General features: G+C 69.9%; 55 protein-coding genes and 1 tRNA gene (2 of these 56 cut by a window edge). 40 read left to right on the top strand and 16 right to left on the bottom strand.

The window, feature by feature from the left end:
• The 6 genes in view from JJ685_RS27420 to JJ685_RS27395 are tightly spaced (at most 24 nt apart) and all read left to right on the top strand, a layout consistent with a single transcriptional unit that may run on beyond the window.
• On the top strand, positions 1–173 hold the final stretch of the coding sequence (locus tag JJ685_RS27420; protein WP_408015506.1) for an ABC transporter substrate-binding protein. 994 nt of this gene lie to the left of the window's left edge; 173 of the gene's 1167 nt are visible here — the last part of the coding sequence; its start codon lies off the left edge, out of view; the stop codon is at positions 171–173.
• Positions 174–197: 24 nt separating this feature from the next.
• Entirely contained in the window at positions 198–1058 is an 861-nt protein-coding gene (locus JJ685_RS27415) for a branched-chain amino acid ABC transporter permease (protein ID WP_201677564.1), read from the top strand.
• An 11-nt stretch (positions 1059–1069) separates the two neighbouring features.
• Positions 1070–2068: a branched-chain amino acid ABC transporter permease gene (locus JJ685_RS27410; RefSeq protein ID WP_408015507.1), complete on the top strand. Its 999-nt coding sequence runs from the start codon at positions 1070–1072 to the stop codon at positions 2066–2068.
• Positions 2065–2829 (top strand): ABC transporter ATP-binding protein, encoded by a 765-nt coding sequence (locus JJ685_RS27405; RefSeq protein WP_201677562.1) that lies wholly within the window; start codon positions 2065–2067, stop codon positions 2827–2829. Before JJ685_RS27410 ends, JJ685_RS27405 begins: the two co-directional genes overlap by 4 nt.
• On the top strand, positions 2822–3568 hold the full coding sequence (locus JJ685_RS27400) for an ABC transporter ATP-binding protein (RefSeq protein WP_201677561.1): 747 nt from the start codon (positions 2822–2824) through the stop codon (positions 3566–3568). The genes JJ685_RS27405 and JJ685_RS27400 overlap by 8 nt, the downstream gene beginning before the upstream one ends.
• On the top strand, positions 3565–5055 hold the full coding sequence (locus tag JJ685_RS27395; RefSeq protein WP_201677560.1) for an AMP-binding protein: 1491 nt from the start codon (positions 3565–3567) through the stop codon (positions 5053–5055). The genes JJ685_RS27400 and JJ685_RS27395 overlap by 4 nt, the downstream gene beginning before the upstream one ends.
• Before the next feature lie 183 nt (positions 5056–5238).
• Here JJ685_RS27395 and JJ685_RS27390 read toward each other — a convergent pair whose 3' ends face one another.
• The 3 genes from JJ685_RS27390 to JJ685_RS27380 all read right to left on the bottom strand — a co-directional run bounded on the left by JJ685_RS27390 (position 5239) and on the right by JJ685_RS27380 (position 8316).
• The gene (locus JJ685_RS27390; RefSeq protein ID WP_201677559.1) at positions 5239–6771 is read right to left on the bottom strand and encodes a tripartite tricarboxylate transporter permease; all 1533 of its coding nucleotides are present in this window, start codon (positions 6769–6771) and stop codon (positions 5239–5241) included.
• Position 6772: 1 nt separating this feature from the next.
• Positions 6773–7282, bottom strand: a complete 510-nt coding sequence (locus JJ685_RS27385) for a tripartite tricarboxylate transporter TctB family protein (RefSeq protein WP_201677558.1) — start codon at positions 7280–7282, stop codon at positions 6773–6775.
• A gap of 74 nt (positions 7283–7356) precedes the next feature.
• The gene (locus JJ685_RS27380) at positions 7357–8316 is read right to left on the bottom strand and encodes a Bug family tripartite tricarboxylate transporter substrate binding protein (RefSeq protein WP_201677557.1); all 960 of its coding nucleotides are present in this window, start codon (positions 8314–8316) and stop codon (positions 7357–7359) included.
• A 112-nt stretch (positions 8317–8428) separates the two neighbouring features.
• On the opposite strand from JJ685_RS27380, the gene JJ685_RS27375 reads away from it, so the two are divergent.
• From JJ685_RS27375 to JJ685_RS27350, 6 genes are all read left to right on the top strand, one after another.
• A complete protein-coding gene (locus tag JJ685_RS27375; protein WP_408015505.1) occupies positions 8429–9106 on the top strand; it encodes a response regulator in 678 nt (225 codons plus the stop codon).
• Complete coding sequence (locus tag JJ685_RS27370) at positions 9103–10518, top strand: sensor histidine kinase (RefSeq protein WP_201677555.1); 1416 nt, start codon at positions 9103–9105, stop codon at positions 10516–10518. The genes JJ685_RS27375 and JJ685_RS27370 overlap by 4 nt, the downstream gene beginning before the upstream one ends.
• Before the next feature lie 82 nt (positions 10519–10600).
• Positions 10601–11035: an RNA-binding S4 domain-containing protein gene (locus JJ685_RS27365; RefSeq protein ID WP_201677554.1), complete on the top strand. Its 435-nt coding sequence runs from the start codon at positions 10601–10603 to the stop codon at positions 11033–11035.
• Between the two features lie 114 nt (positions 11036–11149).
• Positions 11150–12103: a TAXI family TRAP transporter solute-binding subunit gene (locus JJ685_RS27360; RefSeq protein WP_201677553.1), complete on the top strand. Its 954-nt coding sequence runs from the start codon at positions 11150–11152 to the stop codon at positions 12101–12103.
• Positions 12104–12119: 16 nt separating this feature from the next.
• Positions 12120–14342, top strand: coding sequence for a TRAP transporter permease (locus tag JJ685_RS27355; RefSeq protein WP_201677552.1), 2223 nt, complete (start codon positions 12120–12122; stop codon positions 14340–14342).
• Between the two features lie 114 nt (positions 14343–14456).
• The gene (locus tag JJ685_RS27350; protein WP_201677551.1) at positions 14457–14639 is read left to right on the top strand and encodes a hypothetical protein; all 183 of its coding nucleotides are present in this window, start codon (positions 14457–14459) and stop codon (positions 14637–14639) included.
• Positions 14640–14685: 46 nt separating this feature from the next.
• Here the strand turns inward: JJ685_RS27350 and JJ685_RS27345 are convergent, their stop codons facing one another.
• Positions 14686–14862, bottom strand: coding sequence for a hypothetical protein (locus tag JJ685_RS27345; RefSeq protein ID WP_201677550.1), 177 nt, complete (start codon positions 14860–14862; stop codon positions 14686–14688).
• Positions 14863–15160: 298 nt separating this feature from the next.
• On the opposite strand from JJ685_RS27345, the gene JJ685_RS30520 reads away from it, so the two are divergent.
• A complete protein-coding gene (locus tag JJ685_RS30520) occupies positions 15161–15346 on the top strand; it encodes a DUF2158 domain-containing protein (protein WP_408015504.1) in 186 nt (61 codons plus the stop codon).
• Between the two features lie 78 nt (positions 15347–15424).
• Here the strand turns inward: JJ685_RS30520 and JJ685_RS27335 are convergent, their stop codons facing one another.
• The 4 genes from JJ685_RS27335 to JJ685_RS27320 all read right to left on the bottom strand — a co-directional run bounded on the left by JJ685_RS27335 (position 15425) and on the right by JJ685_RS27320 (position 17716).
• The gene (locus JJ685_RS27335) at positions 15425–15685 is read right to left on the bottom strand and encodes a hypothetical protein (RefSeq protein WP_201677548.1); all 261 of its coding nucleotides are present in this window, start codon (positions 15683–15685) and stop codon (positions 15425–15427) included.
• Positions 15686–15813: 128 nt separating this feature from the next.
• Positions 15814–16002 (bottom strand): hypothetical protein, encoded by a 189-nt coding sequence (locus JJ685_RS27330; protein WP_201677547.1) that lies wholly within the window; start codon positions 16000–16002, stop codon positions 15814–15816.
• 291 nt (positions 16003–16293) lie between these two features.
• Positions 16294–16387, bottom strand: a tRNA-Ser gene (locus tag JJ685_RS27325).
• A gap of 54 nt (positions 16388–16441) precedes the next feature.
• Positions 16442–17716: an aspartate kinase gene (locus JJ685_RS27320; protein WP_201677546.1), complete on the bottom strand. Its 1275-nt coding sequence runs from the start codon at positions 17714–17716 to the stop codon at positions 16442–16444.
• A 453-nt stretch (positions 17717–18169) separates the two neighbouring features.
• Between JJ685_RS27320 and JJ685_RS27315 the strand changes: the two genes are divergently transcribed.
• Entirely contained in the window at positions 18170–20797 is a 2628-nt protein-coding gene (locus JJ685_RS27315) for an Ig-like domain-containing protein (protein WP_201677545.1), read from the top strand.
• A 245-nt stretch (positions 20798–21042) separates the two neighbouring features.
• The gene (locus tag JJ685_RS27310; protein ID WP_201677544.1) at positions 21043–21963 is read left to right on the top strand and encodes a hypothetical protein; all 921 of its coding nucleotides are present in this window, start codon (positions 21043–21045) and stop codon (positions 21961–21963) included.
• Positions 21964–22103: 140 nt separating this feature from the next.
• On the opposite strand, the gene JJ685_RS27305 is transcribed toward JJ685_RS27310, so the two are convergent.
• The 5 genes from JJ685_RS27305 to cysS form a co-directional block, all read right to left on the bottom strand.
• Entirely contained in the window at positions 22104–23069 is a 966-nt protein-coding gene (locus JJ685_RS27305) for a hypothetical protein (RefSeq protein ID WP_236599329.1), read from the bottom strand.
• Positions 23070–23229: 160 nt separating this feature from the next.
• Entirely contained in the window at positions 23230–24216 is a 987-nt protein-coding gene (gene tilS / locus JJ685_RS27300; protein WP_201677543.1) for a tRNA lysidine(34) synthetase TilS, read from the bottom strand.
• Positions 24179–25156, bottom strand: coding sequence for an acetyl-CoA carboxylase carboxyltransferase subunit alpha (locus tag JJ685_RS27295; RefSeq protein WP_201677542.1), 978 nt, complete (start codon positions 25154–25156; stop codon positions 24179–24181). Before JJ685_RS27295 ends, tilS begins: the two co-directional genes overlap by 38 nt.
• 38 nt (positions 25157–25194) lie before the next feature.
• On the bottom strand, positions 25195–25836 hold the full coding sequence (locus JJ685_RS27290) for a DNA-3-methyladenine glycosylase family protein (protein WP_236599327.1): 642 nt from the start codon (positions 25834–25836) through the stop codon (positions 25195–25197).
• On the bottom strand, positions 25833–27209 hold the full coding sequence (gene cysS, locus JJ685_RS27285) for a cysteine--tRNA ligase (RefSeq protein ID WP_201677541.1): 1377 nt from the start codon (positions 27207–27209) through the stop codon (positions 25833–25835). The genes JJ685_RS27290 and cysS overlap by 4 nt, the downstream gene beginning before the upstream one ends.
• A 162-nt stretch (positions 27210–27371) precedes the next feature.
• Here cysS and JJ685_RS27280 point away from each other — a divergent pair, with 162 nt between their 5' ends.
• The 6 genes from JJ685_RS27280 (at position 27372) to JJ685_RS27255 (ending at position 32481) form a co-directional block, all read left to right on the top strand.
• On the top strand, positions 27372–28511 hold the full coding sequence (locus JJ685_RS27280) for a tetratricopeptide repeat protein (protein WP_201677540.1): 1140 nt from the start codon (positions 27372–27374) through the stop codon (positions 28509–28511).
• 35 nt (positions 28512–28546) lie between these two features.
• On the top strand, positions 28547–29839 hold the full coding sequence (locus JJ685_RS27275) for a L,D-transpeptidase family protein (protein WP_236599326.1): 1293 nt from the start codon (positions 28547–28549) through the stop codon (positions 29837–29839).
• Entirely contained in the window at positions 29839–30417 is a 579-nt protein-coding gene (locus JJ685_RS27270) for a peptidylprolyl isomerase (RefSeq protein WP_201677539.1), read from the top strand. The genes JJ685_RS27275 and JJ685_RS27270 overlap by 1 nt, the downstream gene beginning before the upstream one ends.
• 20 nt (positions 30418–30437) lie before the next feature.
• Complete coding sequence (locus JJ685_RS27265) at positions 30438–30941, top strand: peptidylprolyl isomerase (RefSeq protein WP_201677538.1); 504 nt, start codon at positions 30438–30440, stop codon at positions 30939–30941.
• Positions 30942–31006: 65 nt separating this feature from the next.
• Positions 31007–31723, top strand: a complete 717-nt coding sequence (locus tag JJ685_RS27260; protein ID WP_330901859.1) for a UDP-2,3-diacylglucosamine diphosphatase — start codon at positions 31007–31009, stop codon at positions 31721–31723.
• Positions 31723–32481, top strand: a complete 759-nt coding sequence (locus JJ685_RS27255; RefSeq protein ID WP_201677537.1) for a M90 family metallopeptidase — start codon at positions 31723–31725, stop codon at positions 32479–32481. Before JJ685_RS27260 ends, JJ685_RS27255 begins: the two co-directional genes overlap by 1 nt.
• Here JJ685_RS27255 and JJ685_RS27250 read toward each other — a convergent pair.
• A complete protein-coding gene (locus tag JJ685_RS27250; protein ID WP_201677536.1) occupies positions 32478–35225 on the bottom strand; it encodes a DUF349 domain-containing protein in 2748 nt (915 codons plus the stop codon). The genes JJ685_RS27255 and JJ685_RS27250 overlap by 4 nt on opposite strands.
• 844 nt (positions 35226–36069) lie before the next feature.
• On the opposite strand from JJ685_RS27250, the gene JJ685_RS27245 reads away from it, so the two are divergent.
• The 3 genes from JJ685_RS27245 to nrdR all read left to right on the top strand — a co-directional run bounded on the left by JJ685_RS27245 (position 36070) and on the right by nrdR (position 38927).
• Positions 36070–36891 carry a lytic transglycosylase domain-containing protein gene (locus JJ685_RS27245; RefSeq protein ID WP_201677535.1) on the top strand — a complete coding sequence of 274 codons (822 nt, stop codon included), beginning with the start codon at positions 36070–36072 and terminating at the stop codon, positions 36889–36891.
• Positions 36892–37139: 248 nt separating this feature from the next.
• Positions 37140–38384 carry a serine hydroxymethyltransferase gene (gene glyA / locus JJ685_RS27240; protein ID WP_201677534.1) on the top strand — a complete coding sequence of 415 codons (1245 nt, stop codon included), beginning with the start codon at positions 37140–37142 and terminating at the stop codon, positions 38382–38384.
• A 93-nt stretch (positions 38385–38477) separates the two neighbouring features.
• A complete protein-coding gene (nrdR, locus tag JJ685_RS27235; RefSeq protein ID WP_201677533.1) occupies positions 38478–38927 on the top strand; it encodes a transcriptional regulator NrdR in 450 nt (149 codons plus the stop codon).
• 3 nt (positions 38928–38930) lie between these two features.
• On the opposite strand, the gene JJ685_RS27230 is transcribed toward nrdR, so the two are convergent.
• Together JJ685_RS27230 and JJ685_RS27225 are read right to left on the bottom strand one after the other, a co-directional pair.
• Complete coding sequence (locus tag JJ685_RS27230) at positions 38931–39476, bottom strand: GspH/FimT family protein (RefSeq protein ID WP_201677532.1); 546 nt, start codon at positions 39474–39476, stop codon at positions 38931–38933.
• An 83-nt stretch (positions 39477–39559) separates the two neighbouring features.
• Positions 39560–40252 carry a hypothetical protein gene (locus tag JJ685_RS27225; protein ID WP_201677531.1) on the bottom strand — a complete coding sequence of 231 codons (693 nt, stop codon included), beginning with the start codon at positions 40250–40252 and terminating at the stop codon, positions 39560–39562.
• A gap of 159 nt (positions 40253–40411) precedes the next feature.
• Here JJ685_RS27225 and JJ685_RS27220 point away from each other — a divergent pair, with 159 nt between their 5' ends.
• The 16 genes in view from JJ685_RS27220 to tolA are tightly spaced (at most 44 nt apart) and all read left to right on the top strand, a layout consistent with a single transcriptional unit that may run on beyond the window.
• Complete coding sequence (locus JJ685_RS27220; protein ID WP_201677530.1) at positions 40412–40855, top strand: type IV pilin protein; 444 nt, start codon at positions 40412–40414, stop codon at positions 40853–40855.
• A 5-nt stretch (positions 40856–40860) separates the two neighbouring features.
• On the top strand, positions 40861–41445 hold the full coding sequence (locus JJ685_RS27215) for a GspH/FimT family pseudopilin (RefSeq protein WP_201677618.1): 585 nt from the start codon (positions 40861–40863) through the stop codon (positions 41443–41445).
• Between the two features lie 11 nt (positions 41446–41456).
• A complete protein-coding gene (pilV, locus tag JJ685_RS27210; protein ID WP_201677529.1) occupies positions 41457–41921 on the top strand; it encodes a type IV pilus modification protein PilV in 465 nt (154 codons plus the stop codon).
• A complete protein-coding gene (locus tag JJ685_RS27205) occupies positions 41918–43060 on the top strand; it encodes a PilW family protein (protein WP_201677528.1) in 1143 nt (380 codons plus the stop codon). The genes pilV and JJ685_RS27205 overlap by 4 nt, the downstream gene beginning before the upstream one ends.
• A complete protein-coding gene (locus tag JJ685_RS27200; protein WP_201677527.1) occupies positions 43054–43656 on the top strand; it encodes a pilus assembly PilX family protein in 603 nt (200 codons plus the stop codon). The genes JJ685_RS27205 and JJ685_RS27200 overlap by 7 nt, the downstream gene beginning before the upstream one ends.
• Complete coding sequence (locus JJ685_RS27195) at positions 43631–48739, top strand: pilus assembly protein (RefSeq protein WP_201677526.1); 5109 nt, start codon at positions 43631–43633, stop codon at positions 48737–48739. The genes JJ685_RS27200 and JJ685_RS27195 overlap by 26 nt, the downstream gene beginning before the upstream one ends.
• A 37-nt stretch (positions 48740–48776) precedes the next feature.
• Positions 48777–49883, top strand: a complete 1107-nt coding sequence (gene ribD / locus JJ685_RS27190) for a bifunctional diaminohydroxyphosphoribosylaminopyrimidine deaminase/5-amino-6-(5-phosphoribosylamino)uracil reductase RibD (protein WP_201677525.1) — start codon at positions 48777–48779, stop codon at positions 49881–49883.
• Positions 49884–49927: 44 nt separating this feature from the next.
• Positions 49928–50557 (top strand): riboflavin synthase, encoded by a 630-nt coding sequence (locus JJ685_RS27185; RefSeq protein WP_201677524.1) that lies wholly within the window; start codon positions 49928–49930, stop codon positions 50555–50557.
• On the top strand, positions 50554–51684 hold the full coding sequence (gene ribBA, locus JJ685_RS27180; protein ID WP_201677523.1) for a bifunctional 3,4-dihydroxy-2-butanone-4-phosphate synthase/GTP cyclohydrolase II: 1131 nt from the start codon (positions 50554–50556) through the stop codon (positions 51682–51684). The genes JJ685_RS27185 and ribBA overlap by 4 nt, the downstream gene beginning before the upstream one ends.
• An 18-nt stretch (positions 51685–51702) precedes the next feature.
• Positions 51703–52167: a 6,7-dimethyl-8-ribityllumazine synthase gene (gene ribH / locus JJ685_RS27175; protein ID WP_201677522.1), complete on the top strand. Its 465-nt coding sequence runs from the start codon at positions 51703–51705 to the stop codon at positions 52165–52167.
• Positions 52164–52643, top strand: a complete 480-nt coding sequence (nusB, locus tag JJ685_RS27170) for a transcription antitermination factor NusB (RefSeq protein WP_201677521.1) — start codon at positions 52164–52166, stop codon at positions 52641–52643. The genes ribH and nusB overlap by 4 nt, the downstream gene beginning before the upstream one ends.
• 28 nt (positions 52644–52671) lie before the next feature.
• The gene (locus tag JJ685_RS27165) at positions 52672–53856 is read left to right on the top strand and encodes a pyridoxal phosphate-dependent aminotransferase (protein ID WP_201677520.1); all 1185 of its coding nucleotides are present in this window, start codon (positions 52672–52674) and stop codon (positions 53854–53856) included.
• Positions 53853–54254, top strand: a complete 402-nt coding sequence (gene ybgC, locus JJ685_RS27160; RefSeq protein WP_201677519.1) for a tol-pal system-associated acyl-CoA thioesterase — start codon at positions 53853–53855, stop codon at positions 54252–54254. Before JJ685_RS27165 ends, ybgC begins: the two co-directional genes overlap by 4 nt.
• Complete coding sequence (gene tolQ, locus JJ685_RS27155; RefSeq protein WP_201677518.1) at positions 54251–54943, top strand: protein TolQ; 693 nt, start codon at positions 54251–54253, stop codon at positions 54941–54943. Before ybgC ends, tolQ begins: the two co-directional genes overlap by 4 nt.
• A 1-nt stretch (position 54944) precedes the next feature.
• Complete coding sequence (locus tag JJ685_RS27150) at positions 54945–55370, top strand: biopolymer transporter ExbD (RefSeq protein WP_201677517.1); 426 nt, start codon at positions 54945–54947, stop codon at positions 55368–55370.
• A 7-nt stretch (positions 55371–55377) separates the two neighbouring features.
• Positions 55378–55605: the start of a cell envelope integrity protein TolA gene (gene tolA, locus JJ685_RS27145; RefSeq protein ID WP_201677516.1), read on the top strand. 648 nt of this gene lie beyond the right edge of the window; the window shows 228 of its 876 coding nt (coding positions 1–228); its start codon is at positions 55378–55380; its stop codon lies off the right edge, out of view.

Here is a 55605-nt window from a genome sequence, read left to right as displayed (position 1 = left end):
TGCAGGCCTTCAAGGGCCTGAAGATCAAGAGCCCGCGCGGCCCGCTGGAGATCGACGCCGAGACGCGCGACGTCGTGCAGACCGTCTACGTGCGCGAGGTGAAGAAGGTCGGCGGCAAGCTCTACAACGTCGAGTTCGACCAGTTCCCGGGCGTCAAGGATCCGGGCAAGTAAACCGGCCCGCGAGGGGCAGCCGCCATGGGCACCATCCTCTTCGACGGCATCGCCTACGGCATGCTGCTGTTCCTCATCTCCGTGGGGCTGTCGGTCACCCTCGGCATGATGGGCTTCATCAACCTGGCCCACGGCGTGTTCGCGATGATCGGCGGCTACCTGCTGGTCACGCTCATGGGCAAGGCGGGAATCGATTTCTTCCTCGCCCTGCCCCTGATCTTCCTGGCCACCGCGGCCTTCAGCCTGGTGCTCGAACGCGGGCTGTACCGCCAGCTGTACCGCAGCACGCACCTGAAGCAGGTGCTGCTCACGGTGGGCCTGATCCTCGTCGCCGTGGCGGCCGCCACCTATGCCTTCGGGCCCGCGCAGCAGCCGGTGAAGCTGCCCGGCGCCCTGGCGGGGCAGGTGGAGGTCCTCGGCCTGGAGCTCTCGCGCTACAAGCTGTTCCTGGTCGCCGTCGGCATCGCCATCACGCTGGCCCTGGTGTTCGGGCTGGAGCGCACGCGCTTCGGCGCGCGCATCCGGGCCTCGGTGGACCGCCAGTCCACGGCCGAAGCCATGGGCATCCACGTCGGCCGCGTGTTCCAGCTGACGCTGGCGATCGGCAGCGGCCTCGCCGGCCTCGGCGGCGCGCTGGGGGTGAACATCCTCGGGCTCGATCCGCACTTCCCGCTCAAGACGCTCGTGTACTTCCTGCTCGTGGTGGTGGTGGGCGGCGCCGGGTCCATTCCCGGCACGCTGCTCGCCGCGCTGGTGCTGGGCATGGCCGACACCGCCGGCAAGTACTACCTGCCGGAGGTGGGCGCCTTCATCATCTACGCGGCGATGATCGCCCTGCTGCTGGCCTTCCCGCACGGGCTGCTCGGGCGCCGGAGGCTCGCGTGAAGGCGCCGCCCGTGATCCCCCGCCACCTGCTCGGCGCCCCGCCCTACCTGCACGCGCTGCGCCGGCGCGAGCGCTGGGGCAAGGGCGAGATCCTGTTCTGGCTGGCGCTGGTGGCCGCGTTCTTCGTGTTCCCGAAGAACCTGCTGCTCGGCTCGCAGATCCTGATCGCCGGCCTGTTCGCGCTCTCCCTGGACCTGATCCTCGGATACGCCGGCATCGTCACGCTGGGCCACGCGGCCTTCTTCGGCCTGGGCGCCTACACCGCCGGCCTGGTCACGCGCGTGGGCGTGCACGACCCCTTCCTGGGCCTGCTCGCCGCCGCCGCCGTGGCCGCCGCCGCCGGCTGGCTCACCAGCTTCGTGGTGCTGCGCGCCAACGACCTCGGCCGCCTCATGATCACGCTGGGCATCGCGATGCTGCTGTACGAAGTCGCGAACCGGGCCAACGGCCTCACCGGCGGCGTCGACGGCCTGCAGGGCGTGGAGGTCGGCCCCGTGCTGGGGCTGTTCCGCTTCGACCTGCTGGGACGCACGGCCTACCTGTACGTGCTGGGCGTCACCTTCGGCCTGTTCCTGCTGGTGCGCGCGCTGATGGTCTCGCCCTATGGCCTGTCGCTGCGCTGCATCCGCGAGAACAACCGGCGGGCCCAGGCGATCGGCGTGCCGATCCGCGCGCGCCTCACCAACATCTACACCTTCTCGGCGCTTCTCGCGGGCGTGGCCGGCGCCCTTCTCACCCAGACGACGCAGTTCGTCGGCATCGACGTCCTCGGCTTCCAGCGCTCGGCGGACCTGCTGATCATGCTGATCGTGGGCGGCACGGCCTCGCTCTACGGCGGCTTCATCGGCGCGGCGGTGTTCCTGCTGGCGCAGGACCGGCTCGCCAACCTCAGTCCCGAGTACTGGCTGTTCTGGCTGGGCCTGCTGCTGATCGTCGTGACGCTGTACCTCGATGGCGGCGTGGTCGGCGGCCTCAGGCGCCTGGCGGCGTGGGTGGAGCGGCGGCGATGAACCCGGTGCTGCGCACGGTCGACCTGTGCATGAATTTCGGCGGCCTGAAGGTCACGCAGGACATCAACCTCGCGCTGCAACCGGGCGCGCGCCATGCGCTGATCGGGCCCAACGGCGCCGGCAAGACCACGCTGGTGAACCAGCTCACCGGCGTGCTGCGGCCCTCCAGCGGTTCGATCTGGCTGGCCGGCGAGGAGATCACCGGCCTGCGGCAGGACCAGCGCGTGCGGCGCGGCCTCGCCCGCACCTTCCAGATCAACACCCTGTTCCCGCAGCTCACGCCGCTGGAGGCCGTGACCAACGCGATCTGCGAGCGCGAGCGCGACCGCCTGGGCGTGCTGCAGCGCCGCCTGTTCGGGCTCACGCGCCGGCGCGAGCAGATCGACGAAGCCTACTTGCTGCTGCAGAGGCTCAACCTCGCGCCCGACTGCCTGCGCGAGACGCGCGAGCTGGCCTACGGCAAGCAGCGCCTGCTGGAGATGGCGCTGGCGCTGGCCGTGAACCCGCGGGTGCTGCTGCTGGACGAGCCGGCCGCGGGCGTGCCCGAGGGCGAGAGCGACGAGCTGTTCTCGGTGCTCGCGGAACTGCCGGACGACATCGCCATCCTGCTGATCGAGCACGACATGTCGCTGGTGTTCCGCTTCGCCGACCGCATCACGGTGCTCGCCGGCGGCGCCGAACTCGTGACGGGAACGCCGGCGGAAATCGCCGCCGACGAGCGCGTGCGCGAGGTCTACCTCGGGAAGGCCCGCCATGCCTGAAATGCTGGAACTGGAGCGGGTGGTCGCCGGCTACGGCGATGCCATCGTGCTCGATCACTGCAGCCTGCAGCTGGCGGAAGGCGAGAGCCTGGCCCTGCTCGGTCGCAACGGCGTCGGCAAGAGCACGCTGCTGGCCACGCTCATGGGCCACACGCGCGTGCGCGGCGGCACCTTGCGCTGGTGCGGCGAGGACCTCACGCGCGTGCCGCGCCATCGCCGGGCCGCCGCCGGCCTCGGCTGGGTGCCGCAGGAGCGCGAGATCTTCGCGTCGCTCACGGTGGAGGAGAACCTCACCGTCGCCGCGGTCGCCGGCAAGTGGGACCTGCGGCGCGTCTACGCCCTGTTCCCGCGCCTGCACGAGCGGCGCGGCAACTGGGGCAACGAACTCTCCGGCGGCGAGCAGCAGATGCTCGCGATCGCCCGCGCCCTGATGCTCAACCCGCGCCTGCTGCTGCTGGACGAGCCGCTGGAAGGCCTGGCCCCGGTCATCGTGGAGGAACTGTGCGCCGCCCTGGACCGCATGGTGCGGCAGGAAGGCCAGTCGCTGGTGCTCGTGGAGCAGCAGGTGGCGCAGGCGCTCGCCCTCACGCAGCGCTGCGCGGTGCTGGAACGCGGGCGCGTCGTGCACTCGGCCCGCAGCCAGGCGCAGTTGCAGGACCTGGCCGCGCTCGACCGCTGGGTCGGCGTGCGCCTGCAGGCCGACGCGACGACCGGCCGGCTCGAAAAGGAGGAAACATGAACGCTGCCGAGACCTTGCTCGCCGCCGGCTGCGACGACCAGCTCGCGCTGCAGTGCTGCGAACAGCAGATCACGTACCGCCTCCTGCGGCGGCTGGTGCGGCAGAACGCCGGCGCCTGGCAGGCCCGCGGCGTGCGGCCCGGCGAGCGCGTCTTCGTGGCGGCCCCCGACAGCGTGGACTGGGTCGTGACCTACCTCGGCGTGATCTGGGCCGGCGGCGTGGCGGTCGGCGTGAACCCGGAGCTGCCGGCCAGCGAACTGCAGGCGATGCTCGCCGAGAGCGAGGCGCGCTTCATCTGGTGCGAGGACGAGGTCGCGCGCGCGGTGGAGGAGATGGCGGGCGTGCACGTGCCCGCGGTGCGCAACGACCGGGGGTGGGCGATGGAAGTGGCGGCCGCACCGCTGGTCCCGCCGGTGAAGCGCGACTCCGAGGACCCGGCGCTGTGGGTCGGCACGTCGGGCAGCACGGGCATCCCGAAATGCGTGGTCCACGTCCACCGCACCGTGACCGACGCCCACTCCTTCGCCTGCGGGGTGCTGGGCGCGGATTCCTCCGACCGCTTCTATGCCACCTCGAGGCTGTTCTTCTCCTATGCCCTGGGCAACGCCCTGTTCGCCGGCCTGCGCGTGGGCGCCACGGTGATCCTGGACCGGGATGCGCCCACGCCCGCAGGCGTGGAGGCGATGGTGGAGCACTACCAGCCCACGCTGGTGTTCAGCGTGCCGACCCTGTACCACAAGATGCTGCAATCCTCCGTGGCGCGCAGGCTCGCGCCGCTGGGCGTGCGGCACTACGTCTCTTCCGGGGAGGCGCTGCCGCCCGCCACGCGCAGGGGCTGGCGCGACGCCACCGGCCTCGCGCCCGTCATCGGCTACGGCAGCAGCGAGACGCTCGCGCTGATGCTGTACTGCGACGACGAGAGCGGCTGCCTCAAGCCCACGCCGCTCACCGAGATCGGCTACGCCGCCGGGGCGGACCCGCTCGTGCCGCAGCGCATCTGGATGCGGCACAGCGCGATCGCGCGCGGCTACTGGCGCCGGCCGGAGTCCCAGGCCGACAGCTTCCGCGCCGGCGGCTGGTTCTCGCCCGGCGACCTGTTCCTGCGCCACCCGCACGAACGGCTGGAGTTCACGGGACGCAACGACGACCTGCTGAAGATCGCCGGGCAGTGGGTGAGCACCTCGTGGGTCGAGCAGCGGCTCGCGCCCGCCGGGGGCGACGCGCTGCAGCAGCTCGCAGCCGTCGGCGTCACCACCGAGGAGGGGCTGACCGCCCTGGCCGTGCTCGCGGTCGCCGCGCCCGGCAGGCGCGAGGAAGCCGCCCGGCGACTCGCCGCAGCGGTGGAAACGCTGCCGCGGCATCGCCGGCCTCGCTGGGTGCACTGGGTGGATGCCCTGCCCCTCACGGCCACCGGCAAGCTGCAGCGCGCGGCGCTGAAGGAGATGCACGCGCAGGCCCTGGGGCAGCGCGTGGCGGTGGCGGCGTAGGCGGCACAAAAACCAGACAGCCGAACGCAGAGGGCGCAAAGGTCACGCAGAGGACGCAGAAAAGACTTCACCTTTTGGTTGTTCTTCTGCGCCCTCTGCGCTTCTCTGCGCCCTCTGCGTTCGGCTGTCTGGTTTCTTGGGTCCCTCCAGCAAGAATGGCCTGCATTCGCAGGCCTTTTCGCATCAGGGCTCCACGCCTCCGTGCTGCAGCACGACCCGCCCGTTCCTGCGCGCCTGCACGAAGCGGTACAGCCGCGGCAGCGCCAGCACCGGCACGATGACCAGGATCAGCGCCAGCGACATGGGGCGATCGAAGAACACGCGCGCGCTGCCCTCGCCGATCGACACCGCGTTGCGCAGTTGCGCCTCGGCCAGCGGTCCCAGGATCATGCCGACCACCACCGGCGCGGTGGGGAAGTCGAAGCGCCGCATCAGCACGCCCACCAGGCCGATCGCCCACAGCAGCACGAGATCGAAGGCGCTCTGGCGCATGCCGTAGGCGCCCACGGTCGCGAAGATCAGGATGCCGGCATAGAGCTGCGGCTTGGGGATCTTCAGCAGCTGCACCCACAGCTTCACCAGCGGCAGGTTCAGGATCAGCAGCATCACGTTGCCGATGTACAGCGAGGCGATCAGCGCCCACACCAGCGCGGCGGAGGTCGTGAACAGCTGCGGCCCCGGCTGGATGCCGTAGTTCTGGAACGCCCCCAGCAGGATCGCCGTCGTGTTGGAGGTGGGGATGCCCAGCGTCAGCAGCGGGATCAGCGCCGTCGTCACGGTGGCGTTGTTGGCCGCTTCCGGCCCCGCCACGCCCTCGATGGCGCCGGTAGTGCCGAACTCCTCCCGGTCCTGGCCCTTGGCCAGCTTCTTCTCCACCGCATAGGACAGGAAGGTCGGGATCTCGGTGCCGCCGGCAGGGATGCAGCCGAAGGGCGCGCCGATGAAGGTGGCGCGGAGCCACGCCGGGATCGAGCGGGCCCAGTCGCGCTTGGACATGTACACGCGGCTCATCCTGTTCTGCGTCTCGACGGTGCGGCCCTCGTACAGCGCGAAGTACAGGACCTCCGCCACGGCGAACAGGCCCACCGCCACCAGCACGATCTCGACGCCATCGAGCAGTTCCGGGATGCCGCCGGTGTAGCGCGCCTGGCCCGAGATCTGGTCCATGCCGACCAGGCCCAGCGCGAGGCCGAGGAACAGCGACGTCATGCCGCGCAGCGTGCTCTGCCCCAGCACCGCGCTCACGGTGGTGAAGGCCAGCACCATCAGCAGGAAGTACTCCGGCGGCCCGAGCTTCACCGCGAACTCCGCGACGGTCGGCGCGAACATCGTGACGATGACGGTGGCGATCGTGCCGGCCACGAAGGAGCCGATGGCGGCGGTGGCCAGCGCCTGTCCGGCGCGGCCGCTCTTGGCCATCTTGTTGCCTTCCATGGCGGTGACCATGCTGGCCGTCTCGCCCGGCGTGTTCAGCAGGATCGAGGTGGTGGAGCCGCCGTACATCGCGCCGTAGTAGATGCCGGCGAAGAAGATCATCGAGGCGGTGATGTCCACCTTGGCCGTGATCGGCAGCAGCATGGCGACGGCCACCGCCGGGCCGATGCCGGGCAGCACGCCGACCGCGGTGCCGAGCACGCAGCCGACGAAGGCCCACAGCAGGTTGACCGGGCTGATCGCCGTGGCGAAGCCGTGCAGGAGGGAGGCGAAGATGTCCATCTCAGATCCAGCCGGTGCCCGTGAGGCCGGGGAGGTTGATGGCCAGGAACTTGGTGAAGGTCCAGTACACCGGCGCGGAAATGAACAACCCGGACACGAGGTCGGTCGCCAGCACGCCGGGCGCGGAAGCGCGCTGCCCCTGCGCCCGCCGCAGCCCCTGCACCGCCAGCAGGTAGCACAGGGTGCAGCTCAGGATGAAGCCGATGGTGGTGATCAGGGCCGCGTTCAGCAGCAGCCCCGCGGAGACCCAGGCCAGCCCGGGCCACCAGCCGCGCTCGGCGCCCGAGGGCGCCTCCATGTCGTGGAAGCCGCCGGTCATCGCCTCGCGCACGATCAGGATGCCGCACAGCGTCAGGACGACGGCCACGAGCCAGGGCAGGAAGTTGGGGCCGACGCCGCCGTAGCCGGCCTCGCCCGGGATGGTGAAGGCGCCCGCGGCCAGGCCGAGCCCGGTGAGGGCGACCGCCGCCCCGACCAGCGCCTCGACGCGGAAAGATGGTTGTGTGTTCATGGTTCTGCCCTCCGCGGGACTCTGCAAAGAAAAACGCCCGGCGTTGCACCGGGCGTCGCGGCGCCGCAGCGGCGTCAGATCATGCCGGCCTTGGCCATGGTGGCGCGCAGCTTGGCGAATTCGTCGTCGACGAAGGCCGAGAACGCGTCGCCCGTCAGGACCGCGGGGGTCCAGTCGTTCTTCTGCATCGCCTCTTCCCAGGACTTGGTCTTCAGGGCCCGGGTGACCATGTCGATCAGGCCCTTGCGCTGTTCGGCGCTGATGCCGGGGGCGCCGTACACGCCGCGCCAGTTGCCCAGTTCGACGTTGATGCCCTGCTCCTTCAGCGTGGGAACGTCGATGCCCTTCAGGCGGCTCGGCGAGGTGACGGCGATGGCCCTCATCTTGCCGGTCTTGATGTACTCGGCGAACTCGCTGTAGCCGGAGCCGCCCACCGTGACGTTGCCGCCCAGGATGGCCGCGGTCGCCTCGCCGCCCCCACGGAAGGCCACGTAGTTGATCTTGGCGGGATCGACGCCGACTTCGCGCGCCAGCATCGCCGCGGCGATGTGCTCGGTGGAGCCGCGCGAACCGCCGCCCCACTTGACGCTGCCGGGGTCCTTCTTCAACTGGGCGACCACGTCGGCCATCGTCTTGAAGGGCGAGTTGGCCGGCAGCACGTAGACGTTGTACTCGCTGGTCAGGCGCGCCAGCGGCGTGGCCGCCTTCAGGTCCACCGGCGGCTTGCCGGTGATGATGCCGCCGACCATCACCGCGCCCATCACCATCAGCGCGTTCGGGTCGCCCTTGCTGCCGTTGACGAACTGGGCCAGGCCCAGCGCGCCGGCGGCGCCGCCCTTGTTGTCGTAGGTGACGCTGTCGGCCGCCTTGGCGTCCTGCAGCGCCTTGCCCAGGGCACGGCCGGTCGTGTCCCAGCCGCCGCCCGGGTTGGCGGGGATCATCATCTTCACGTTGGCGGCGGCGCGGGCCGACAGCGGCAACGCGCCGGCGGCGGCCAGCGCGGCCATCGTCTTCAGGAATTCATTGCGACGCATGAGATCGTGTCTCCTTCTTTGGGAACGCCCATGGTGGGTCGCCACGCTGTCATTCGGCTGTCCAAAGGATTAGGGAAAACACTAGTCATCCAGCCGAGTTATGGTTCCGGCAATGAAGCTCCTCCTGGTCGAAGACGACCCCTCCATGCAGACGGCGCTGCAGCGCACCCTGACCAAGCGCGGCATGGAGGTGGTGGTGTGCGGCGACGGCCTGCTGGCCCTGGAGCGCTGGAAGAAGTCGCCGCCGGACGTGGTCATGCTGGACCTGACCCTGCCCGGCATGGACGGCCTGCTGGTGCTGGAGGAAGCCCGGCGCAGCGGCCTGGGCACCCCGGTGCTGATCCTCACCGCCCGCGGCACGGTGGGCGACCGCGTCATGGGCCTCAACAGCGGCGCGGACGACTATCTGCCCAAGCCTTTCGACCTCGACGAGCTGGAGGCCCGCCTGCGCGCCCTGCACCGGCGCCGGGCGCCTGCGGGCCAGCCGGCCGCGGTCGACCCGGGCATCGGCGGGCTGCACTGGGACCGCCAGAGCGGCGCCATCCATTTCCGCGACGAGATCCTGGAGTTGGCGCCGCGCGAGGCGGCCCTGCTGCAGGCGCTGCTGGCGCGCCCCGGCCACGCGGTGCCCAAGGAACGCCTGTTCGAGCTGGTGTTCCCCGGCGAGGCCGACGTGCAGTACGAGGCGATCGAGGTGGTCGTGTACCGGCTGCGCAAGAAGCTCGCGCACACGGGCGTCAAGCTGGTGACGCTGCGCGGGCTGGGCTACCTGCTCAAGGCCGGCGAGTGACGGTCCACCCGGTTTCGCTGCGGCGCTACCTGCTCGCGGGCATCCTGCTGCCGGTGGGCGCCGTGATCCTGGTGAGCGCGGTGTCCCTGTACCGGCAGACGCTGCAGGCGGTGAACACGGCCTACGACCGGACCCTGCTCGCCTCGGCCAAGTCGATCGGCGAACAGCTCGAGGTGCGCGGCTTCGACGAGCACGCCGTGCTGCGCGCCACCGTGCCTTATTCGGCACTGGAGGCCTTCGAGGCGGACCTGCAGACGCGCATGTACTACCGCGTCTCCGACCTCCACGGCCAGCTGGTCTCCGGCTTCGGGGACCTCCCCTTCTGGCACGGGCGCATCCCGCCGCAGCCGCCTTACGCGGCGCTGGTCGATTTCTACGACACCAGTTTCCGCGACAACCAGGTGCGGGTGGCCGTGCTGCTGCAGCCGGTGGCCACGCCCAACGGGCGCGGGATGGCCGTGATCCAGGTGGCCGAGACGCTGGAACTGCGCCGGCGCCTCACGCGGCGCGTGCTGTCCGACTTCCTCTTGCAGCAGGTCGGGCTGGTCGCGGTGATCGCACTGGTGGTCGTGGTGGTCGTGCAGGGCGCCACCCGGCCGGTGCGGCGCCTGAGCAACGAACTGCAGGACCGCCCCGAAGGCGACCTCACGCCGCTGCCGGCGGCGGGCGCCCCGCGCGAGTTGCTGCCGCTGGTGGACGCCACCAACCAGGTGATGACGCGGCTCGCGCTCCTGCTGGACAACCAGAAGCGCTTCGTGCGCGACACCTCGCACCAGCTGCGCACGCCGCTGGCGGTGCTGAAGGCGCAGGTGCAGTCGGCGCTGCGGGGGGACGTCGAGCCGCGGCAGGCGCTGCTGGAGATCAACGACACCGTCGAGCGCGCGACCGTGCTGGCCAACCAGATGCTGGCGCTGGCGAAGGTGGAGCAGGTGCGCCAGCAGAGCGAGGACCAGGTCAACGACCTGGCCGAGGCGGTGCGCGCCATGGCGCTGGAACTCGCGCCTCTCATCGCCGACAAGGACATCGATTTCGAGATCGAGACGGTTGCGGCGCCGGTGCGGGCGCACGAGTGGATGCTGCGCGAGCTCTCGCGCAACCTGCTGCACAACGCGGTGAAGCACACGCCCGCCGGCGGCGCGCTGTCGGTGCGGGTGGAGGCGGGGGAAACGGGGGCGGTCCTGGTCGTGAGCGACAGCGGGACGGGGCTGCCGGAAGAGCTTCGATCGCGGCTCTTCCAGCCCTTCTCCGCCGGCGACGTCCGCAGCGGCTCGGGCCTGGGCCTGGCGATCTGCCACGAGATCGTGCGGGCGCTGGGCGGCACCATCCAGCTGGAAAATCGTGCAAACGGCACGCACACGGCCGGGTTGGATGCCACCGTGCGCCTGCCGCTGGCGGAAAATGCAGCTGCATGAGACCCCACGGTCGTTCACTCCGTGTAACTCCCTGCCCCCCGAGGGGGCCGTCAGCGCCCTTCGGGCGGCCGTGCGGGCGCTGATGGACAGGTTGCGGATCGACAAGTGGCTGTGGGCGGCGCGGTTCTACAAGACGCGCAGCCTGGCGACCGATGAAATCGACAAGGGCCGCGTGGCCATCAACGGCCAGGCGGCCAAGCCCGCGCGCGAGGTGAAGGTGGGCGACACCGTCTCCATGCGGCGCGAGGGCGTCACGCGCACCGTGCTGGTCAAGGGCCTGTCGGACGTGCGCGGCCCGGCGCCGGTGGCGCAGGAGCTGTACGAGGAAACGCCGGAGAGCCTCGCGGAACGCCAGCGTGCGACGGAGCAGCGCCGCTTCGCGCGCGAGCCGGCGCTGGCCATCGAGCACGGGCGCCCGACCAAGCGCGGACGGCGCGAGCTCGATGAGGCGCAGCGCGCGGGCTGGGGCGACCGCTGGAGCGCGTCGATCGACGACGAGGACCCGCCGAAGCGCTGAGGCGCTCCCTCTCCCGCTCCCGCTGGCGGGAGGGCGCGACCCCGTGAATTCCACTAGCGCCGCGCCCCGGCCCGGATGGTCTACTCGCTCTTCCGCCGCACCGAGGAGAGATCGATGACCTTCAGGAATTGGGCCGCCGCTTTCGCCACCGTCTTCGCCTTCGCCGCCAGCGCGCACGCGCAGCAGTTCTTCCGCATCGGCACCGGCGGCACCGCCGGCACCTACTACCCCGTGGGCGGCATGATCGCCAACGCGGTGTCGCAGCCGGGCAAGATCGTCGCGACCGCGCAGGCGAGCAACGGCTCCCTGGCCAACGTCAATGCCATCGCCGGAGGCTCGCTCGAAGCCGGCCTGTCGCAGGCCGACGTGGCGACCTGGGCCTACACCGGCACCGGCGCCTTCGAAGGCAAGGGCAAGGTGACGGACCTGCGCATGATCGCCAACCTCTACCCCGAGAGCCTGCACCTGGTGGTGAAGAAGGGCTCGGGCATCAGGAGCGTGGCCGACCTCAAGGGCAAGCGCGTGGCGCTGGACGAACCCGGCTCCGGCACGCTGATCAACGCCCGCATGGTGCTGGCCGCCTGGGGCGTCAAGGAATCCGACATCAGGCCGGACTACATCAAGCCGAACCAGGCCGGCGACAAGCTGAAGGACGGCTCGCTCGACGCCTTCTTCTTCGTCGGCGGCGCGCCGGCCGGCGCCATCGCGGAACTGGCGTCCAGCGGCGTGGGCATCGAGCTGGTGCCGATCGCCGGCGCGCAGGCCGACGCCCTGCGCAAGTCCAGCCCCTATTTCGCCGTCGACACCATCCCGGCCAACACCTACAAGGACGTGCCGGCCGTGCAGACGCTGGCCGTGGGTGCCCAGCTCGTGACCAGCGCGAAGCTGGACACGCAGACGGTCTACGAGATCACCAAGGCCATGTACAGCGAGGGCGCGCAGAAGACGCTCGCCGCCGGCCACGCCAAGGGCAGGTTCATCACGCGCGAGAACGCGGTGCAGGGCGTCGGCATCCCCTTCCACCCGGGCGCCGAGAAGTTCTACAAGGAAGCCGGCCTGATCAAGTAAGAGCCGCTCCCGGCGAATGACCACGGCCCCGGCGCTCGACGAGCGCAAGCTGCAGGAACTGGAAGAGAAGTTCGACCCGGAGATGCGGTTCCGGCCCACCGTGCCGCCCGCCACCTGGATCGTGATGGCGCTGCTGATCGCGCTGTCCTGCTTCCACTACTGGACGGCCGGCTTCGGCCTGCTGCGCGAGACCACGCACCGGGGCGTCCACCTCGCCTTCGTGCTGGGGCTGATCTTCCTGGTCTTTCCGCGCACGCGGCGGCACTACGGCGAGCCCGCGCGCAGCAGTTGGCACTCCCCCGGCGGCGTGCCCTGGACCGACTGGCTGCTGGCACTCGCCTGCGCCGCCAGCGTGCTCTACATCCCCTGGGTCTTCGACGACCTCGCCTTCCGGGTCGGCAACCCCGGCCTGGCGGACGTCGTGTTCGGCTCGCTGCTGTTCGTGACGCTGATCGAGGCGACGCGCCGCTCCATGGGCTGGCCGCTGCCGCTGATCGCCCTCGGCTTCACCGCCTACGCGCTGGCCGGCCCCTGGTTCCCGGGCCTGCTGAAGCACGCCGGCGCCACCTGGAGCCAGATGATCAACCACCAGTACCTCACCAGCCAGGGCATCTACGGCGTGGCGGTGGGGGTGGTGGCCACCTACGTATTCCACTTCGTGCTGTTCGGCGTGATGGCCACGCGCATCGGCCTCGGCCAGCTGTTCCTCGACATCGCCTCCACGGTCGCCGGGCGCTACGCCGGCGGCCCGGCCAAGGTCAGCGTGTTCGGCTCGGCGATGTTCGGCATGCTCTCGGGCTCCTCGGTCGCCAACGCGGTGACCGTGGGCTCGCTCACCATTCCCGCGATGATCCGCGTCGGCTACCGGCGCGAGTTCGCCGGCGCGGTGGAAGCGGCCTCCTCCACCGGCGGGCAGATCACGCCGCCGGTGCTGGGCGCCGCGGCCTTCCTGATGGTGGAGTTCCTCAACGTCTCCTACCAGACCATCATCGCCGCGGCCGTGGTGCCGGCCTTCATGCACTTCTTCGGCGTCTTCATGCAGGTGCACTTCGAGGCGAAGCGCCACGGCCTGCGCGGGCTGACCGAGGAGGAGATGCCGAAGCTGCGCGAGTCGCTGAAGCAGCGCTGGCCGACGCTGGTCCCGCTGCTCCTGCTGGTCGGCATCCTGGTGTCGGGCCGCACGCCCTACCTCGCGGCCTTCACCGGCATCAGCTCCTGCGCGATCGTGGGGCTCACCACGCGCGCCAGCGGCAACCGGCCGGCGAACTGGGCGCTGTTCGTGGCGCTGCACGCGCTGCTGATGCTGATCGGCTTCGCGGAGCTCGGGCCGCGGACCGACGAGATCAAGATGGCCTTGTTCGCCGCCGGCGTGGCGATCGCCCTGGCCGGCTGGAAGCTGGCCGGCATCACCGGCCGCATCGGCCACGGCGTGCTGGTGGAGGCCTTCGAGACCGGCGCCAAGTACGCGCTCGCCGTCGGCGCCGCGGCGGCCACGGTGGGCATCGTGATCGGCGTGGTGACGCTCACCGGCGTGGGCTTCAAGATCAGCTCCATCATCACGGGCTGGGCGCAGGTGATCGCGGGGGGCGTGTCCGCCGTGCTGCCGGCCTTCGTGGCGGACCTGCAGTCGCTCACCCTGTTCGCCGCGCTGGCCATGACGGCCATCGTCTGCATCCTGATGGGATGCGGCATCCCCACGACGGCGAACTACATCATCATGGTCACCGTGGCCGCGCCGACGCTGGTGCAGCTGGGAGTGCAGCCGCTGGTGGCGCACTTCTTCGTCTTCTACTACGGCGTGCTGGCGGACATCACGCCGCCGGTGGCGCTGGCCGCCTATGCGGCCGCGGGCATGGCCGGCAGCGACCCGTTCCGCACCGGCAACACGGCCTTCCGGCTCGGGCTCGCGAAAGCGCTGGTGCCCTTCGTGTTCGTGTTCTCGCCTTCGCTGCTGCTTGTGGCGAAGGGCTTCACCTTCTACGACTTCGCGGTCACCTTCGTCGGCTGCGTGCTCGGAATCGTGGTGCTCGCGGCGGCACTGAGCCGCTTCTTCCTGGTGGAGATGAAGCGCTGGGAACAGCTGCTGTGCCTGGCCTCGGCGCTCCTGCTGATCGCGCCCGGGCTCTGGGTGACGCTCGTGGGTGCGGTGCTGGTCGTGCCCGTGCTTCTGCGCCAGCTGGGCGCGCGCCGGAGGCAGCCCTTGCCGCTGCCAGCCGAGCTGGATGTCAGATACCGCTGACCTCCGCTCCCGCAGCGCGCTGTCACGGCGTCATCCCAGCCCCGTCGATACTTCCCTCACTGCAGTCACACAGACAAGACAAGAAGGCAGGGTGGTACGACAGGACAGAACGACATGAGCAATCCAAGAACAGCGTCGATCCTGCAGCGGGTGCCCGCCATCCTGGCGGTGACGGCGAATTCCTATGGCCTGCCCTGGCAGGCCGACGGGGTGCGCAAGCCCGAGGCAGCAAGGGAGAGACGACGCAGCGAGCGACAGGACAAGGCGAGCGGGTGCGACAAGCCGGCCGCCCACTGACAACAAGGACGACGTGGGAGCTGGAAGCCGCCTTCGGGCGGCTTCCTTATTGGGTGCGCCGTTCCCGCGCCCGCCGGACCTGGCGGCTTTCGGCGGCGCGGCGCTCGGCTTCTTCCTTCTTCCTGCGCTTCTCGCGCCACTTGCGCGAGAGGACTCGCGCGAGGAGGAAGGTGAGAGCGCAGCTGAAGACCAGCACCAGGGTGCCGGCGAAATCGGATGGCATGGCGCGCCTCGTGGTCCGGGAAAGAACAAGGCCGCACAGGGCGGCCCTGGAGTGTGGCGGAGCGAGACTCTGTCAAGCCCGCGCCAGTACTGGCCTTGCAGTCGATTCTACCGGCGTCCACCCTCCTTTCCGCCGGCAGGATGGAATGCCACCTGCGCGGTGTTCCAGCCTCGCCTGCGTTCAATACATCCCGCGGCTGTAGCGCCCGCGCTGCAGTCGTTCGGTCCACATTCAGGTTTATCGGGCGGCGCGGAACTTGTGCACGCCCCTCCCGGAAGCGCTCATTCACACTTCACTTGTGGACCCCTTTCAACCCGGAGACCAAGTGCAGGAAGGCAGCAGCGGACCGAAGATGACGGTCCTCTGGTGCACACCTGACCATGTCTACTGCGCCTGGTTCGAGGGGAGCACCTTGGTCAACGCGCTGTTCCTGCCCGAGCAGCTGACCCGGCATCTCCCTCCCGGGCGGAGTCCGAGTCCCTGAGGCATCCAGCCACGCACCCCGCGGGATCGTGCCCGGAGATCCCATCGAACTCTTCGACTTTCGACCGTTCCCACGGCGCTATCGGTCGCGCATGTCGTCGTGAACCGGCAGCGCCAGCAGCATCTGCTCGCGTTCGACAGCCTTCAGCCTGGTCGCCTTCGCTCGCGGCTTCGGCAACACACCGAGATGTTGCAGCCCCCGGCGCTGCAGTTCGACGCCCAGGACAGACAGCAGTTCGGCGTCACTGAGCTTGGCCAAGGCCTTGCCTGCGCGCTGCGCAGCCAAGCTCAAGCCGGGGGAGTGCATGTCGGCGGTGTCGGGGGCGTTCTCGGGCAGCATCGGTTCATGATGCCGATCTGCCCGGCGATGACATCAGGGTCTCGCCGGGTTGCCGATGTGCGGCTCCGCAGAGTGAGCGCGCATGCGTTCCAGGCCTCGCGAAGGAGAGGCGCCGACCGACTCCACGGCTATTCCGGCAGCGGTTTCGTCCCCCAGACCCGGCGCGGGGGCACCATGTTCGAGTCGTCCGCCTGGACCTTCTTGCGGCGCTCCGCGGCCTGGCGCAGGATGAACGCGAACGCCTCCTCCGCGGTCATCCCCTGCGCCTTCAGCTCCACCAGCAGCTTGGTTACCCGCGCCAGTTGTGCGTCGCTCATCGACGAAATGTCAGCAGCACTGCCGGATGACTTCCAGGTCGCCGGTTTCGGGGACTTCGTAGACATGGGCAGACACCTCTGGGTCCTTGGAGAACGGATTGTCAGCCGTCGCGGCATCGATCTCCACCTGTGCACGAAGCCGGATGCGTTGCGACGTGACGAGGAGGCGGGGACCCAAGGGCCACGGAGGGTTCGTGGTCCCTGGCCGCGCCAGCATCGGCGCGGTCCTTGCAGGCCAATCTGCAGCCCACAAAAGGAAACGGGCCGCAAGGGCCCGTCTTTCCTGATTTCTGGCGGAGCGACAGGGATTCGAACCCTGGATGCAGGTTTTTGCCCGCATACTCCCTTAGCAGGGGAGCACCTTCGGCCACTCGGTCACCGCTCCGAAGGATGGAATCATACCGCAAGCCAGCTCGACAGGAGCCGGCCGTGCGGCAATTTATTCGGCCGAGGCCGGCTGGTCCAGGTCGAAAGCGCGATGCAGCGCGCGCACGGCCAGTTCCATGTACTTCTCGTCGATCACGACCGAGGTCTTGATCTCGCTGGTGGAGATCATCTGGATGTTGATGCCCTCCTCGGCCAGCGCGCGGAACATCTTGGAAGCGATGCCCACGTGGCTGCGCATGCCGATGCCGACGATCGACACCTTGCAGATGCGCGTGTCGCCCTCGACGCGATCGGTGCCCAGCGAAGGAACCACCTTCGTCTTCAGCACGTCCACCGTGCGCGCGTAGTCGTTGCGGTGCACCGTGAAGCTGAAGTCCGTGCGGCCGTCGTGGCTGACGTTCTGGATGATCACGTCCACCTCGATGTTGGCGTCCGCCACGGCGCCGAGGATCTGGTAGGCGATGCCCGGCCGGTCGGGCACGCCCAGGATCGAAATCTTGGCCTCGTCGCGGTTGAACGCGATGCCGGAAACGACGGCTTGTTCCATCTTCTCGTCTTCCTCAAAAGTGATCAGCGTGCCGGAGACCGCCTCTTCCTCGATCGGGATGTCCCACGGGGTGAAGCTGGAAAGCACGCGCAGCGGGACCTGATACTTGCCCGCGAATTCGACCGAACGGATCTGCAGGACCTTGGACCCCATGGAGGCCATCTCCAGCATTTCCTCGAAGCTGACGGTGCAGAGGCGGCGCGCCTCGGGCACCACGCGCGGGTCGGTCGTGTAGACGCCGTCCACGTCGGTGTAGATCAGGCACTCGGCGGCCTTCAGCGCCGCCGCCACCGCCACCGCGGAGGTGTCGCTGCCGCCGCGGCCCAGCGTGGTGATGTGGCCCTGCGGATCCACGCCCTGGAAGCCGGTGATGATGACCACCTTGCCGGCATCCAGTTCCTTGCGCACTCGCACGTCGTCGATCGACTCGATGCGGGCCTTGGTGTAGGCGTCGTTGGTGAGCACCGGCACCTGCCAGCCCGCGTAGCTGACCGCGGGCACGCCTTCGGCCTGCAGCGCCAGGGCCAGCAGGCCCACGGACACCTGCTCGCCGGTGGATGCCAGCATGTCCAGCTCGCGCTGCACCGCCGCGTCCGTCTTCGGCGGCGCGACTTCCTTGGCTAGCCCCAGGAGGCGGTTGGTCTCGCCACTCATGGCGCTGGGCACCACGACCATCTGGTGGCCGGCGCGCACCCACTTGGCCACGCGCTTGGCAACGTTGCGGATGCGCTCGGTCGAGCCCATGGACGTGCCGCCGTATTTGTGAACGATCAATGCCATCGGAACGGGGAAGGAAGTAGGCCGCGCAAGCGGCCGGGAGGCGAAGGGTTCGCGCGGGCGCGGAGCGCGCGCGGGATCGGGGATTATACCTAGGTCGTCAGTAGTCCCCCGCTCGGGGGAGGCGAGAGAGAACGTTCGTACCCCGAGCTCGGCACCTTCCCCCAGGCCGTTCCCGCTGGCAAGCGGAACCTTCGCGCAGGGAACGATCGCTTGCCCCCAGCGCCCCCGCTCTTGGGGGCGGGCACCCACCCACCTTCGGGGAAATGCCCCCGAAACGGCACTTTGGTGCCTGTCTCAAACGGCACTCATTCTCGTTTTCGACTCGTTTTGGCATGTGCAGGCAGGGTTGGCACGTTCAGTGCGTTACAGGTCCTTGCAGGAACCGCACTGGCGTTGCACACAGCAACACCAGCCAACCACTTCAGGAGAAGAGACGAGAGAGAGAGGCTGAATATGAAGACCAAGCTCCACGCGATTTCCGCCGCAGTACTGCTGGCATGCGCCGCAGCGGCACCGGCCTACGCCGGCCTCGAGCGGGCCGGCCCCGTGAACCCCACGCCCAGCGTCGGCGGATTCCCGGCCTGGTACCAGGACCAGACCGGCATCACGCTGGAATTCTGCGACCTCACCACCCAGGCCGAATGGGACAACGGCTGGTGCCTGCTGGCCCCGCCGGACGGTCCCGCGGGCGGCCTGCCCGAGGCGTTCCCCACGAACTTCTTCGACGAACACTTCTGGTACGCGGCCGACAACGTGATGCTGGACCCGGCCAACGGTTTCCGGGCCAAGCTGGTGATCGCGCTCGAGGCGGCGTTCGCGGCGGAACTGCCCATCCAGGGAGACCAGACGGTCTTCGCACGGCACCGCATCGACATCCGCCCCCTGCCCTTCGATGGCGACTACCGCGTGATCACGCCCTTCAGCGACGTCACCTATTTCGACCAGGCGGCAGGCGACCGCATCTTCGCGACCGAGGACGTGGGCATTGCCTGCACGCCCGGCAACTTCGACTGCGCCCTCGGCGGCAAGCTGGGCCCCTTCCTGCTGCCTTCGCCCGTGGCCGGCGGTTCCGAAGTGCCTCCCATGCCGGACCTGCAGACCAGCCCGGCTGGTACCGACCCCTTCTATGACCAGTTGGTGGCGCTGAACGGCGCCCCGACTCCCGCGCCCGGCACCGGCAAGAAGTACCTGGCCGATCCGGCCCGCGTCGGCCCCGTGACCGGCAGCCCGCTGCCGGACATCACGACCTACGACACGGACGGCACGAGCAAGCTGCGCAACCACAACACCTTCCGCATCGAAGTGCGCCCGTCGACGCCGGATCGCAACGCACCGGTCTTCTACACGCTGGACGGCGAGACGAACTTCACCGTGATGGGCCGGCTGTCGAATGCGAACCTGCCGGGCCGCGTCAGCGGCGGGCGTGCCGTCTACCGCGCCGACGCCGTCGGCAATGCCACCGACGTGGATGTGTTCACCACCGGCAATGCCACCTTGCAGGCACGCCAGCCGGGCCAGCCGTTGCAGGGCAAGGTCAAGCCGACGCTCGCCTTCTGGCCCGAGCCCTGCGCTGGCGCCATCGCCGCGGACGGCAGCGTCACGCAAGGCCCCTACGCGGCACCCGCTGGCGCTCCCACCAACCTGGTCAACGACGAAGGCACCGCCGACTACTGGGGCCAGGTGCAGATGACCACGCCCGTCGCGAAGCCGGCGACCCACGTCTGCATCGTGGATACCAGCGCGCGCAACGGCGCGGGCCAGGCGCAGCCGGCGTACATGCTGAAGCAGCTCACCGACGAAGTGCTCGTCAACTCCGCCGGCTACAACGGCCCGGTGGATGGCGGCACCCTCGCGGTCACGGCACAGTCCAGCGACCCGACGGCCGTGCTGACGCTCGCCGGCTTCGGCAGCACGCCCGATCCGGTCACGGGTGTCTACAGCGGCCGCGGCCCCGGCGCCGAACTGGTGTCCAATTCGGTCACGGTCAAGGGCATCAAGTCGCCGCCGAGCCAGGTGCAGGTGGCCTCCTCGAAGGGCGGCGGTGGCTTCCGTCCGGTCAAGACCGAGCGCGGCATGTCCGTCGCCGCCGGCCAGGCCTCCGCGGCCAACGTGGTCGGTAGCGTCTCCGAGGACTGCGCCACCACCGCGTCGCTGAGCTGCGCCGCCGGCCAGGGCGTGCAGATCGACCTGCTGGCGAACACCACCTTCCAGGGCCAACCGCTGCGCCAGCAGGTGGGTGCCGGCACCGCTACCGTCGCAGTGACGGTGATCCAGGGCGCCCGCCTGGGCACCGCGACGGTGACGCCGGACGGCTTCCTGAACTTCGCGCCGAACCCGAACGTGAGCGGCACCGACTCCGTCACCTTCGCCGTGTCGGTCAACGGCGGTCCCGCCTCCGAGCCGGCCAGCGCCGCCATCACGATCACGGCGGTCAACGACCTGCCCGTGGCCGGGAACACCGCGACCAACGCGGTCCAGGGCGTGCGCATGTCGCTGAACCTGATCGCCAACGCGAGCGACCCGGACGGCAACACCGACGTGAAGAACGCGGCGATCACCAGCTGGCCGCCGGAACTGGGCCCGCAGCCGACCCCGGTCAACGGCAGCATCTCCTTCACCCCCAACGCCGTCGGCAACTTCGCCATCGGCTTCAAGGTGGTGGACGCTGCCGGCGCCCAGTCGACGAACACCGGCACGGCGACGGTCACGGCCATCGCGGGCGAGACCATCACCCTGACGCGGGTGCAGTTCGAGGCGGGCAAGGGGCGGTGGCGCGTGGATGGCACGGACACGATCCAGGCCAGCCAGACCATCTCGATCACGTTCGCGAACGGCACGATCGGAAAGGGACCGAACGTCGGCAAGACCTGCGACGGCTCCGGCACCTTGCCGGAATGCCAGATCGGCACCACGGGCGTGACGAACACCAACACCTTCAGCCTGGACCAGTCGTTCTCCGCGAACGCCTTCCAGAGCCCGACGGCTGCTGGTGGCTGGAGCGTCCTGCCGACCCAGGTGCGTGCCTGGTCCAGCAACCCCGTCCTCGGTGGCGGCGTGACGCAGGGGATCGTGCGGAAGTAAGGCGACAGGACGGCGTAGCGGGGCGAAGCCCCGCCGCGCTGTTCCGCAACGGCACCGCCTCAGCGGTCGCGAGGGCTCCGGCATCCGCCGGAGCCCTTTTTTCGTCTGTGGCGCCCGCTGAGCCTGCGAAGCGCGGGATTTTTCTGCGGGAGAGGCTTCCGGTCGTCGTCGTCGTTGAAACCTTTCTTGTGTGGGACGCCTCCTACCCCACTGTTGTTGCTTCGACGACGGAAGGGCCAGCGTAGATGATCAAGACCGGTGTCGCCGCCATCCTGGCGGCCGCAGTGTTCAGCCCGTGCCTGGCGCAGGCCGATGAGTTCGACCAGGGCATGAACACCATGTGGGAAGTGCTGTGGCACCAGAGCGGCATTCCCACCCGGCTCGTCCGCTGGGAAGAGGACCTCACGGTCCGCGTCTCCGGCGTCGACGCCGCCGCGCACCGGCAGCACACGCTGCAGGCGCTGCGCGACGTCGCGGCCGAGGCAGGCTTGAAGGTCACCGACGTGAGCGACCAGCCGGCCGCCCCGGCCAACGTCACCATCGAGATCGTGCCGGACGCAGCGCTGTCGGAGAACGAACCTTGCGTGACGCAGCTGCACTTCAGGACGGAAGCCAAGCTGGACACGGTGGAAATGAAGATGCGCGCCGGCGACGCGCAACGCTGCGCGTACCACGAGTCCATGCACGTCATGGGCGTGCGCGGCCACCCGGAAGGCCCCACGGTGCTGAGCTACTTCACCGCCCAGACGGAAGGCCTGCAGCCGCTCGACAAGGCGATGCTGCGCGCCTGGTACTCGCCGCGCACGCGCGGCGGCATGACGCCCTTCGAGCTGCTGCCGATCCTGGCCGACCAGCTCGTGGCCATCCTGCCGGACAAGCAGAAGGCGGCGCAATCCCGCGACCGATTCCTCGCCGAGACGATCGCGCAGATGCAGACCTTCGCGGACGGCGGCGGCGACGTGCCGCTGATCGTCAAGCGCTCGGGCAAGTCGACGCCGGAAGCGATCCGCTTCGGCCGCATGGAGATGAGCTACTTCCTCGGCGTGGCGTACCAGCAGGGCGCGACGGTGGCGCCCGATCCGGTCCAGGCGACCCGCTGGCTGCAGCGTGCCGCCACCCTCGGCAGCCGCACCGCGGCGGCGCGCCTGTCCGCCGGCGCGCGCTGAGCCAGGCCGACCGGGGCCGCGCCGGCACACGGGTGAACGGACCACGGCCGGACGGCATCCGCCGTGTCCGGCCGGTGAAGACCCGTGTCGACCCGCCCTTGCCCTCCCTCAGGCCACCGGGCCGCGCCGGGCGCGCGCGCTCATGGCTGGGGCAGCGGCAGCCGCGACGCCTCAGGCACCGGGAACGGGAAGCCCAGCACCACGGCGCGGCCGCGCACGCGGTTCTGCGCCTGGCACTTGTGCGTGCAGATGGTCGGCGAGGGCGCGACCTCGACCGAGTCCTCGCCAGTCACGAAGCCCATGCGGCCGCCGCTGGCCACGTCCCAGATCGAGCGGTTGCCGCAGTGCTGGATGGTCTGGGGTCCGCTCACCCGCGAGATGAAGACCTTCGAGCAGGCCGGCTCGTTGACCCGGGTCGCCACCTGCGCGCTGTCCCGCGCCACGAAGCGCGGCGAGAAGTCGTTGGCGATGTTGATGCGGGTCGGGACAGCGATGGTGGTGTCCTTGAAGGGCACGATGTCGCCTTCGCGGGCGCGGAATCTGGGGTTGTCGAAATAGAACGGTGTCAGCCCCTGGGCGGCGACCGCCAGCGTGTGGACGATGCGCGTGGCGGTGCCGTCCCCGCGCTCCGGCTCCATCTGGAAGATCCCTCCCTGCGCACAGTCCTTGGCCTGGATCTTCATCGAGAGGCCCGGGCCCAGGCGGGCGATCTCCAGCACCTCCTCCTCGATCAGCAGGTCCACCGCTCCGTTGAGCACGAGGCCGCGGTGGTTCGGCGTCTTGCTCGCGAACACCGGGGTGGCGACGCCGTTGGTCATGTCGAGCGGGTTGGCCGTGGGCAGGAAGACGAAGTTGCGGATCCCGAAGGTGGCAGCAACGATATCGAACTGCACGTACTTGCCTCTCACCTGGATCGTCGCCGGCAGCCCGGCGGCGGGGATTTCCACGTCGACCGCACCGCTGCGGCCCAGCACGGTGAACCCTCCGCCCTCGCACCCCGCCGAGGCGGCAGCAAAGGCTGGCTGCGCGAGCAGCCCGGCCAGCAAGACGCCCGCGCCTTGCAGCAAGGGACGCGAAGAGGATCTGACGTAGTGGTGCCTGGTCATGACAAGTCCTTAGGTTGTTCTGCGTACCGGCGATGCACCGGCTTAGGCATGATCGCTATGGCGTAGGCTGTTTGGCGCCCGACCGGAGCTACCGAACGTAGCGAAATGAGAGCAGTCCGCCTTCGCGGTGACAAAGACGAAGGCCTGCCGAACCGGCCCGCTAGGCCTCATCCGCGGCAAAGACGAGCCGCTCCCCCTGCCGCTGGACGAAGCCCCGCCCGACCTTGATGCGGATGCGGTGCCCGCGGGTCGTGCAGTCGGTAACCTGGTCCAGCAATTCCTCCAGCTGCGCCGCGCTGGCGCTCGCCGCGTGCGCCGTGCGCAGCCAGTGCCGCAGCACGTTGGCCTGGCGCGCGCGCGGCAGCGCCTGCAGCGCGGCGAGGGCGGGCGTGCCGCCCATGCGCGCGAGGTCCTCCTGCGCCACGGTCTCGAGCAGCTCCTGCGCCTGCGCCGCATGGCGCGACGAGCGCGCGAAGGTCTCGCGATAGCGGGGAAAACTTTGCTCCAGCGCCGGCAGCAGCACGTGCCGGATGCGGTTGCGCGTGAAGGCCGTGTCGGCGTTGGTCGGGTCCTCGACGACCGGGATTCCCTGTTCCCGGACCCAGTCGCGGATCGCCTGCGCCGGCAGCGCCAGCAGCGGCCGCACGAACAGCATGCCTTCGCGCTGGAACACCGGCGGCATGGCCGCGAGGCCCGGCAGGCCCGCCCCGCGGCTCAGCGCCAGCAGCAGCGTCTCGACCTGGTCGTCCGCGTGCTGCCCCAGCAGCACCGCCTGCAGGCCGGCATCGCGCGCCGCGCGCGCCAGCGCTTGGTAGCGAGCCACTCGCGCCACCTCCTCCGGGCTCTCCCCCGCTGCATGGCGCGCGTGCACGCGCCGCACCTGCAGCGCGACGCCCAGGGCCTCGCAGGCCGCGCGGCAATGCGCCTCGAAGCCATCGGCCGCTTCCTGCAGCCCGTGGTGGACGTGGATGGCCTGCACCTGCCCGGGCCAGCGCCGGGCGGCGGCAAGAAGGAGGACGGTGGAATCGGCGCCGCCGGAGTACGCGACCGCCAGCGGCAGCGGCAGTTGCAACCCCGCGAGCGCAGCCTCGGCGGGATTGCCCTCGGGTTCAGGCCGATTCGGCCTTGGTGTCCGAGAAGCGGCCATAGCTTTGCAGCCGCTCGTAGCGTCGGTCCAGCAGTTCGCGCACCTTCAGGTCCGACACCTGGCGCCAGGCGTCGTTCAGCGCGCGCTTGAGGAAGGCCGCCATCTGCTTGTGGTCGCGGTGGCCGCCCCCGACCGGTTCGTTGACGATCTTGTCGATGAGGCCCAGCGCCTTCAGGCGGTGCGCCGTGATGCCCATGGCGTCCGCGGCATCCTGCGCCTTGTCGGAGGTCTTCCACAGGATCGACGCGCAGCCCTCGGGGCTGATCACCGAATAGATGGAGTACTGCAGCATCAGCACCTGGTCGGCCACCGAGATCGCCAGCGCGCCGCCGGAGCCGCCTTCGCCGATGATGGTGGTGATGATCGGCACCTCGAGCTGCGCCATCTCGTAGATGTTGCGGCCGATGGCTTCCGACTGGCCGCGCTCCTCGGCGTCGATGCCGGGATAGGCGCCGGGCGTGTCCACGAAGGTGAACACCGGCAGCCTGAACTTCTCCGCCGTCTTCATCAGCCGCAGCGCCTTGCGGTAGCCCTCGGGCCGGCTCATGCCGAAGTTGCGCAGCGCGCGCTCCTTCGTGTCGCGCCCCTTCTGGTGGCCGATCACCATGCAGGCATTGCCGTTGAAGCGCGCGAGCCCGCCGACGATCGACTGGTCGTCCGCGAAGTGGCGGTCCCCGTGCATCTCCACGAAGTCCGTGAAGATCTCCTTGACGTAGTCCAGCGTGTACGGCCGCTCCGGGTGGCGCGCGATCTTGGTGATCTGCCACGGCGAAAGCTGGCTGTAGATGTCCTTCGTCAGCTGTTGGCTCTTCTTCCCGAGCTGTTCGATCTCTTCGGAGATGTCGACTGCCGATTCGGTCTGCACGTAGCGCAGTTCCTCGATCTTGGTCTCCAGCTCCGCGATCGGCTGCTCGAAATCCAGGAAGGTCCGTTTGGCCAAAGCGTTGCTCCTCTCAGCGCCCTCCGCTCCAGGCGTGGTCAATAGGCCACGGGCAGCGGGTCGAGCGACCTCCAAATATACCAAGTCGCGACCGAGCAATAGGGATTCCAGGCCGCGGCCACCTCGCGGGCGTCGCTGCGGCTCACCGGGTCGCCCGAGAAATAGTTCTTGCTGATGCCCGTGATCAGGCCCACGTCGTCGAGCGGCAGCACGTTCGGCCGCATCAGGTGGAAGATCAGGAACATCTCCGCGGTCCAGCGGCCGATGCCGCGGATGCCCACCAGCTCGCCGATGATCTCCTCGTCGGCCATGCTGCGCCAGCTCTCGACGTGGATCGCGCCCGAATCGAAGTGCAGGGCCAGGTCCACGAGGTATTCGATCTTGCGCGCCGACAGGCCCGCCTGCCGCATGTCGTCCACCTTGAGCTTCAGCACGTTGGCGGGCGTCATGCGCCTGGGCAACGCGGCGAAGCGCTCCCACACGCTCTGGGCGGCCTTCACCGAGATCTGCTGGCCCACGATGCTGCGCGCCAGCGTCGTGAAGGCGTCGCCGCGCGACTGCAGGCAGGCGGTGCCGAACTGCGGGATCAGCCGCTTCATCACGCGGTCCCGCTTGGTCAGGTAGCGGCGCGCGTCTTCCCAGTATTCGGGCGTGACCAGGCCATCGCCGTCGGTGCTCAAGACTTGGCCTCCCACGTGGTTCCGGTGGGGGAGTCCTTCAGCACGACGCCCTGGTCGAGCAGTTCCCTGCGGATGCGGTCGGCCTCGGCGAAGTCCTTCGCCTTCTTGGCCGCGGCACGGGCCTCGATCTTCTGCTGGATGGTGGCTTCGTCCAGCGCGGCGCCGGCGCGCAGGAAGGCCTTGGGATCGCCCTGCAGCACGCCCAGCGTGGCGCCCAGCGCCTTGAGCAGGCCCGCGCGTCCGGCGGAGCGCGTGCGGTTCGCTTCCGCGGCCAGGTCGAACAGCACCGCCACCGCGTCGGGCGTTCCGAAGTCGTTGTCCATCGCGGCCCTGAAGCGCGCCGCATGGGGATCGTTCCAGTCGACCTGCAGCGCCGCCGGCGCGACCGAGTCGAGCGTCGTGTACAGGCGCCTGAGGGCCCCGCGCGCGTCTTCCAGGTGCACGTCGCTGTAGTTCAGCGGGCTGCGGTAGTGCGCGCGCAGGATGAAGAAGCGGATGGTCTCGGCATCGAACTTCTCCAGCACCTCGCGGATCGTGAAGAAGTTGCCGAGCGACTTCGACATCTTTTCATTGTCGATGTTGACGAAGCCGTTGTGCATCCACAATTTCGCGAGGGGCACGCCGTTGGCACCCTCGCTCTGCGCGATCTCGTTCTCGTGGTGCGGGAACTGCAGGTCGGCGCCGCCGCCGTGGATGTCGAAGGTGTCGCCCAGCAGCGCGCAGGACATCGCGGAGCACTCGATGTGCCAGCCCGGGCGGCCGCGGCCGTAGTCGCTCTCCCACTGCGCGTCGGCGGGCTCTTCCGGCTTGGCGGACTTCCACAGCACGAAGTCCAGCGGGTCGTCCTTGCCTTCGAGCACCGCCACGCGTTCGCCCGCGTGCAGTTCGTCGAGCGACTTGCCGGACAGCTTGCCGTAGCCGGGGAAGCGGCGCACCGCGAAGTTCACGTCGCCCGACTCCGCGCGGTAGGCCAGGCCCCTGTCCTGCAGCTTGCGCACGATGTCCAGCATCTGCGGCACGTAGTCGGTGGCGCGCGGGTCGTGCGTCGGCCGCTCGATGCCGAGCGCGTCGAAGTCGCGGTACATCTCCGCGATCATGCGGTCGGTGAGGGAGCGGACGCTCTCCCCGTTCTCGACGGACCGGCGGATGATCTTGTCGTCGATGTCCGTGATGTTTCGCACGAACGTGACGCGAAACCCCGATGCCTTCAGCCAGCGCTGCACGACATCGAAGGCCACGTTGGCGCGCGCGTGGCCCACGTGGCAAAGGTCGTACACGGTCATTCCGCACACGTACAAGCGCACGTGGCCGGGTTCGAGCGGCGAAAAGTCCTCCAGCGCACGCGTCAGCGTGTTGTAGATGCGAAGGGTCATTGGATTCTCGGGAGACGCCGCCGGCGCCAGGGCCGCGGGCTTCGGTGTTGTTCTGGGTACAGGCGTGGCGTGGAGCCGCGGCGCGGCCCCACGGCTACAATCGGCACGCAGTATATAGCCCCGTCCGAGGGCTGTCACAGGCGTTGGAAGATAGGTCTCCCCATGAAGTTCGTGCACGCTAAGTTTCGCAATACCCTCGGCCTGGCGGTGATCGCCGCGGCCCTCTTCGCGACGGGCGGCGTGCGCGCCGACGAGTACGGCGACGTCAACCAGTTGCTGCGCTCGGGCAAGCTGACCGAAGCACTGAACAAGGCGGACCAGTACCTCGCGGGCAAGCCCAAGGATCCGCAGATGCGCTTCCTCAAGGGCGTGGTGCTCACCGAAGCCGGCCGGCCCGCCGAAGCCATCGCCACCTTCCAGAAGCTCACCGAGGACTACCCGGAGCTGCCCGAGCCCTACAACAACCTGGCCGTGCTGTACGCGGGCCAGGGACAGTTCGACAAGGCGCGCGCCTCGCTGGAGATGGCGATCCGCACCAATCCCAGCTATGCCACCGCGCACGAGAACCTCGGCGACGTGTACGCCAAGCTGGCGAGCCAGGCCTACAGCCGCGCGCTGCAGCTCGATAGCGGCAATACGGCGGTGCAGCCGAAGCTGGCGCTGATCCGCGAGCTGTTCGCCGCGCCGGGCAGCCGCGCCGCGCCGGGCGCTGCCGCGCCGCGCGGAGGCGCCGTCGTGGCCGCCGCGGCCACGACGGCGCCGGCCGCGCGTCCGGCCGCCGCCACCCCCGCCGTTGCCGCCGTTGCCGCCGCGCCCGCAACGACGCCGGCGCCGGCCGCTGCCGCTCGTCCCGCGACGCCTGCGCCTGCTGCCGGCGGCGCACCGACGCCCGCCCCCGCGGCGGTGGCCGCCGCGCCGACCGCGCCCACGCCCACGGCCGCCGCGCCGGCTGCCAGCAGCGAATCGCGCGCGGCGGTCGAGGCCGCGATCAAGGCCTGGGCCCAGGCCTGGGCCGCCAAGGACATGGGCGGTTACCTCGGCGCCTACGGCAAGGAATTCGATCCGCCCGGCAACCAGTCGCGGCAGGCCTGGGAACAGGAGCGCCGCGCCCGTATCCTGGGCAAGTCGAAGATCGCGGTGCAGGTGAGCGACCTCGACGTCAGCGTGAACGGCAACAAGGCCGTCGCGCGCTTCAAGCAGAACTACAGCGCCGATGCCCTGCACGTGAACAGCCGCAAGACGCTCGAACTCGTGAAGAGCGGCGAGCGCTGGGCCATCGTGCGGGAAAGCACGGGCGGCTGAGGGCGCATCCCTCGCGCGCAAGCGAAGGTCCCGGCTTGAAGCCCGTCCACCGCTCCCCGGCCAAGGCGCTCGTCGCCCTGTGCTGCAGCGCGGGATTGCTCGGCGTCGCGCTCGCGGCACCGCACAAGAACGCCGCGCAGAAGCCGGCGGCGCGCGCCGCGGCCAAGGCATCGAAGGCGGCCCGCGCCCCGGCTCCTCCCGTGCCGCCCAGGGTGCACGACGGCGAAGCCGAGGCGCGCCTGATCGAGATCTACCGGCTCATCGGCCAGGCGCAGGCCCGCGCCGCGCTCGCGAAGGCCGAAACCCTGGTGCGGGACCATCCGAACTTCAGCCTCGCCCAGCTGGTCTACGGCGACCTGCTGATGGCGCAGCAGCGGCCGGTGAAGGCCTTCGGCGACGTGCCGGACAGCGAGGCGCGCGCCGCCGGCCAGGCGCTGGCGGAGCTGCGCGAGGAGTCGCAGCTGCGCATGCGCGCGCTGCGCGAACGCCCTCCGGCAGGCGCCATCCCCGCGCAGTTCCTGCAGCTGTCGGCGCAGAACAAGCACGCGATCGCCATCGACGCCTCGCGTTCGCGCCTGTACCTGTTCCAGAACGAGCCCACCGGACCCAGGCTCGTCGCCGACTACTACGTCTCGGTCGGCAAGCTGGGCATGGAGAAGGACACCGAAGGCGACCTGCGCACGCCCCTGGGCGTCTACTACATCACCAGCAGCCTGGACCCGAAGTCGCTGAAGGACTTCTATGGCGCCGGGGCGCTGCCGATCAATTACCCGAACCCGTACGACGCGCGCCGCGGCAAGACCGGGCGCGGCATCTGGCTGCACGGCACGCCGCCGGAGCAGTTCGCCCGCGCGCCCAAGGCCACCGACGGCTGCGTCGTGCTGGCCAACCCGGACCTGGAGCGCATCATCCGGACCGTCGAGGTCCGCACCACGCCGGTCGTCATCGCGAGCTCGCTGCGATGGGTGGCGCCGGCCAGCGCGCAGGCGGATGCGCGCCACTTCCAGCAGGTGCTGCAGTCCTGGCGCGACGCCAAGGCGAGCGGCGACATCAACCGGGTGCTGTCGTTCTACACGCCCGACTTCGCCATCAACGGCAAGACGCTGGAGGAATCGCAGCCGCTGCTGAAGGTGGAACTCGGGCGCCTGCGCGGCAAGCGGGTCGAACTGAAGGAGGTGTCGGTGCTGCGCTGGACCGACAGCGCCGACACCATGGTGGTAACCTTTGGCGAGGTGCCCCTGGGCACCCGCACCGGGGTGACCAAGAGGCAGTACTGGATGCGGCAGGGTCCGCAGTGGAAGATCTTTTTCGAAGGAGTGGTTGGCTGATGTCCTCGTTCACGCGCCGCGCCGCGGCTGTCCTCGTCCTCGCCTGCACCGCAGGCGCCGCCTGGTCCGCCGACGCGCCCCGGGTCAAGTTCAACACCAGTGCCGGCGACTTCGTCGTCGAGGTGTATCCGGACAAGGCCCCCAAGACCGTCGAGAACTTCCTGCAGTACGTGCGCGAGAAGCACTACGACGGCACCATCTTCCATCGCGTGATCAACAACTTCATGATCCAGGGCGGCGGCATGGACGCCAACATGGTGGAGAAGAAGACCCGGGCGCCGGTGCCGCACGAAGGCGTGCAGGCCTTCGAGAAGGGCCTGAAGAACGAGCTCGGCACGCTCTCCATGGCCCGCACGATGGACCCGAACTCGGCCACCGCGCAGTTCTACGTCAACGTGGCCAACAACGCCTTCCTCGATCCCAAGCCGGGCAACCCCGGCTACACCGTGTTCGGCCGCGTGGTGAGCGGCATGGACGTCGTCAACAGCATCAAGGGCGTGCCGACCGGCCGCAAGGGCATGCACGCCGACGTGCCGCTGACCCCGGTGGTCATCAACTCCGCCGAAATCGTCAAGTAAGAAGGAAAGGGGGCATTGCCATGAATCCCAGGGTCGAACTGCACATCGCGGGCCAGGGCGTCGTCACGCTGGAGCTCGACGAGCAGAAGGCGCCCAAGACCGTCGCCAACTTCGTGAACTACGTGAAGAAGGGGCACTACGACGGCACGATCTTCCACCGCGTCATCGACGGCTTCATGATCCAGGGCGGCGGCTTCGAGCCGGGCATGACCCAGAAGCCGACCGACGCGACGATCGACAACGAGGCCAACAACGGCCTGAAGAACGACCGCTACACGGTGGCGATGGCGCGCACGCAGGCGCCCCACTCCGCCTCCGCCCAGTTCTTCATCAACGTCGCCGACAACGAGTTCCTGAACCACAAGTCGCCCACGGCGCAGGGCTGGGGCTATGCCGTGTTCGGCAAGGTGGTCGGCGGCACCGACGTGGTCGACAAGCTCAAGGGCGTGAAGACGGGCCGCAAGGGCTTCCACGACGACGTGCCGCTGCAGGACGTCGTGATCGAGAAGGCGGTCCTGGTCTGAACACCGGGGTCTCGGCGCCCGCCCCGCAGGCGCAGGAACTGCGCGCCCCGCCGGGCTGGCGCAGCGTGGAGTGCATCTCCGACCTGCACCTGCAGGCCGACCGGCCGGCCACCTTCGAGGCCTGGCGGCGCTACCTGGCGGCCACGACGGCCGACGCCGTCTTCCTCCTCGGCGACATCTTCGAAGCCTGGATCGGCGACGACGTGCTCGCCGCCGGCGGCTTCGAGGCCGGCTGCGCCGAGGTGCTGCGCGCCGCCGCGCAGCGCATCCCCCTCTTCTTCATCGTGGGCAACCGTGATTTCCTGGTCGGCGCGGGGCTGGCCCGGGCGACCGGCCTGACGCTGCTGCGCGACCCCACGGTGCTGGCCTTCGGCGAGCGGCGCTGGCTGCTGTCGCACGGCGACGAACTGTGCGTGGGCGACACCGACTACCAGGCCTTCCGCCGGCAGGTGCGCAGCGAGCCCTGGCAGCAGGGCTTCCTCGCGCAGCCGCTGTCGGTGCGGCAGGCGCTCGCGCGCGGCATGCGCAAGGAAAGCGACGCGCTGAAGGCGACCGACCGCATCTATTCGGACGTGGACACGGCCACGGCGCTGCAATGGCTGCGGGCGGCCGATGCCGAAGTGCTGGTCCACGGCCATACCCACCTCCCGGCGGAGCATGCGCTGGACGCGCGCCACCGCCGCATCGTGCTGACCGACTGGGACGCCGAGGCGGTGCCCCCGCGCGGCGAGGCGCTGCGCATCGGGCGCGACGGCACCGTGCAGCGCGTCGGGCTCGCCTGATGTGGGCGTGGCTGCGGCGCCGTCGCAGCGCGCCGGAGATTCCCGAGGCGCTGTGGCGCCGCACCCTGGAACGCTATCCCTTCCTCGCGGACCGGCCCGCCGGGGAGATCGCCAGGCTGCGCGGGCTGGCGGCCGAATTCCTCGCCGGCAAGGAATTCCACGGCGCCGGCGGACTGGCGATCACCGACGAGATCGCGCTGGCGATCGCCGCCCAGGCGGTGCTGCCGGTGCTGCACCTCGGCCTGGCCTGGTACGACGATTTCGTCGGCATCGTGGTGCACCCGGACGAAGTGGTGGCGCGCCGCTCGCAGGTGGACGAAAGCGGGGTGGTCCACGACTGGGACGAGGTGCTGGCCGGCGAGGCGATGGAGGGCGGGCCGGTCATGCTGAACTGGCACGACGTCGCGCACGCGGGCACCTCGGCCGAGATCGGCTTCAATGTGGTGATCCACGAATTCGTGCACAAGATCGACCTGCGCGACGGCGCTGCCGACGGCTGCCCTCCCCTGCCCTCGCGGGCCGCCCGCAAGCGCTGGCTGGAGCTGATGGAGCGCGAGTACCAGCGCTTCCGCGAGCAGGTGATCGTGGCCGAGCGCTTCGGCGGCGAAGCGCCCTGGCTGGACCCGTATGGCGCGACGGCGATCGACGAGTTCTTCGCCGTCGCCTGCGAGGCCTATTTCGTGAACCGCGAGCGCTTCGGGCGGGAGTTCGCCGAACTCACCGCCCTGTTCGACGGGTTCTACCTGCCGAAGCCCTAGCGGCGCAGCAGCGCCTTCAGGGCGGCCTGCAGGCGGCGGGCCGCGCCAGCGTCGAAGCCGGTCCCCAGCACCTTCGCCACGTCCGTGCCCCAGGTCTCCTGCGGGCCGGCCTCGTGCCGTTTCGTCAGCAGCTGCAGCTGCAGCGCGCGGCGCGCGGTGATCTGCTCGCCGGGCGTCGGCACGTCGGCCGCGATCTCCAGGCGCAGCAGCGCCTCGGACGCATCGCCGCCGGCGGCCTTGCCCAGGGCCTGGATCCAGCCCTGGCGCACCTGCGGACTCACCACCTTGCCCAGCTCCTGGTGGCTCGGAACCTGCTCGCCCGAGCGCTGCTCCCAGGCCGCCATCAGCTGCGTGAGCGCCTCGCCGTGCGCCTGCGCGGCCAGCTTGCGCAGGGCCGCCTGCGCGTGCTCCTGCGCCTCGCGCTGGGCGCGGAAGGCGGCATCGCCCAGGCGCGGACCGCGGTCCTCGCGCTCGAATCGGTCCCCGCGGTCGCCCCGCGGCGGGCCGCGGCGGTCGTCGCGCGCATCGCGGCCGCCGGGGCCGCCCGGTCGACGCGCCTCGAAGCGGCCGCCCGGCCGGGTGGCGGTGGCCGCCACTTCGGGGCGGCGCGCGCCGGGCCGGTCGTCGCCGCGCATGGCGATGACCGGCTTCGGCGCCGGCCTGGCGGGGGCGGCGGCAGCGGCCTCGCCTTCGGAGGCCGCCGGTTCCGCCGCGGTGGCTTCAGCCGTCGGAGCTTCGCCTGCCGGCGCTTCGCCCGGTGCGGCGGCAGCCGCCGGCGCGGGAGCCGCGGCCGCTTCGCCGCCGCGCAGCGCCTGTTCCAGCGCCGCCACCGCGACGCGGATCTTCTGCGCATCGCCGCTGGCGGTGGCTTCCTCCACCGCCTTGGACGCCTCCAGCACCGCGCGGTCGCGCGAGCTGAGGGCGGCGCTCGCCTTCTCGCGTTCGGCGGTCTTGCGGCTGAAGGCTTCGTCGATCGGCTTGCGGAACGCGTCCCACAGCTTCTGTTCCTGCTTGCGGTCCAGCGGCACGGTCTGGGCCTCGGCCTGCCAGCGCTGCTGCAGCGCCTTGACGGCGTCGATGCGCAGCATGGGCGCCTCGCCCAGCACCCGCGCCTCCTCGATCATGGCGTTGCGGCGCTCGACGCTTTCCTTCTGCGCCCGCTCCAGCGGGGCGGCGGCGTGCGAGATCGCCTCCTTCCACTGCGGCTGCAGTTCGGCGAAGGCCTTCTCGCTCAGGTGGCCCGCCTCGCGCCAGCGCTCGGAGAACTGGTGGATCGCGCGGTTGAAGCCCTTCCAGTCGCTGCTCTCCGACTGCTCGTGGGCGGCGGCCCAGGCCTTCACCTCCTCGATCAGCGCCAGGCGCGTGGCCCGGTGTTCGGCGGCTTCGGACTTGACCTTGTCCAGCCATTCCTGCACCACCTTGTAGGCCTCGTTGCAGGCCTCGTCGAAGCGCTTCCACAGCGCGTGGTTCGGCGGGCCGCCCTGGTCGACCTGCTTCCACTGCTCGCGCAGGCCGCGCAGGGTCTCCTGCATCTTGCGTCCGCCCAGGCGGGGCTTGCGCACCACGGCCGGCGGCACCGGCGTGGCGGCGGGCGACTCGGCCTCGGCCTCCTCGATGGCGGCGGCTTCCGAGTCGGCCGGCGCCGGCGCGGGCGGCGCGGCCGCGGGCACCGTCTCGAACAGGGCCTCCGCCTTGGCGACCAGTTCCTGGCGCAGCTGGTCGGCGCGCCAGCGCTGCCAGCCTTCCATCTCGCCGGCGGCGCCGAGCGCGGCATGGGCCTGCGACTCCAGCTTGTCGTCCACCAGCCTGCCGTGTTCCTTCAGGGCGTTGCGCAGGGCGTTGGCGGCGCCGGCCGTGGCCTTGCCGTGGCCCTGCGCGACTTCCTGTTCCAGCCGGGCGAGCGCCTCGCTCACGGCCTGGTTGGCCCTGGCCTTCAGTTCCGGGTCGACCTTCGGCTTGGGCGGCTTGGGCGGCGCGCTCTCGGGCGGCAGGCCGCGCGCCTGGCGCAGTTCGTCGGCCCACACCGGCACCGGCGGCAGCGGCGCGTTGGCGTCGTCCGCGGCGGCGGTGGCCTGCGCCAGCGCCGTCTGGAAGGCGTCCCACACCACCTGCAGCTGCGAGCGCGAGGCTTCCAGCAGCGGCGGGAACCTGGCGTCCACGCTGCCCCAGTTGGCGTCGTCCAGCAACGCCTGGGCCTGCGCCTGCCACTGGGGGACGTCGGCACGCAGGGCTTCGACGGCGAGCTGCGCGTCCTTCCACGACTTGGTGGACAGCACCTCGATGCGCTGCGCCAGCAGCACCGCGGCCTCGCGCTGCACCTGGACGCGGTTCTGCAGGTCCTCGATGCCCTTGATGCGCTCGGCCAGCTGCGTCTTCACGCCCGCCAGCGGCTCGCGGCTGAGGGGGGCGCCCGCCTTGGCGGCGTCGCGCTGCCACGCCAGGGCGTCGGCGATGTTCAGCCGCGGCTGCGCGAGCAGGTGCCTGGCCTTCTCGGACCATTCGGCGGCGATCGCCTCCTGCCCCTTGGCCCGCTTGATCTCGTCGAGCCGTTCGCGCAGCAGGCGCGCCGCGCCCTTGTCGCGCGCGCTCAGCTCGCGGAACACCTCCTGCATCTGCTCGGCGCTCGGCTCGCCCGCCAGCCACTCGCGCACGCGGGCGGCACGTTCACCGGAGGTCGGGGCGGAAAAGGCGCCACCGGTCAGCGCGTCCAGCGCCTGCGTGTCGTGGATCTTCAAGCTGCTCACAAGTCTTTATTCGAACGAAAGGAAAGCCCCCAGGCGGGGGCAAGGTGCGTATTCTCGCCGCGAAACGCGCCGGCGCGTCGCGGCGAAGGTGCAAATGGGGGCAAGGAGCCGTCGAGAAGGCCCAAATGGAAAGCCCGGCCAGGAGCCTGAAGCTGCCTGCCGGGCTGGACGGTCCGACCCAATGTCGTTGCCGTCTGGGTTCGCAACACGAACGTGGTGTCCGCGTTGCGCCGGAAGCAAAGATTGCTTCCTTGAGGAAGCCGGGGCTGCCACAGAGCGTGGCCCTACCGGCTGGTGCCCGATCGCTCGGGCACCGTCAAGTTAGGCCGAGACGGCCCGGATTGCAAATCCGTCTTTTCAATGGGCTTGGCGACGTCGATTGCCAGAACGACGTTCGGTCCGCCTAGCGGCCGACAATCCTGCCCCGCCGGTACGCCGGATCGACAAGCGGTCGCCGCACTGTCAGCTTTCTTCGGACGCTCCTTTTTTGCTAGCACGCCGCCCTCTGTCGGGAGTCGCCGACGGGCTGCCGCGGCGAAGGCCTACGGAACTTTCCCCCTGCTGAGCCATAGAGTATCCCGGTCTAACAAACTGATATGCATAAGGAGGCATTGAAACATCCTTGACCAGGAATTTAGCGCCTGCCTAGAATCCGCCGCGTTCCCCGAAGAAGGGGAACATCCAGAAGACCCGCTGCCGAACCCGGCGAGTCGGACGGGACAGGCCCTCCTTCAAGAAGGGCGTCCGGTCCGATGGCGTACCAATCCAAACGAGGGGATCGAAGGTGGCTGCCGCTTTGCGAAGCGGCACTGCTTTCGGCCTCCGCGCGTAGAAAGGAAGTGCTATGACAGCGTCAGGCAAACTGGGAAGAATTGCCCGCGGGCTGCAGACCTTCTGCGGCGACGTCGCCCAGGGCTTCTTCGAGATCACGCACAACGGCTTCGCGGTAGTGGGGCTGGCGGTGGTGTTTTCAGTTTTGACCCTGCTCGCCCGGCCCGACCTCCGTCAGGCCGGGGAATCCCAACTCATGTCCTGGCTGCATGCGCGCCAGGTGGAGTCGCTCGGCCTCGTGCCCGAACTCGATGCAATCGACCGGGCTACGGCCCTGAACCCCAAGGACCTGCCCAAGCAGCAGGCCCAGGTGGCCTACTGGCTCAGCCGGAAGTACCGGGTCGCGCCCGAACCCCTGAGCGCTCTGGTCGCCGAGGCCTACGAGATCGGCCAGCGCAACAAGATCGACCCGACGCTGCTGCTGGCGGTGATGGCGGTGGAATCCGGCTTCAACCCCTTCGCCCAGAGCCCGGTGGGCGCGCAGGGCCTGATGCAGGTGATGACCGGCATCCACAGCGACAAGTACGAGAACTTCGGCGGCAAGCTGGCAGCCTTCGACCCCGTGACCAACCTGCGGGTGGGCGCCAAGGTCCTGCAGGAGTGCATCCACCGCGCCGGCTCGGTGCCGGCGGGGCTCAAGTTCTACGTGGGCGCCGCCCTGCTGGCCGAGGACGGCGGCTATGCCGACAAGGTCCTGGCCGAACACGCTAGGCTGCAGCAGGTGGCGCAGGGCCGCCCGGTCCCGATCCTGCCGCCGGCGGCGCCGCTGCGCACGATCGCGCCGATTCCGCCGGCAACGCCGACGGTGCAGGGCGACGACACGCCCGCGGTCTGATCCGCGCAACGGGCTAGGGTAAACTCGGCCCCGTGCGCGACTGGCGATAGGCGCGTCCCGTTCCGGGGCGCGCTGACGTGGATCCAGCGGGGGCCCGCCCCCCAAACCACCGGGAAGCGTACCGCGGGTTCCGCCGAACTTGCCGCTGCGCCACTTCGTGGCGCCGGGCGTTCCACGGCCCCCGTGTTCAGCCGTTCGCCTGGGCAGCCCTGATTCGCAGGGACCTTTCGTCCACGGAACTGCCGCTCATGTACGACCGCCGAATCCTCATCGAACAGACCGATCCCGAACTCTGGGCCGCCATCCAGGCCGAGAACCTCCGCCAGGAAGAGCACATCGAGCTGATCGCGAGCGAGAACTACGCCTCGCCCGCCGTCATGGCCGCCCAGGGCACCCAGCTCACGAACAAGTACGCCGAGGGCTACCCCGGCAAGCGCTATTACGGCGGCTGCGAGAACGTCGACATCGCCGAGCAGCTGGCGATCGACCGCATCAAGCAGATCTTCGGCGCCGACGCCGCCAACGTGCAGCCGCACTCCGGCGCCCAGGCCAACGAGGCCGTGTTCCTGGCCTTCCTGAAGCCCGGCGACACCATCATGGGCATGAGCCTGGCCGAAGGCGGCCACCTCACCCACGGCATGCCCCTCAACATGAGCGGCAAGTGGTTCAACGTGGTGAGCTACGGCCTGAACAAGGAAGAAGCGATCGACTACGACGCGATGGAGCGCAAGGCCCACGAACACAAGCCGAAGCTGATCATCGCCGGCGCCTCGGCCTACTCGCTGCACATCGACTTCGCGCGCTTCGCCAAGGTGGCGAAGGACGTCGGCGCCATCTTCATGGTGGACATGGCCCACTACGCCGGCCTGATCGCCGCAGGCGTCTACCCCAACCCGGTGCCGCACGCCGACGTGGTGACCTCCACCACCCACAAGAGCCTGCGCGGCCCGCGCGGCGGCTTCATCCTGATGAAGTCGGCGCACGAGAAGGCGATCAACAGCGCGATCTTCCCCGGCCTGCAGGGCGGCCCGCTGATGCACGTGATCGCCGCCAAGGCGGTGGCCTTCAAGGAAGCCCAGTCGCCGGAGTTCAAGGCCTACCAGCAGCAGGTGGTGCGCAACGCGCAGGTCATGGCCGAGACGCTGGCCGAGCGCGGCCTGCGCATCGTCAGCGGCGGCACCCAGAGTCACGTGATGCTGGTGGACCTGCGCTCCAAGGGCATCACCGGCAAGGAAGCGGAAGCGGTGCTGGGCGAGGCCCACATCACGATCAACAAGAACGCGATCCCGAACGATCCCGAGAAGCCGATGGTCACCAGCGGCGTGCGCGTCGGCACGCCGGCCATGACCACCCGCGGCTTCAAGGAGGAGGAGGCGCGCCTCACCGCCAACCTGGTGGCCGACGTGCTGGAGCACCCGCGCGACGCCGGCCACATCGAGCGCGTGCGCGCGAAGGTCAACGCGCTGACCCGCCGCTTCCCGGTCTACAAGTAAAGAAATGACAGCCCCCACGGTCGGCACTACGTGTCCTCCCTGCCCCCCGAGGGGGCTCTCGCTTGCTTGGGGCGGCCCGGCGCTGCGCTCGGCATGAAGTGTCCGTTCTGCGGCCATGGCGATACCCAGGTGGTGGAGACGCGCATGGCCGAGGACGGCGGCTTCATCCGCCGGCGGCGCCAGTGCGCGCACTGCGAGAAGCGCTTCACCACCTACGAGCGGCCGGACGTGAGCTTCCCCGCGGTGGTCAAGAAGGACGGCCGCCGGATCGAATTCGAGCGCGCCAAGCTGCTCGGCTCCTTCAAGCTGGCGCTGCGCAAGCGCCCGGTAGGCACCGAGCAGATCGACCACGCCGTCGAGCGCATCGAGGAGAAGCTGCTGAACCTGGGAGTGCGCGAAGTCCCCAGCTCGCGCCTGGGCGAACTCGTGATGCGCGAGCTGAAGAAGCTGGACAAGGTGGCCTACGTGCGCTTCGCCAGCGTCTACCGCAGCTTCGAGGACGTCGACGAGTTCAAGACGGTGGTCGACGAGATCCGCAAATAGCGTTCAGCGGCAGCTCGCCACCGTCGCCTTCTGCACGCGCGGCCGCCCGATGGCGTTCAGGATCACCTGGCGCGCGGCAGCCGGCCCCTCCGAGCGGCGGCAGATCGTCACCGTGCCAGCCTGGAAGCCCCCGCCCACGAGCTTGGACGCTCCCACCGCCGTGTAGGTGACGTAGCTGGCCACCGGCTGGTTGCCCACCACCCGCAGCTGGCCCTCCAGTGCGGCGCGACGCGCCAGCACCTCCTCGTCCTCGTCCACCAGCCGGTTGCCGTTCTCGTCATGGAACACGATCCAGCCCTGCTCCCAGCCGCCCTGCGTGGTGCATTGGAGGCCGTCGGGCGACTTGCACAGGGTGACCCGCCGGTTGCGCTGGAGCGCTTCGGCGCGGGCCCGCTGCAGGTCCGCCACGAGTTCGACGGTCGCCGCCGCGAGCCTGGCGCCCTGCTGGTACTCGGCCAGCGCCGGGGCGCCCAGCGCCGCCACCGCGGCGACGAGGGCCACTGCGACCAGCAACTCCACGAGGGTGACGCCGCACTGGATCGAACGCATGCCCCGCAAGGTAGGCCGGCACGGCCCGCCGGGACAGCAAGGAATGCATCACGTTCCGGTGCCGCAGCGACCACGGACGCGGGTCATCTTCCCTCGACAAGCTGCGGCTTCCAGCACTGGCTGGAGGCGACGTCCAGTTGTCCGGCATCATCGAAACACAGCAGCGTGCGCAGTTCCGCCGCTGCCGGCCGGTCCTGCGGCCGCGCGGGCGTGAAGCGCACCTGCGCGATCGCCTGTTCGAGCAGCGAGACCTGTTCGGGGGTGAGCTCGTTGGGCGTCACTTCCGCCCGCTGCACCGCACCGGACGGATCCACCCAGACGCTTACCTGGAGGCGGCGGCCGACCAGCTGCGGGGCGATCTCACGCACGTCGGGGACGCCCTGCGGTACCGGCCCCTGGGCCTGTTCCTCGGGCGGATGGAAGCTCGTGTCGGGCCGCGCGGCGGCCTGTTCGACGGGCTGCGGCGCGGGCTCGGGGGGCGCAGCCGCGGGCGCGGGAACCGCGGCGCGCGGCCGGGGTTCAACCGGGGGCTGCGGCACGGGAAGCGCGGGCGGCGCGGGAAGAGGCTGGGGCGCGGCGGCAGGGCGTTCGACGCTCGCCGTCGTGAGCGTCACCACCAGGACCGGCCGCAAGGCGTGCGCGTCGCGCGGGACGCGCAGGACGAACAGGAGCAGAACATGGACGACGAGCGAGACGAGCAGGGCCGGCAGCAGCGACCGCCAGGGCAGCCAGGAGGCCCCCGCCGGGGCGCCATGCACGCCGTGCGGACCGTGCAACCCGCCTTGTCCCGCTTGGAAAAAATGTCTCAGCTAAGCCTCACCGTCCGTCAGGCCTCTCGACCCACTTATCTAGCGGCAAGCCTGATGCCGGGGGATTACAGCATAAGCTGCGACACAACAATGAAAAAGGGAGCGGCGCCACCGCCGGAGCAGGAAATGCAAAGAAGATCACGCACAGCAGGATTTACGCTCATCGAGCTGATGATCACGGTCGCGATCGTCGCGATCCTGGCCTCGGTCGCCCTCCCCTCGTACCGCTCCTACGTCCTTCGCGGCCGCATCCCGGACGCCACGTCCGGCCTCTCGGCGAAGCGGGTCCAGATGGAGCAGTTCTTCCAGGACAACCGCACCTACGAAGGCGCCACCGCCGGCAACCTGGACAGCTCGACCAGCCAGGCCTTCGACTTCAGCGCCAACGGCGGCGGCGGCGATACCCGCACCCGCAGCGGCTACACCCTGTACGCGATCGGCAAGGGGTCGATGGCGGGCTTCACCTTCTCCGTCGACCAGTCCAACTCCAAGCGGTCCACCGTCACGGGCGTGACGAGCTGGTCGGGCAACGCCAGCTGCTGGGTCACCAGGCCGGGGGGATCGTGTTGAGCGGCATGCGTCGGCAAGCCGGCGTGAGCCTCGTCGAGGTCATGGTCGGCGTCACCCTCGCCGGCCTCCTGATCGCGATGGCGATTCCCTCGTTCCAGCAGGGCAACCAGAACCGCCAGATCCGCACGGCCGCCGAGACGATCCAGAACGGCCTGCAGTTGGCCCGCACCGAGGCGCTGCAGCGCAACCGGATCATCCGGTTCCAGCTGCTCGAAGCGAACGGCTGGCGCGTCGGCTGCGACACGCCGGAAACCAACCTCATCGACGGCCAGCAGGCCTGCCCGGAGACGCTGCAGGAGCGGCACCCCTCCGAGGGCTCGCGGACCGCGGAGGTCGCACGCGTGACGGTCGACCGCACCAGCGGCGCAGACTCCGGCGCCTTCGACGAACTGAAGTTCACGCCGCTGGGGCGGGTCAGCACGCTCGCCGCGGCCAACAACAACGCGGTCTTCCGCGTCACCAATCCCGGCGGCGGCACCTGCGTCGCCGCGGGTGGCGACATGCGCTGCCTGTCCGTCATCGTGACCACCGGAGGCCAGGTCCGGATGTGCGACCCCGCCGTCGCCTCCCCCGACCCGCGCGCCTGCTAAGGAGAACCGACGTGCGTGCGAACAATCCGATGGCCGCCCGGCGGAGCCGGCGGTTCCAGGGTGGCGTGATGCTGCTCGAAGCCCTCATCGCGATCCTGATCTTCTCCGTGGGCATTCTCGGCATCGTCGGCCTGCAGGCCACCGCCGTGAAGCAATCGACCGAGGCGCGGTACCGTTCCGAGGCGTCGCACCTGGCCGGCCAGCTGCTCGGACGGATGTGGATCGACAACCGCACCCCCGCCGCCCTGCAGACGAAGTACAACACCTGCCCCACCGTCGCCTGCGCGGGCTATTTCGAGTGGGCGACCCGGGTTTCCGACACCCTGCCCGGCGCGACGATCACCTCGGCCACCCTGAAGCCGACGGTCGAAGTCGAGGACGACGGCCTGGTGACCATCAAGATCTACTGGCGCTCGCCCTCGGAGGACAGCTCCGAGCGGCACCGCTACGAAGTCCAATCGAAGATCGCCCAATGAGCGCCCTGGCCCTCGTTTCCCCCTCCCGCCGGCCGCTGCAGCGACAGGGCGGCTTCTCGCTCATCGAGATCCTGGTCGGCATGGTCATCGCCATGATCGGCGTGGCCATCATGACGGAGGTGCTGCTCACCTCCGACCAGCGCACGCGCTCCACCACTGCGGGCAACGAGGCCCTGAGCAGCGGGGCGGTGATGTCGCACCTGATCGAGCGCGACCTGGTGCAGGCCGGCTTCGGGATCAATTCCCCCAGGCTGCTGGGATGCAACCTGGAGCTGCGCCCGGGCGTGGTGGTCCCGCTGGCGCCCGTGACGATCAACCCGCCGACCACCGTCATCCCGGCGGGCGATGCCAACACCGACCGGCTGCTCATCGTGTACGGCAGCGACAACGGCCAGCCCGAAGGCCAGCAGATCCGGGGCATCCAGGGCGCCGGCTATGGCGTCGGCGCGTCGAGCGCCCTGGCCGACAACGATTACGTGGTGGCGGCGCCCCCCACCTGTGCCGGCAACCTCAAGCTGGCGCGCGTGGTCCCGCCCCGGGTCAACTACCTGGTGAACGTCGACGTCCTGGACCCGGCCGCGGTCACCGGCATCCTCTACAACCTGGGGCGCGCACCCCACATCGTTGCCTACGCCGTGCGGGGCGGTTCCCTCACGTCGTGCGATTTCATGGTCTCCAACTGCAGCAGCAGCCCCGCGAGCGCAGCGAACTGGACGGCCGTGGCCGGCAACATCGTCAGCCTGCGCGCGCAGTACGGCCGCGACACCGCCGCCGCCGGCGCGATGGACGGCATCGTCGACACCTGGGTCACCGCCCCTGCCCCCCCTGCCGCCCCTCTTGCCCCAATGGACGCCTGCGCGCTGGCCCGCACACCCGCCGTGCGCTTCGCCCTCGTCGCGCGCAGCAGCCAGTTCGAGAGCCATCTCGACCCGACGACGAAGCAGCGCGTGTGCGAACCGGTGACCCACGCTGGCAATGCACCCCGATGGGAGGGCAGCCTTGCCACGCCCAACGCCCCCGTCCCCGCGCCGCTCGACCTCAGCGCGGACGCGGAGTGGCAGTGCTACCGCTACCGGACGTTCGAGACGGTCGCGCCCTCCCGCAACATCAACTGGATCAGGACGCCCGCGTCATGCTGAAGCGCCGAACCGTCCCTTCGCCGCTGCGGCGCGCCCGCCAGCGCGGCATCGTGCTCGTGGTGGCCCTGGTCGTCCTGGTGGCCATCACGATCGCCGGCATCTCGATGATCCGCTCCGTCGACACCGCCACGCTGGTGGCCGGCAACCTCGCGTTCCAGCAATCCGCGACGCGCGCCGCCGACAAGGGCGTCGAAGAGGCGATCCGGGCGCTGGAGGTGGACCTCGAGGGTCGGCGTGACAGCGACGACCCCACCAGCGGCTACTTCGCCATGTTGCAGGCGGCCCAGAACCCGGCTCCCGGCCAGACCTGGCAGGAGTTCTGGAAGCTGTCGCTGGCCGACTCCGCCAAGCTCTGGAACGAGGACGAGTTCGGCAACCGCATCGAATACGTCATCCACCGGCAATGCCCGTCCGCCGGCGCCCCCGGCGTCGGGGTTTCCTGCGTGATGTCGCCCGCCATCATGGACAAGCGGGGCGGCCAGGGCATCGACGATCCCTCGTATGAAGTGGCCACCGCCGTGTACTACCGCATCACCGTCCGCGTCTCGGGCCCCCGGAGGACAGAAAGCTATGTTCAAGCCTATGTTACGAAGTAACCCCGCCGCGAAGCGGCCCGCCCGCCGCTCCCCCTTCCGCCGTGCGCTCGGCACGGCAATGGCGCTCGGCGTGGCGGCGGTGCCCCTCGGCCTGCTGGCAGCCACCGACCTCTCCACCGTCCCGCTGCCGACCTTCGCCGTCGGCTCCGCGGTGGACATCAAGCCGAACATCCTGATGGTGCTGGACGACTCCGGCAGCATGGACTGGAACTACCTGCCGGACTGGGCGAACGACCGTCCGAGCAACTATTCCTCGCTGCCGGCCTACCTGTTCCGCAACGCCTCGTTCAACGGCGTGTCGTACAACCCCGCGGTGCGCTACCTGCCGCCCGTCACGTTCAACAGCTCCGGGACGAAGGAGACCTACGCCAGCATGAACGGCACGTCGGCGGCCACGGGCGCCGACATGACCCAGACCCGGCCGAACTGGCGGGCGGTGATGTTCGACGGCTACAACGTCCAGAAGGACTCCAGCGGCAACCGGCCCCTGACCAACCTCGAAACCGACGCCTACTTCTACACGATCCAGCCGGGCGAGTACTGCGACTCGCCGGCGCTGACCAACTGCACGACCAGCGCCGTCCCGACCGGCAACTTCCAGTACGCCGCGCCCCTGCGCTGGTGCAACAGCAACGCCCTGACCTCCTGCCGCGGGCTGTGGGCCGGCAGCAGCTACGACCGCCCGCGCATGGCCGCGCCGCGCATGGCGACCATCGCGTTCTCCAACCCCAACAACGCGGCCATCACCAGCATCAAGGTCGACGGCAAGGAGATCCTCTCCGCATCGACCGCTTCCACGAGCACCAACACTACGGTTGCCCAACGCGTCGCCGCCGCGATCAACGCGTGCCAGCTGGTGCAGACCGGCAACTGCACGACCGTCGGCTACTTCGCCTTCGACAACGGCGCCGGCACGGTGCGGATCTACGCCCCGGGCGCCACCCCCTCCTCGCCGGTGGTGACCAACAGCGGCACCGTCACCTCCACGACGGCGGCCTTCGCGCGCCAGAGCATCCCCCTGGTCGACTGGAACGCCAGCAGCACCACGCGCAGCACCAACCCGGTGCCGGGCGAGAACCTGCTGACCGTCATCACCCGCAGCGTCACCAGCTACCCCTTCCCGGGCGCGACGAACAAGGCGGCGGCGCGCACCGACTGCGCCGGCACCACCTGCACGTACGAAGAGGAGATGACGAACTACGCCAACTGGTGGGCGTACTACCGCACCCGGATGCAGATGATGAAGACGGCCACGTCGCGCGCGTTCGCCTCGCTCGACACCGAGGCGGACATCGCGGCCAACCGCACGCGCTACCGCATCGGCTACCTGAGCATCAACAACAACACCACCAGCGACTTCGTCAACATCACCGATTTCAACAGCAGCCAGAAGTTCACCTGGTACTCGAAGCTGTTCGCCGCGAAGCCGGCCAACAGCACGCCCCTGCGCACGGCCCTCTCCACCGCCGGCCGCCTGTATGGCGGCGTGCTGAACGGATCCACCCTCAACGGCACCCGGGTGACCGACCCGATGCAGTTCTCCTGCCAGCGCAACTACACCATCCTCTCCACCGACGGCTTCTGGAACGGCGGCGGCGGCGTCAAGCTCGATGGCACGACGGCGATGGACAACCAGGACGGCCCGCTGCCGCGGCCCTACAACGACGGCGCGACTTCCCAGAACCAGGCACGCACCAGCAAGCTGCAGCGGCGCATCAACACGCAGGTGGGCGAGCGCGGCACGCTGCAGCGCCAGGTCTCGCAGTTGCAGACCCGCACCGCGCAATTGCAGAAGCGTACCAACAACGGCAGCTGGTCGAACGCCACCTCCTGCGACCCGGACAAGAACACGGACTGCCGCTACGTGGACGGCGCATGGGCCAACGCCGCATCGTGCACGAAGGTAGACCGCTCCAGTGGCAACGGCAACTGGACAGTCGCAATCGCGCGCGACTGCCAGACGGTCGTGACCTCGGCCTTCATCAATGTGCCGTCCTGCACGCCGACGACGACGCCGGACGCGTCCGGCCAGACGATCCAGTGCCAGTACGCGTTCGCCGCCGCGGCGGCGGTCCAGAACTGTTCCCCGCTGCTCGTGGCGAACGACTTCAGCAACGCCGCGGTCTACCGCAACTGCACCACCCAGCAGGGCACGCTGACGGACGTGGCGAGCTGCACGCCCAGCAGCACCCCCAACGCCGCGGGCGAAACCGTGACCTGCGGCTACTCCGCCTGGGGCACCTGGTCCAACGTGACGAGCTGCACGGCGGTCGCGCAGAGCCCCGGGCCGACCTACACCGTCGGCACCGCCCGTGAATGCCAGTTGACGGCCAGCGGCGGCACCACCAACACGCTCGCCGACATCGCGGCCTACTACTACAACCACGACCTGCGCGACCCGGACGCCACCGGCGCGGACGCGACCGGCACCTGCACCGGCCCGATCGTGGCGCCGGCCACCACCGCCAGCGACCTGTGCGCGAACAACGTGAAGCCGTACGGCAAGGACGTCGGCACCAAGCAGCACATGACCACGCACACGCTGGGCCTGGGCGCGCAGGGGCAGATGGTCTACTCGAATTTCCAGAACGACCTGTCGGGCCAGCGCGTGTACCAGCCCGATTACTGGCTGCAGCAGACCGGCGACTTCTTCACCGTGGCGAACGGCAGCACCGCCAGTCCCACCACCGGCATCTGCCCGTGGCTGTCGGCGGGCTCCACCTGCAGCTGGCCGACCCCGGCCGCGGACTCCACCGCGAACATCGACGACCTGTGGCACGCGGCCGTGAACGGCCACGGCACCTACTTCAGCGCAGCCGACCCGGTCTCGCTGGCCGACGCGCTGAGCGGCATGCTGGCGCAGATCAACAACCCGCCGCGGCCCGGCACCGCGGCGGCTGCCGCGAGTTCCAACCCGAACATCACGAGCAGCGACAACTTCGTCTTCAGCTCCTCGTACAAGTCGGTCGAGTGGTTCGGCGAGCTGATCATGCAGAAGATCGTGGCCGGCCAGCTCACGCGCCAGGAATGGTCGGCGATGCAGCTGCTGGACTGCGCGACCAGCCCGTGGCAGGCCAACCGCCAGTACAAGCGCAACGATGCCTTCCAGCGCGACGGCCTCTGCTACGCGGTGGTGGCGGACTACACCTCCAGCGACGCCTTCGATGTCTCCGACACCGGCAATGACGGACAGAACGTGGTGAGGCTGAACGGCACGCCCGTGACGCGCAACATCTACACCGTGGGCGAAGTCAGCGGGACGTCCCAGCTGATCCCCTTCACCTGGGCGAGCCTGAACTCCAACCAGCGCGACTTCTTCTCGCGCAGCGCGATCAGCTTCGTGTCCGCGAGCCGGGGCCTCACCCAGTTCTGCACCAGCGGCGCGACCTGCATGACGGACACCGCGCAGGACTCCGCGGCGGGCTCGGCGCTCGTGAGCTACCTGCGCGGGGACCGCACCAACGAAGGGAACTGGTATCGCACGCGCAGCCACGTACTCGGCGACATCGTGAACGCCGAGGCGCGCTACGTGAAGCAGCCGCTGACGGAATACCTCGACCCCGGCTTCTCCGACTACAAGGCCTCGATGGCCAGCCGGCAGCCGACCGTGTACGTGGCGGCCAACGACGGCATGCTGCATGCGTTCGACGCCCTCACCGGCCAGGAGCGCTGGGCCTTCGTGCCCTCGGCGGTGCTGCCGGAGATGTATCGCCTGGCCGACGTGGACTACGCGACCAAGCGCCGCTACTTCGTGGACGGCACGCCTGAAATCGGCGACATCTGCCCCAAGGCGCCGGCGGCCACCTGCTCCGGCAGCGAGTGGCGCACCATCATCGTCGGCGGCCTCAACCAGGGCGGCAAGTCCTACTACGCGCTGGACATCACGAATCCGACCAGCCCCACCCTGCTGTGGGAGTTCACGAACTCCAACCTCGGCTTCAGCTACGGCAACCCCCGCATCACCAAGCTGAGCAACGGCACGTGGGTGGTGATCGTGGCGTCCGGCTACAACAATGCGGACGGCGTGGGCCGCGTCTTCGTGATCAATGCCAAGACCGGTGCGCTGATCAACACGATCTCCACCGGCGTGGGCACGGCGGCGGAGCCCAGCGGGCTGGCCAAGCTGCAGGCGCGCGCGCCGAACGCGGCGAGCAACAACACGGTGGAAGAGGTGTACGGCGGCGACCTGCTGGGGAACCTCTGGCGCTTCGACGTGAACAACACGGTCGGCGCCCCCGGCACCGACGCCCAGCTGCTGGTGCAGTTGCGTGACGCCGCCGGCAACCCGCAGCCGATCACTTCCAAGCCCGTGGTGGCCGCAGTGGCCTCCAATCCGATGGTGATCGTCGGCACCGGCCGCTACCTTGGCCAGACCGACCTGACCGACACGCGCCAGCAGACCATGTACGCCGTGAAGGACAAGCTGGACTCGACGACCCTGGCCACGCCACGCCAGAGCGGCAGCAACTTCGTGCAGCAGACCCTGGTAGAGCAGGAGTGCCCTCAGGGCTCGCCCCTCACCGTCTGCACCCCCGGCCAGCAGGTCCGGACCGTGACCGCCAGCCCGGTGGACTGGGGCGTGAAGAACGGCTGGTTCGTCGACCTGGCGCTGCAGGGCGAACGCTCGGTGACGGACGCCACGCTGGCGGTGGGCACCCTGGTGTTCACGACCATCAAGCCCCAGCCGCCGAGCACGGCCCTGATCGTCGGCTGCAGCGGCGAGAGCTCGCTGGTGGACGCGAAGAGCTTCCTGTACTTCCTGGACTACCTCACCGGCGGCCCGGTGCAGGGCACCCGGAACGTGGCCGGCTCCGAACTGTGCACCTGCGTGGCGACGCGTCCGTCGGTGGTGCGGACCGAGCAGGGCCAGATGCGCGGCATCATCCGCGTCTCGGGCGGCGGCTCGACCGGCTCCGACGCCGGCGGTGGCACTCCCAGCGACGGCACGGGCGACGGCAGCGGCAACGGCGGCCCCCAGCAGCCGATCACCGACCTGGTGGAAGCCCTGCTGAAGAACATCCCGTTCGCCCCGAACACCGGCCCGGCGCGCCGCATCTCCTGGCGCGAGCTGAACGGGGATTGATGCGAGGGGGGCGCCCGCCCTCCCGCACAATGCCCGGATGTCCGATAACCCGATGGACCAGGCGCTCGCGCTCGCCGCGCGCGCCGTCGGCCACACCGAACCCAACCCCCGCGTCGGCTGCGTGATCGTCGCGGCCGACGGCCGCACGGTCCTCGGCCAGGGCCACACGCAGCCCGCCGGCCAGGCCCACGCGGAGATCATGGCCCTGCGCGATGCCGCGGCCCGGGGACACGACGTGCGCGGCGCCACCGCCTGGGTGACGCTGGAGCCCTGCGCCCACCACGGCCGCACCGGCCCCTGCTGCGACGCGCTGGCCAGCGCCGGCATCGCGCGGGTGGTCGCCTCCCTCACCGATCCCAACCCGCTGGTGGCCGGCCAGGGCTTCGCCCGGCTGCGGGCCGCGGGCGTGGCGGTGGAGACCGGCCCCGGGGCCGCCGAGGCGCGCGAACTGAACATCGGCTTCTTCAGCCGCATGGTGCGCGGCCGCCCCTGGGTGCGCATGAAGATCGCGGCCTCCCTCGACGGCCAGACCGCGCTGGCCAACGGCCGCAGCCAGTGGATCACCGGCGAGGCGGCCCGCGCCGACGGCCACGGCTGGCGCGCCCGCGCCGGCGCCCTGCTCACCGGCATCGGCACCGTGCTGGACGACGACCCGCGGCTGGACGTGCGGCTGGCCCCGGTCGGCAAGCAGCCGCCGCTGGTGGTGGTCGACAGCCGCCTGCACACGCCGCCGGACGCGGCGCTGTTCGGGGTGCCGCAGCGCCCGGTCTGGATCTACGCGGCGGAGCAACAGCCCGAAGCGCAGGCGGCCCTGGAAGCGCGCGGCGCCCACGTCACCCACCTGCCCGGCCCGGGCGGCAAGGTCGATCTGGCGGCCCTGCTGCGGGACCTGGCCGGCCGCGGCGTCAATGAATTGCACGTGGAGTCGGGATTCAAGCTCAACGGCTCGCTGCTGCGCGAGGGGCTGGTCGACGAGTTCCTGGTCTACCTGGCGCCGAAGCTGCTGGGAAGCGGGCGGGGCATGGTGAACATCGGGCCGCTGGAGGAGCTCGCCCAAGGCGTGGCGCTTGAATTCGGCCCCTGCGAACGCGTCGGGGCGGACCTCCGGATGCTGGCCCGCATCCCGGGACGCGCCGTCTTCTAGCCCCGCCGCGGAGGTCGCCGTTCCGTACCTGCGACAATAGCGGGATGTTCACCGGCATCATCACCGGCGTCGGGCGTATCGCCGCCATCGACGACCTCGGATCTTCGCAGCAGCACGGCAAGCGGCTGACCGTCACCGCGCCGGCAGGCTACCTGGACGATGTGGGGCTGGGCGACAGCATCGCGCTCAACGGCGCCTGCATGACGGTGACCTCGCTGGACGCCAATGCGGGCCGCTTCACCATCGAGATCTCGGCCGAATCCCTGGACAAGACCGCCGGCCTCGCGCAGCCCGGCCCGGTGAACCTGGAAAAGGCGCTGCGCCCGCAGGACCGCCTGGGCGGCCACCTCGTGTCCGGCCACGTCGACGGCGTCGGCAGCGTGACGCGGATGGCGCCGGTGGGCGAGAGCTGGGAACTGTGCATCCTGGCCCCGCAGGCGCTGGGCAAGTACCTCGCCTACAAGGGCTCGATCACGGTCAACGGCGTCAGCCTCACGGTCAACACCATCGAGGACCGCGCCGACGGCACCGAGCTGAGCATCAACCTGATCCCGCACACGGTGGAAAACACGGCGCTGCACGTGCTGAAGGCCGGCGCCCGCGTGAACCTGGAGATCGACCTCATCGCCCGCTACGTCGAACGCATGCTGGGCGCCGGAAAGGGCCCGCAATGAACGCGCGCACTCCCCTCGCCCCCGTCGCCATCTCCGGCGTCGAGGAAATCGTCGCCGAGATGAAGGCCGGCCGCATGGTGATCCTCGTCGACGAGGAGGACCGCGAGAACGAGGGCGACCTCGTGCTGGCGGCCGAACACGTCACGCCGGAAGCGATCAACTTCATGGCGCGCTTCGGCCGCGGCCTGATCTGCCTGACGCTGACCCGCGAGCGCTGCGAGCTGCTGCGGCTGCCGCCGATGGTGGCGCGCAACGGCACCAAGATGGGCACGGCCTTCACCGTCTCGATCGAGGCGGCCGAGGGCGTCACCACCGGCATTTCCGCCGCCGACCGCGCCCGCACCGTGGCGGCCGCGGTGGCGCGCGACGCGAAGGCGCAGGACCTGGTGCAGCCGGGCCACATCTTCCCGCTGCAGGCGGTGGACGGCGGCGTGCTGATGCGCGCCGGCCATACCGAAGCCGGCTGCGACCTGGCCGCCATGGCGGGCCTGACGCCCGCCGCCGTGATCTGCGAGATCATGAAGGACGACGGCACGATGGCGCGCTTGCCGGACCTGCAGCTGTTCGCCGCCGAACACGGCCTGAAGATCGGCACCATCGCCGACCTGATCCACTACCGGAGCGCCAACGAAAGCCTGGTGCGCAAGATCGGCCAGCGGCCCATGCTCACGGCCTACGGCGAGTTCGTGGCGCATGCCTGGCGCGACCAGCCGAGCCAGGGCCTGCACATCGCCCTCGTCAAGGGCAGCTGGGACGCGGGCCAGGAAGTGCCCGTGCGGGTGCACGAGCCGCTGTCGGTGCTGGACGCGCTGGAGCTGAACCGGTCCATGCATTCGTGGACCCTGGACCAGAGCCTGAAGCACATCGCGGCGACGGGCCGCGGCGTCGCGGTGCTGCTCAATTGCGGCGAGGGCGCGGAGCAGTTGCTGGCGCAGTTCGACGGCACCGCGCGCGCGTCGCAGGCGCCCGAGCGCGGGCGCATGGACCTGCGCACCTACGGCGTGGGCGCTCAGATCCTGCGCGAGCTGGGCGTGCAGCGGATGAACCTCATGGGCACGCCGCGGCGCATGCCCAGCATGGCCGGTTACGGCCTGGAAGTGGCCGGCTACATCCACCGGCCCGACTAACGAATCTCGAGGGTTTTCATGTTTGGTGCAGACAAGGGCACGGCCGACCGGCTGGACGGCAAGGAGCTGGTCATCGGCATCGTGCAGGCGCGCTTCAACCAGGGCGTGACCGACGCGCTGGCGCAGGCCTGCCGCGCGGAATTGCTGAAGCGCGGCGTGCAGGAACGCAACATCGACCACGTGCTGGTCCCCGGTGCGCTGGAAGTGCCGATCGCCCTGCAGGCCATGGCCGAAAAGGGCGGCTACGACGCGCTGGTGGCGCTGGGCTGCGTGATCCGCGGCGAGACCTACCACTTCGAGCTGGTCTCCAACGAATCGGCCGCGGGCGTGACGCGCGTGGCGCTCGATTACCAGCTGCCCATCGCCAACGCCATCCTCACCACCGAGAACATGGAGCAGGCGCTGGCGCGGCAGGTCGAGAAGGGCCGCGACGCCGCCCTCGTCGCGATCGAGATGGCCAACCTCGTGGACGACATCGGATGACGACGACGCCTCCCCGCAAATCCTCCACCAAGCCGCCGCGCAGCCGCGCCCGCGAGTTCGCCGTGCAGGCGCTGTACCAGCACCTGGTGGGCCGGCAGGACCCCGAGTCCATCGACCAGTTCACCCGCGGCCTGTCGGGTTTCCACAAGGCCGACGCCGTGCACTACGACGCCCTCCTGCACGGCTGCATCCGCGAGTCGGGCGAGCTCGACGCGCTGATCGTGCCCCTGCTCGATCGCAAGCTGGAAGAGATCTCGCCGATCGAGCGGGCCGTGATGTGGATCGGCACCTACGAATTCCTGCACGCCCCCGACGTGCCCTGGCGCGTCGTGCTCAACGAGTGCATCGAGCTGGCCAAGGAGTTCGGCGGCACCGACGGCCACAAGTACGTCAACGGCGTGCTCAATGGCCTGGCGCCGCAGCTGCGCTCGGTCGAAGTGGAAGCCGACCGCGCCACCGGAAAGGCGAGGGGATGACCCACCCCCGAGGACCGGGCCAGGCAGCATGAGACTCGCGCGGCGCGCCGAGCGCATCGAGCCCTTCTACGTGATGGAGGTCGCCAAGGCGGCTTCGCAGCTGGCGCGCGAAGTGGCGCGCAGCGCGAGCCCCATGATCTTCCTGAACATCGGCGAGCCGGACTTCACGGCGCCGCCGCTGGTGCAGGAAGCCGCCGCCAGGGCGATCCGCGACGGCCGCACCCAGTACACCGACGCGACCGGCCTGCACGCCCTGCGCGAGCGCATCAGCGGCTGGTACCGCGAACGCTTCGGCGTGGCCGTGCCGGCCAGCCGCATCGTGGTCACCGCCGGTGCCTCCGCGGCGCTGCAGCTCGCCTGCCTGGCGCTGATCGAGGCCGGCGACGAGATCCTGATGCCGGACCCGAGCTACCCCTGCAACCGGCACTTCGTGAGCGCCGCCGAGGGCGACGCGGTGCTGATCCCGACGACGGCCGCCGAACGCTACCAGCTCAGCGCCGCCAAGGTGGAGGAGCACTGGGGCCCGCGCACCCGCGGCGTGCTGCTGGCCTCGCCCTCCAATCCCACGGGCACCTCGATCCACCCGGACGAACTGCGCAGGATCCACGGCTTCGTGAAGGCGAAGGGCGGCATCACGCTGCTGGACGAGATCTACCTGGGCCTGTCCTACGACGACACCTTCGGCCACACGGCCCTGGCGCTGGACGACCAGGTGATCAGCATCAACAGCTTCTCGAAGTACTTCAACATGACCGGCTGGCGCCTCGGCTGGCTGGTGGTGCCGGAAGTGCTGGTCGCGCCGCTGGAGCGGCTGGCGCAGAACCTGTTCATCTGCCCCAGCACGGTGGCGCAGCACGCGGCGCTGGCCTGCTTCGAGCCGGAGAGCATCGCCGAGTACGAGCGCCGGCGCGCCGAATTCCAGGCCCGCCGCGACTGGTTCATCCCGCAGCTGCAGGCCATGGGCCTCGCCGTGCCCGTGGTGCCCGACGGCGCCTTCTACGCGTGGGCCGACTGCGCCGACGCGGCGCAGCGCCTCGGCGTGGAGGGCAGCTGGGACTTCGCCTTCGAGGTGATGCGGCGCGCCCACGTCGCCGTGACGCCCGGCCGCGACTTCGGCCATGCCGACACCGGCCGCTTCATCCGCTTCTCCACCGCCAATTCGATGGCGCAGCTGCAGGAGGCGGCGACGCGGCTCGAGGCCCTGCTGCGATGACGGCCTTCGCCTGGCCGGTCCGCGTCTACTGGGAGGACACCGACGCGGGCGGCATCGTCTTCTACGCCAACTACCTGAAGTTCTTCGAGCGCGCCCGCACCGAATGGCTGCGCTCGCTGGGCCTGGCGCAGAGCCGGCTGCGCGAGGAGGTGGGCGGCATCTTCATCGTCAGCGAGACTTACGTGCGCTATGTGGCGCCGGCGAAACTCGACGACGAACTTATTGTTACGGCCGAGTTGAAAGAGCTTGGCAAAGCGTCTCTGATAATCGGTCAGCAAGCCCGTCGCGGCGACACCCTGCTGGCCGAAGGCACGATCCGCATCGGCTGGGTCGACGACAAGACGCTGCGGCCGGGCCGCATCCCCCCGGCCATCCTCGGAGTCCTCAGAAGCGAATGAACCAAGACCTGTCCATCCTGCAGCTCGTGCTGGGGGCCAGCCTCGTCGTGCAGCTGGTGATGCTGCTGCTGCTGTTCGTGTCCATCACGAGCTGGGCGGCCATTTTCGGCAAGCTGTTCGCGCTGCGCCGGGTGAATAGCAAGAACGAGGAGTTCGAGCGCGACTTCTGGTCCGGGACCAGCCTCAACGACCTGTTCGCGGCCGCTGCGCAGAACGCCAAGCTGGCCGGCCCCATGGAGCGCATCTTCGCCTCCGGCATGCGCGAGTACCAGAAGCTGCGCGAGCGCCGCATCGCCGATGCCGCCACCCTGCTCGATGGCGCCCGCCGCGCGATGCGCGCGAGCTTCCAGCGCGAACTCGACGTGGTGGAAATGCACCTGTCCTTCCTGGCCTCGGTCGGCTCGGTCTCGCCCTACGTCGGCCTGTTCGGCACCGTGTGGGGGATCATGCACGCCTTCACCGGCCTGGGCGCCCTGCAGCAGGTGACGCTGGCCACCGTGGCGCCCGGCATCGCCGAGGCGCTGGTCGCCACCGCGCTGGGCCTGTTCGCCGCCATCCCGGCGGTGGTGGCCTACAACCGCTTCGCCCGCGACATCGACCGCGTCGCCATCAAGCTGGAGACCTTCATCGAGGAGTTCTCCAACATCCTGCAGCGCAACCTCGGCGCCCAGTCCGCCTCGGGGCACTGACATGCCGGCCGTCGCACAGCGCGGCCGCGGCCGCCGCACGATGAACGAGATCAACATGGTCCCGTTCATCGACGTCATGCTGGTGCTGCTGATCATCTTCATGGTGACCGCGCCCCTCATCACGCCGAGCCTGATCGACCTGCCCACCGTGGGCAAGGCCTCGCGCAAGCCGGACAAGGTAGTGGAAGTGCTGGTCGGCAAGGACGAGGCCCTGCAACTGAGGAGCGGCGACAAGACCCAGTCCCTGGTGCTGAACGACATCGCGCCCGCGGTGCTGCAGGCGCAGTCCGGGGAGGCGCCCGGCAGCGTCGCCGTGGTGATCAGCGCCGACCGGAACGTGAAGTACGAGACCGTCGTGAAGGTGATGGACACGCTGCAGCGCAACGGCGTGCAGCGCGTCGGCCTGTCCGTGCAGGTCGCCCGCTGAACCGGCCATGGACGCCGCCGCCGACCGCCCCGAATTCGCTCCGCCCCCGCAGGATGCGATGGGCCGCGGCCTGGTGCTGGCGCTGGTCGCGCACGCGCTGCTGGTCGCCGGTCTCGCGTCCGGGCTGAAGTGGCAGCGCGAAAGCCAGTCGGTGGCGGTGGAGGCCGAGCTGTGGTCCGCCGTGCCGCGGGAAGCGGCGCCGCCCGAGCCGCCGCAGCCGCCGCCGGCCCCGCCG

Origin of the sequence: Ramlibacter monticola (assembly GCF_016722785.1) — a bacterium.
Lineage (GTDB): Bacteria > Pseudomonadota > Gammaproteobacteria > Burkholderiales > Burkholderiaceae_C > Ramlibacter > Ramlibacter monticola.
Note: the sequence above shows the minus strand (reverse complement) of the source record. Positions and strands in the feature narration are given on the sequence as shown.

What these genes read in the sequence shown, in the direction of transcription:
- JJ685_RS27415 (WP_201677564.1), top strand. Translation starts at nt 198, where the DNA reads ATGGGCACCATCCTCTTCGACGGCATCGCCTACGGCATGCTGCTGTTC.
- JJ685_RS27200 (WP_201677527.1), top strand. Translation starts at nt 43,054, where the DNA reads ATGCTGAAGCGCCGAACCGTCCCTTCGCCGCTGCGGCGCGCCCGCCAG.
- JJ685_RS27315 (WP_201677545.1), top strand. Translation starts at nt 18,170, where the DNA reads ATGAAGACCAAGCTCCACGCGATTTCCGCCGCAGTACTGCTGGCATGC.
- JJ685_RS27350 (WP_201677551.1), top strand. Translation starts at nt 14,457, where the DNA reads ATGAGCAATCCAAGAACAGCGTCGATCCTGCAGCGGGTGCCCGCCATC.
- JJ685_RS27375 (WP_408015505.1), top strand. Translation starts at nt 8,429, where the DNA reads ATGAAGCTCCTCCTGGTCGAAGACGACCCCTCCATGCAGACGGCGCTG.
- JJ685_RS27360 (WP_201677553.1), top strand. Translation starts at nt 11,150, where the DNA reads ATGACCTTCAGGAATTGGGCCGCCGCTTTCGCCACCGTCTTCGCCTTC.
- tilS (WP_201677543.1), bottom strand. Translation starts at nt 24,216, where the DNA reads ATGGCCGCTTCTCGGACACCAAGGCCGAATCGGCCTGAACCCGAGGGC.
- JJ685_RS27185 (WP_201677524.1), top strand. Translation starts at nt 49,928, where the DNA reads ATGTTCACCGGCATCATCACCGGCGTCGGGCGTATCGCCGCCATCGAC.
- glyA (WP_201677534.1), top strand. Translation starts at nt 37,140, where the DNA reads ATGTACGACCGCCGAATCCTCATCGAACAGACCGATCCCGAACTCTGG.
- JJ685_RS27270 (WP_201677539.1), top strand. Translation starts at nt 29,839, where the DNA reads ATGTCCTCGTTCACGCGCCGCGCCGCGGCTGTCCTCGTCCTCGCCTGC.
- ybgC (WP_201677519.1), top strand. Translation starts at nt 53,853, where the DNA reads ATGACGGCCTTCGCCTGGCCGGTCCGCGTCTACTGGGAGGACACCGAC.
- JJ685_RS27320 (WP_201677546.1), bottom strand. Translation starts at nt 17,716, where the DNA reads ATGGCATTGATCGTTCACAAATACGGCGGCACGTCCATGGGCTCGACC.
- ribBA (WP_201677523.1), top strand. Translation starts at nt 50,554, where the DNA reads ATGAACGCGCGCACTCCCCTCGCCCCCGTCGCCATCTCCGGCGTCGAG.
- JJ685_RS27395 (WP_201677560.1), top strand. Translation starts at nt 3,565, where the DNA reads ATGAACGCTGCCGAGACCTTGCTCGCCGCCGGCTGCGACGACCAGCTC.
- JJ685_RS27280 (WP_201677540.1), top strand. Translation starts at nt 27,372, where the DNA reads ATGAAGTTCGTGCACGCTAAGTTTCGCAATACCCTCGGCCTGGCGGTG.
- ribH (WP_201677522.1), top strand. Translation starts at nt 51,703, where the DNA reads ATGTTTGGTGCAGACAAGGGCACGGCCGACCGGCTGGACGGCAAGGAG.
- JJ685_RS27390 (WP_201677559.1), bottom strand. Translation starts at nt 6,771, where the DNA reads ATGGACATCTTCGCCTCCCTCCTGCACGGCTTCGCCACGGCGATCAGC.
- JJ685_RS27220 (WP_201677530.1), top strand. Translation starts at nt 40,412, where the DNA reads ATGCAAAGAAGATCACGCACAGCAGGATTTACGCTCATCGAGCTGATG.
- tolQ (WP_201677518.1), top strand. Translation starts at nt 54,251, where the DNA reads ATGAACCAAGACCTGTCCATCCTGCAGCTCGTGCTGGGGGCCAGCCTC.
- JJ685_RS27245 (WP_201677535.1), top strand. Translation starts at nt 36,070, where the DNA reads ATGACAGCGTCAGGCAAACTGGGAAGAATTGCCCGCGGGCTGCAGACC.
- JJ685_RS27355 (WP_201677552.1), top strand. Translation starts at nt 12,120, where the DNA reads ATGACCACGGCCCCGGCGCTCGACGAGCGCAAGCTGCAGGAACTGGAA.
- nusB (WP_201677521.1), top strand. Translation starts at nt 52,164, where the DNA reads ATGACGACGACGCCTCCCCGCAAATCCTCCACCAAGCCGCCGCGCAGC.
- JJ685_RS27195 (WP_201677526.1), top strand. Translation starts at nt 43,631, where the DNA reads ATGTTCAAGCCTATGTTACGAAGTAACCCCGCCGCGAAGCGGCCCGCC.
- JJ685_RS27345 (WP_201677550.1), bottom strand. Translation starts at nt 14,862, where the DNA reads ATGCCATCCGATTTCGCCGGCACCCTGGTGCTGGTCTTCAGCTGCGCT.
- JJ685_RS27265 (WP_201677538.1), top strand. Translation starts at nt 30,438, where the DNA reads ATGAATCCCAGGGTCGAACTGCACATCGCGGGCCAGGGCGTCGTCACG.
- JJ685_RS27330 (WP_201677547.1), bottom strand. Translation starts at nt 16,002, where the DNA reads ATGAGCGACGCACAACTGGCGCGGGTAACCAAGCTGCTGGTGGAGCTG.
- ribD (WP_201677525.1), top strand. Translation starts at nt 48,777, where the DNA reads ATGTCCGATAACCCGATGGACCAGGCGCTCGCGCTCGCCGCGCGCGCC.
- JJ685_RS27150 (WP_201677517.1), top strand. Translation starts at nt 54,945, where the DNA reads ATGCCGGCCGTCGCACAGCGCGGCCGCGGCCGCCGCACGATGAACGAG.
- JJ685_RS27165 (WP_201677520.1), top strand. Translation starts at nt 52,672, where the DNA reads ATGAGACTCGCGCGGCGCGCCGAGCGCATCGAGCCCTTCTACGTGATG.
- JJ685_RS27255 (WP_201677537.1), top strand. Translation starts at nt 31,723, where the DNA reads ATGTGGGCGTGGCTGCGGCGCCGTCGCAGCGCGCCGGAGATTCCCGAG.
- JJ685_RS27405 (WP_201677562.1), top strand. Translation starts at nt 2,065, where the DNA reads ATGAACCCGGTGCTGCGCACGGTCGACCTGTGCATGAATTTCGGCGGC.
- JJ685_RS27305 (WP_236599329.1), bottom strand. Translation starts at nt 23,069, where the DNA reads ATGACCAGGCACCACTACGTCAGATCCTCTTCGCGTCCCTTGCTGCAA.
- JJ685_RS27310 (WP_201677544.1), top strand. Translation starts at nt 21,043, where the DNA reads ATGATCAAGACCGGTGTCGCCGCCATCCTGGCGGCCGCAGTGTTCAGC.
- JJ685_RS27365 (WP_201677554.1), top strand. Translation starts at nt 10,601, where the DNA reads ATGGACAGGTTGCGGATCGACAAGTGGCTGTGGGCGGCGCGGTTCTAC.
- cysS (WP_201677541.1), bottom strand. Translation starts at nt 27,209, where the DNA reads ATGACCCTTCGCATCTACAACACGCTGACGCGTGCGCTGGAGGACTTT.
- JJ685_RS27215 (WP_201677618.1), top strand. Translation starts at nt 40,861, where the DNA reads ATGCGTCGGCAAGCCGGCGTGAGCCTCGTCGAGGTCATGGTCGGCGTC.
- JJ685_RS27380 (WP_201677557.1), bottom strand. Translation starts at nt 8,316, where the DNA reads ATGCGTCGCAATGAATTCCTGAAGACGATGGCCGCGCTGGCCGCCGCC.
- JJ685_RS27385 (WP_201677558.1), bottom strand. Translation starts at nt 7,282, where the DNA reads ATGAACACACAACCATCTTTCCGCGTCGAGGCGCTGGTCGGGGCGGCG.
- JJ685_RS27335 (WP_201677548.1), bottom strand. Translation starts at nt 15,685, where the DNA reads ATGCTGCCCGAGAACGCCCCCGACACCGCCGACATGCACTCCCCCGGC.
- nrdR (WP_201677533.1), top strand. Translation starts at nt 38,478, where the DNA reads ATGAAGTGTCCGTTCTGCGGCCATGGCGATACCCAGGTGGTGGAGACG.
- JJ685_RS27400 (WP_201677561.1), top strand. Translation starts at nt 2,822, where the DNA reads ATGCCTGAAATGCTGGAACTGGAGCGGGTGGTCGCCGGCTACGGCGAT.
- JJ685_RS27205 (WP_201677528.1), top strand. Translation starts at nt 41,918, where the DNA reads ATGAGCGCCCTGGCCCTCGTTTCCCCCTCCCGCCGGCCGCTGCAGCGA.
- JJ685_RS27230 (WP_201677532.1), bottom strand. Translation starts at nt 39,476, where the DNA reads ATGCGTTCGATCCAGTGCGGCGTCACCCTCGTGGAGTTGCTGGTCGCA.